We start from the raw sequence: 57,320 nt of genomic DNA on the forward strand, positions 1-57,320 counted from the left end.
ACCAGTCGTCGAGAACGTCAAACCACCCTCGTTTTGACGGGGCGCGTCCTACTGCGATGGTCATCGGACTAAAATCCTCTTTTTACTAAAATTGCAACTTTTTTTGAGGAATTAACTTTTTTGTGACACTGACAGCAACCATAGAGCTACTACCATTATGAGAGTATGTGGTATTAAGTCAGCATTTCTCACTTTGTTATGTGTCACAAGAGTTTCCACCAGTTGGTCGTCCAGCTTGCGGAAACTTAATGATTCTTAATTTATCATATTAATCCGCCTTTGTGCCTGATTTGCATGAAGAAATCTGGTATAAAGCACGAACCTACTAATTAATATCAATATCAGAAATTTTACAATCTGACACAACTTTTCTCAGAAAAGTTACAAATTTAAAGTTCTCAGCAATGAGTAGTCACAGCAGTACTGTAATACCATTTCATGACCGAGCCTGATACAAATGATTGGTCTTTAATTCTTTCCCCTCTGCTTGGGTACTCCCCATTTGTATCAACCTTAAAGTGAAACGGTATAAGCTCTATGTCCTGCAGACAGACTACGCGTGTTGGCCCAAGCCTGCGCAAAAATTAGAGGCGCAAGCTATAAACATCGGACATACGCGAAGGTGAGTAATTCGCTAAACTTGCAATACACCTGCTCTAATGGCAGACTTTGTAAAGGGAAGATCTCACGCACCAAGGTAGTTCTAATGACGGCATCAACAACCACCACACGAGGTGAATCGCCTAACAGCGATAAATCTACTTCAAATGTCCTACATCAGAAGGTTCTCGGTTCTCGTCGGTTCAGTAACTACTGGTGGGCAACTGTCGTTTCTTTAGGGGGTACGGGCTTCTTGCTCGCTGGTATTTCCAGCTATCTCAAAATCAATTTACTTATAGTTTCCGACCCGACTCAATTGGCATTCGTCCCACAAGGGTTGGTTATGGGATTGTATGGTGCTGCTGGCTCACTCCTAGCCTTGTACCTATGGCTAACGGTTTTATGGAATGTGGGAGGCGGATATAACGACTTTAACCGAGAAAATGGCACCATTACAATTTTCCGTTGGGGATATCCAGGAAAAAACCGCCGTATTCAAATTGACTCCAGTACAGAAGATGTGCAATCTGTGCGAGTTGAGGTGAAAGAAGGTCTGAACCCTCGTCGCGCACTTTACCTGCGTGTTAAAGGTCGGCGAGACATTCCCTTAACACGGGTAGGTCAACCTTTGTCTTTACAAGAGTTGGAAGTTCAAGGTGCCGAGTTAGCTCGGTTTTTGGGTGTGCCCTTAGAAGGACTTTAGAGGCTAAGATACAGTGGTTGTGTCTGTAACTGGCAATGCGGTTAAAAATTCCCCAATTTTTAGTGGTTTTCATTATTGTCGGTACGTTGATATTGGGGAGCTGTTCCACACAGCCAGGTGTTTCTAATTCTTCCCCAACATCCGCAGCTACCGAAGCAAGCAACAACTCAAGCGCTGAGACAACCACAAATACAGCAACCACAGAGGCAATTTCTGTATCTGAAAGTACAAACGAGAGTATTCCTGGAATGAAAGATTTACCACGACTGGAAGGAAAAGCAACGGTGGTTATGACCGTCAAAGGTTCGCCTATTACCATTGAAGTAGACGGAACTGATGCCCCAATCACCGCAGGTAACTTTGTTGATTTAGTCCAGAGGGGCGTGTACGATGGCTTAGTTTTCCATAGAGTTGTACGCCAACCCCAACCCTTTGTGGTTCAAGGAGGCGATCCCCAAAGTAAAGACCCGAAAGTTCCAGCAGATCGGTTGGGAACAGGAAGTTTTACTGACCCAAAAACTGGAAGAATTCGCTACATACCCCTAGAAATTAAGCCAAAAGGCTCTGATCAGCCAATTTATGGCAAAACACTCAAGACGGCTGGTATAGATAAGCCGCCTGTATTGCAGCACAAGCAGGGTGCAGTCGCTATGGCGCGATCGCAAATGCCAGATTCTGCTTCCTCACAGTTTTACTTCGCTTTGGCTGATTTAGGTTTTTTAGACGGTGACTATGCTGTTTTTGGCAATGTGACTAATGGTATGGATGTTGTCAACAAAATTCAGCAGGGCGATCGCATTGACTCTGCCAAAGTCACCAAAGGTGGAGAGAATCTGAAAAACGCTGGACAGTAGAAAGTAGAAATAAGGGAGTGAAGCGCGTTTGCGCAGCGCCCCCTCCGGGGCTAGCGTTAACGAAGTGGACCGTAGGTCGCCGTAGGCTGGGAGTGAGGTAAAAATAGGAAACGCTACAGGAATATCTCTTGTTCAGGGGAAGAAGAACCAATCGACATTAGCTCTTGTTCTATTTTTCTCCCCTTCGGGGAAGACCTCCGGTCTCGCTGCGCTAACGCAGTCGCCTGCGGAGGAGCCAGTACTGATAGCGTAGCGTGGCACTTTGTGCCATAGTCCTTGTTTCCCGACAGAGGTATCTGGCGTTGGAAACCCTACCAAGAGCGCTGTCTCACCTGCTCCCTTTCTCCCTGCTCAAGAGCTCCCCTACTTCCGAAAATGGCCGCAGTTGTTGTTACTGGTATTGGTTTAGTTTCCGCTTTAGGCAAAAATTTAGAGGACAGTTGGCAAAAGTTAATCGCAGGTGAATCTGGAATAAAATCGCATCAGCCATTTCCAGAACTGGAACCGCGTCCCTTAGCAATGATTTGCGAACAACCAGCACAGATAAAAGTCCTAACTCAGTTGGTTGTAACATCTGCTTTGAAAGATGCAGGACTACATTCACCTTTGCCAGATTGTGGAGTTGTAATTGGTTCGAGTCGCAGCTATCAGGGATTATGGGAGCAAATGGCGCAACAGATGCTCAAAAGCAGAAGAAAAACAGAGCAAGAGCTAATCTCGATTGGTTCTTCTTCCCCCCTGCACCCAGCTCCCAGCTCCCCCTCTTCTTTAGAGGGTTGGTTAGAGACTTTGCCTCATATGAATGCTATTGCAGCAGCACGGCAAATCGGTGCTTGCGGAGTTGTTTTGGCACCAATGGCGGCTTGTGCAACTGGAATTTGGGCGATCGCACAAGCCGCTTATCTTATCCAAACTGGGCAATGTCAGCGAGTGATTGCTGGTGCAGTGGATTCCCCGATTACACCCCTTACTATAGCTGGGTTTCAGCAAATGGGAGCCTTGGCAAAAACAGGAGCTTATCCTTTCGATGTTCGTCGGGAAGGCTTGGTTTTGGCGGAAGGAGGTGCAGTCTTTGTTTTAGAATCAGCCGAATTAGCACAGCAGCGTCAAGCAAGAGTGTATGGACAAATTCTTGGTTTTGGCTTGACAGCAGACGCATATCATGCAAACGTGCCCGAACCAGAAGCCAGGAGTGCGATCGCTGCAGTCAAACAATGTCTAAATCGCAGTTACCTGAGTGCAAATGATATTGATTACATTCATGCTCATGGTACAGCTACGCAATTAAATGACTCTCTAGAAAGCTTGTTGATACAAAAGTTATTTTTTCAAAGCGTGGCAGTCAGTTCAACTAAAGGAGCTACAGGTCATACATTAGGAGCATCTGGAGCTTTGGGGATTGCTTTTTCACTAATGGCGTTGAAGCAACAGATATTACCACCATGTGTTGGTTTGAAATACCCGGAATTTGATTTGAATTTGGTCAGGGAGTCGCGTCAAAGTAAAATTCAGCGCGTATTATGTTTTAGCTTTGGCTTTGGAGGGCAGAATGCAGTCATAGCTTTGAGTAAGTATCCTTAAAACTTAAAATTCGCCTGGTCGTTGCACAGGAAAACTTTCTGAATCATACATTTTTCTTATTTATACGTTTATTTATTGTTAACTTATATTTTATATAGTATCTGTCAAAAGATAGATTTTCTATTTTTTCTCTAATGAGAGTATATTTTTAGAATTTGTTAAGCTAAAACGTATTTAAACTGCACAATCACTTGTTGATTGTTGTTGAACGCCAGTCGCACGCCAGGTGCTACAACGGGGGGAACCCCAACGCCAGATGCCTGCGACGGGAAACCCGTCTTCAGCACTGGCTCCGCAACGCACTGGCTCCTCAAGTCGGGAAACCCCTTCGGGGAAGACCTCCGGTCTCGCTGCGCTTTAGACCTCTGGGCGTGCGCAAAGCGCATACGCCAGATGCCTGCGGAGGGAAACCCTCCCGCAGCACTGGTCTCACCGCCCACGGCGCTGGCTCCTGATAACGGTTAACTGTCAACTGTCAACAGTCAACAACTCTAAAACGATAATGTGCAATCTTTAAGCACGACAGCTTATTTATCATCAGTTTTCAGTTAACTTAACAAAATAAATTAATAAAGTGACTCACCATAAAATTTTCAACCATGACATTATGGTCTGCACCGATCAGCGTTTGATCGGTAATCATCTTTATTCCGGTAGGGTGCTAGGCTTGACTGAACCAGAGGATATTATTCAGTTGTGTCCCGATTTAAAGTCACAATGGAATATTATTACCGAACATTACAGACGGATAGGCTTAAGCCATAGCGAAAATGTCATCTGGGATGTTTCATACAAAGTATTGGAAGACTATCCTCAATATAACGTTTCCCTTTTTTTCTTCGGCAATGCTACAAGTAAAGTCGGTTGTGATGAAGATAGGTTTCGCCAGATAGATTCCGACTGGTTGAACACAGTTAAATTTATAAACTCCAAGAATAATTTTATACAACTAGCACAAGAACTTGGAGTCAGCGTTCCTCTAACGTTTTGTTTTCAAAATAAAGCTGCTATCAAAGATTTATCTAAGTTTCCCTACCCGTGTTATTTGAAAACTGCTATTTCCGTGAATGGTGTTGGAATTAGCCGATGTGAAAATCAACTACAGCTTGACGAAGTTATCAAAACGTTTCCCGATGAAATACCTTTGCAAATTCAAGAAGAAGTTGCAACTTTATCCTTTTTAAATGTGCAATACTCTGTGGAAGGATCAAAACTTCAACGTCTTGCCATCACTTCTCAAATTCTTGATGGTTACGCCCATATCGGCAATCGTTATCCTAGTAAGCATCAACCTTGGGAAACCGTTGAACCAATAGCTGAGTGGATAACGCAACGTGGTATAAAAGAAATCTTTGCTTTTGATGTTGCAGTCGTGGAAGATGCAACACACGAAACGCGTTATCTGGCAATCGAGTGTAATCCACGCTTCAATGGTGCATCATATCCCACAGGTGTTGCCAAAAAGCTTAATATCCCTAGTTGGAGTTGCGAAACCTTTAAAACGCAATATCGCTCACTTGAAAACCTTGATTTCAGTGATATTGAGTTCAACGAGAAAACCAACACAGGTGTTGTGATCGTCAACTGGGGTACTGTTCTGGTTGGAAAAATCCTTATCTTGATTGCTGGAAATATCCAACAGCAGCACGAACTCACAGCCAAATTAAAAGAGCGATTATGAGTGGGTGATACACTCCCGACACTCCCATCACCAAAAAATCGATATGATATGTAAAAGTAGATAAATCTTAAAGATTGTTTATCAATGCTGGTTTCCTCCTCTGCCTTGTCCAAGGTCAAAAACTCAGTCAAGGAAAAGGTTTTTTTCGGTAATGAACCCACTCCTGAGTTACTGGGAATTCTTACCGTTTACTTTGTTCAAGGTATTTTAGGGTTGGCGCGTCTTGCTGTCAGCTTTTTCTTGAAAGATGAACTCTTGCTCACTCCGGTTCAAGTTGCAGCTTTATTTGGCGTAGTTAGTCTACCTTGGATACTCAAGCCACTGTTTGGTTTTCTCTCCGATGGCTTGCCTATATTCGGTTACCGACGGCGTCCATACCTAATTCTGTCTGGGATACTAGGAGCGATTTCTTGGATAAGTCTGGCAACAATAGTTCACACAGCCATAGGCGCTGCGATCGCGATCGCACTTAGTTCTCTGTCTGTTGCTGTCAGTGATGTGATTGTTGACTCATTGGTTGTCCAAAGGGTAAAAGGTGAATCACAAGCACAAGCAGGTTCTCTCCAATCGCTGTGTTGGGTTGCTTCAGCCTTAGGAGGGTTGATAACAGCTTACCTCAGCGGTATACTCCTAGAGTTTTTCACCACCAGAACTATCTTTTGGATTACTGCCTCGTTCCCGCTTCTGGTGTCTGCTGCGGCTTGGTTGATTGCTGAGTCACCTGTGAGCAAAGACGCAAGCATTGATGATGATTCAGATTTCGTGTCAGTTAGGCATCAACTGCAAGAACTACGCGCAGCCATTAGTAAAAAAGCAATTTGGTTACCAGCAGCATTTATCTTCCTTTGGCAGGCTACACCAACAAGTGAATCAGCTTTTTTCTTCTTCGCAACCAACGAACTGCACTTTGAACCAGAATTTCTGGGACGTGTACACTTGGTGACAAGCATTGCTTTGCTTGTTGGTGTTTGGATTTTTCAACGTTTTCTTAAAACCGTTCCCTTTCGCGTCATTTTTGCTTGGACTATTGCCCTCTCAGCAGTATTAGGAATGACCATGCTGGTGTTAGTGACTCATACTAACCGTGCTTTGGGTATAGATGACCACTGGTTTAGTCTTGGTGATAGCGTAATTTTAACTGTGATGGGGCGAATAGCTTATATGCCATTTTTGGTATTAGCGGCGAGGCTTTGTCCCCCTGGAGTGGAAGCGACTTTATTTGCCCTGTTAATGTCGGTGAGCAACTTGGGAGGACTAATTTCACACCAATTCGGGGCAGTGTTGATGTATTGGTTGGGAATTACCGAAACTAATTTTAATAGTTTGTGGGTGTTGGTCATCATCTCTAACCTCACCAGACTGCTACCATTGCTATTCATCAACTGGCTTCCTGCTGCTGACTCTCAAACTGAGACACCAACAACACCAACTTCACAGCCAGCCTTGACACCACCATAACAACCAGCTTTAACAAAGACCATTTTTACCAAAAACTTAACGGGAGCGTGAAATCCCCACATAAGGAGGCACGTAAGGGGTTGGGGGATCTCTTATGCGTAAGTCCTACTTAATACAAAATCTAAGATTTCCAATCCAAAATTTCAAGTCCAGAATTGACATGCAGAATTTTCAACTTTACGAACGAGCATCTCAAGTTCCGCAAAAATCCTACAATCGTGGGGATTGGCAAAGAGGATATGAATCCCTTGATAAAGAATTTGATTATTGGATTGATGATGTAGAAGGACAAATTCCCCAGGAACTGCATGGTACGCTGTTTAGAAATGGTTCTGGTTTGTTAGATATAAAAGGGCAACGGATTCATCACCCTTTTGATGGAGATGGGATGATTAGCCGTATCACCTTCTCCAATGGTCGTGCTCATTTCCGCAACCGCTTTGTCCGTACTCAAGAGTATTTGGAAGAACAAAAAGCTGGCAAAATCTTGTATCGAGGTGTTTTTGGAACCCAAAAACCCGGTGGTTGGCTGGCTAATGCTTTAGATTTCAAACTCAAAAATATTGCCAATACCAATGTGATTTATTGGGGCGGTAAACTGCTGGCACTGTGGGAAGCCGCTGAGCCTTATCGTCTTGATCCCTACACTTTAGAAACTTTGGGCAAAGAATACTTTACAGCGGTTTTCTGTAAGGTGGGCATTGCTCACCAATATCTCAAATGTCTATCACGTAGGCTTTTGTGAGCAATGCCCACCCTACGATTTGTGGTCTATTCATATGAAAACCGCTGTAACGGTGTGTTGTCAGAAGGTGAAGCATTTTCTGCCCATCCCCGCTTAGATCCTAATTCTGTTCTAGATAATGGTGCGCCAAGCCTTGTCAACTTTTCCATCAAGCCGGGATTATCCACCACGATTACAATTTTCGAGCTAAACACTGAGGGTAAGATTGTACGACAGCACGCCCATAGGGTTCCAGGATTTGCCTTTATCCACGATTTTGCCATTACCCCCAATTACTGTATATTCTTTCAAAATCCCGTTACCTTTAATCCCATACCTTTTGTATTGGGAATGCGTGGTGCAGGGGAATGTATTAAGTTTCAGCCACAACAACCCACTCGCGTAATCATCATTTCGCGTAACCCGAAACAAAAGCGAGTTCAAATTATAGAAACGCGAACCGGCTTTGTCTTCCACCATGTCAATGCAATTGAGCTGGAAGATGAAATTGTTATTGACTCACTTTGCTACGAATCTCTGCCAGAAGTACAACCGCAAAGTGATTTTCGACAAGTAGATTTTGATGCGAGCAAGCCAGGACAATTATGGCGTTTTCATCTTAATCTCAAAAATCAGACAGTGCAGCAAGAGTTGTTGATCAGTCGGTGTTGTGAATTTCCCAGCTTACATCCGCAAAACGTTGGTCGCCCATATCGTTATTTATACATGGGTGCAGCTCATGCAGAGACTGGTAATGCTCCATTGCAAGCATTTCTGAAAGTGGATTTTGAGTCAGGAAAACAACAACTTTGGAGTGCCGCCCCGTATGGATTTGCTAGTGAACCTATTTTTGTTCCACGCACCTCCCACAGCCCTGCTTCTCAAGGGGTGACAAACGCGGGTGAAGATGATGGCTGGGTGCTGGCTTTGGTTTATGACTCTGAGTACCATCGCTCAGATGTGGTGATTTTAGATGCAAAAGATTTCCACAAAGGATCTATCGCCAGATTGCATCTCAAGCACCATATTCCTTATGGGTTGCATGGAAGTTTTACCTCTAAGTGCTTTGTCTAATTTCGTTTGGTAAAGCATGTAAGCGTATAGTTTGAGAATGCTCTTGGTGTCATTTGGCATAAACTGAATTCAAGCTATGCAAATCATTGAGATTGGGGTTTTCCCCCAATCTTATTGATAACTACTTAATACCTGCTGAGTTCTTAGTATGGTTATCAATTATCTTAGCTAAGCCAGGTACCGCCTCTTCCACATGCTTCTTAGCTGAATTGCGGAGTTTATCATATACACCTCGCAGAGCCTTATTCTTGGTTTTCTCTATCTTTGCGTCGGTAATGCTGAGTATTGCATCCGCTGTGCGAGAACTGTTCTGCGTGAGGTGTTCGACTGGATTGCCTGACTGTATGCCCTCACTCCAAATAGGATCAATTGCTGTTAATGATTGCGGCAGAAGCATTGCAACGGCGTCAGCACAATAAGTAGGCGCAAACCCCTTTATAGCAGTGTAGCCGGCTTTAAAGGCGAGACCAGAAACCCCTTGCATTGAAGCGACTTGCTGATCCATCAACTTCGTGCAGTCAGCCACAACCATATTCTTTTTAGTTGGATCTAACAGCTCGTCACTAAGTCTCATTTCGATTCTCCTTAAAGTAATAGCACTTAATTTTTATTCAACTAATTGTTCTGCCCAGCAGGAAATTACAGAAGACATTATGAGGTTTATACCAATTTTCTATGGGGAATTGGTATGAAAGGATCTTCATAAACTTTTTCATGTTATACCAATTCTCTGTAAAATTATGCCAATTCTCCATGAAGATGTTCTTAATTTAGCCCTTAGACGGTAATGCACCACTAAAAGTAAACTCCAAAGGGCTTTGTATGTCTGGCTGAAACAGGACATTGCCGTGAGGAATACTGAGTGATACAAAAAAGTAAGAGAGTGTCAACTTTAGAACTTCACGGAACTTTTATCACTTATATCTGTTCCCTTGCGAAAAAACTGTTGCAACACCTCCCCTGGTTTGCGATCCCAAGTGTCGATATGTTCGTAAATTAAACCCTCTTGATTGAGTTTGTAAGTTGAGTAGCCGTTGAAAAACACTCCAGCTTTCCAAGGAACGCGCAAAACACCCCTGACTGTCCACTTAGCCAAAATTATGTCTTCGGCTGACTGATAGACTTCGTGTAAATCAAAGTAAATTTTAGTAAAAAATAATCGAGCGTGAAATCGCAAAGTCCAAAAGATAATGCGATAGTTTAATTTTCCTTTAAATTTATTGACAGGATCTTGAAAGTAAATATCCTGCGTGTAGATGTCGTAAGAAATATCCTTTTTAAAAAGTGTTGGTAAATCGTTTTTAAGAGTTTCAATATCTTTTTGCACCTGCAATTGATATTCCATGCATGACCCCCTAAACAAAATTTCTTAAAAATCTCAGCAACTGCTGCCAAATAGATAATGATATTTTCTTGTTCACTCTACCTTGAATTAAATCTAACAGAGAAGGGAATGCAGCAGACTGGGCATAAGGACCTTTTCGCAACACCTCAGCTAATGCGTTATTTTCTTGTCGCAAACCTTCGTAGAAAAAGAAAATTTCCCCATAAATTCCACAACCACGGTTATACTCAATAGCCTGCAATAAGTGCTCTGAACTTATCCGGTAAGAACCAAGTTTCATCAAAATTCCTGGTGCTAACTTGGATAGAGTATTATCTATGAATTGCTCGTTTACTAATTTATCAATAATGCTTTTATAAGAGAGAAAATCACGGCGGTAGATTTGGGGATGGATCATATCTACAAGCCCTCGTTTCAGCCAAGTAGGCGAGTCTTGTAAGTATTCTTTATATGCCCAGTCGTGGATATTCGGAGTTATTGATATTAACAGGTTAGAATTAATCGCTTTGACTGCTTGATAGAGGCGGGCAAGAAATTCAGTCAGAATATCGGCACGCCACTGCAACCATCTTCCATCCTTAAAGTTTTTTGGCGGATTCTCACCAAACTGCTGACGATAGCGTTCTTGAGTTTTTCTGTCATAGCCGCCTTCACTAGGGAATGCAGGTAGACGATCATCACCTTGGATACCATCTACATCATAATTTTTTACGACTTCCAATATTATATTTAACATAAAATCTTGAACTTCTGGATCAAGGGCATTCAGCCACTCAAAGCCATTTTTGTTCAGCAACTTCCCCTCACGATCACGGGCAGCCCATTCAGGTTTTTTTGCCAGCAGTTGTCCACCATTTAAATTGTAGGAACTGGCGAATCCATATTCAAACCAAGGAATGATTTTTAACCCCACCCGCCGCGCCTCTGTAACGACTTCCGCCAAGGGATCGCGTCCGACAAACTGTGGGTTGATTTCTGTATTAAAGGTTTGACGCATCAATTGACTAGGATACATTGTCGCCCCTTTGTTCCAGACAACAGGGAAGACAACATTAAATCCTGTCTGGGCCAGGAAATGCATAGCTTGTGCAATGTTTTCTCGGGAATTGAAAACTTTGCTATCTGTTGTGGGTAACCAGACACCGCGTATTTCTACTTTTGCCATGCACTTTTCAACGTGTGACTACCCGACGATAGCGTGCCTGAATCACCATGTAAACACCATAGGCAACTAAACCCAGCGCTACGATACCCAAAAGCCAAGGACCATAGGGTTGTTGTGCTAGTGTGTGTAACACCTCACTTAAACCTCCTGCTTGACTAGCGTCAGACTGAGTTGCTGCTTGAATTAAAAACCAGCCAGTAATACAGAAGACTATCCCTCGGGCTACTAAACCAAATCTAGAAATACCCATTACCAACTTGCGTTCTGAATCGTCCAATTCATTCAAATTTAAGTTTTTCCGAAACTTACTACTAAAGGCTTGATAGAACTGATAGAAACCCAAACCAATAACAAACGCCCCCCCAGCACCAACTAACCATTGACCAAAGGGTTGAGAAAGTAATCTTGCTGTCCAATCTTGTCTAGAGTTACTGTTACCACCACTGTTAGAACCGAGAATAATTTGCACAGCACTCAAAGCAATACCAGCATAGATCAAACCATTGATTACATAACCAACTCGCTGTAGTAAACCTTTAGCATCTGTGCCTTTATTTTCTGGGTCGTTTATTGCCTGTACAAAACGAAGAATTACGTATCCAATTAGTCCAATTGCCACTAAAGCTAGTAGAAACTCTCCAAATGGCTGATTGACAATTTCCCGGAGAGCGCCTTTAGTATCAGTGATTTTACCACCACTGCTAAATGCCGCCTGCGCTGCCAATAGTCCAACGATCGCGTAAACTATTCCTTTAGATATATAACCAAATCTAGCTAGTCTTTCAATCCATAATGAATGATGATGTATTAGTTGCTGTGTCATAAGAGTTGGATTAAATCATAGCTAAGTAATTACCAGATTTGATCCCAAACATACATCTACCAAGAGAGGAATTATCAATCCCTGAATTAAGAATGGTTGAAGACTGATTTTCTTCTTAAATTTTTATTTCATATAGATAATTTTTATGTATTTAGTTACTATTAATACTTGTATTTAAAGTCCCCTTATCTAACTAGAAGAGTATAAATTATGTCTGTATTAGAAGGTTCATGGCAGCATAAGTATATCACTGCAAACGGCATGAAATTGCATTACGTTACTCAAGGGAATGGCCCTTTAATGGTAATGTTGCATGGATTTCCTGAGTTTTGGTACTCGTGGCGGTATCAAATACCAGAATTTGCCCAAAACTTTAAAGTGGTTGCCCTTGACTTGCGTGGCTATAACGATAGCGAAAAGCCTAAGAACCAGTCAGCTTATGTGATGGATGAATTTGTCAGAGATGTTGAGGCGCTTATTAAAGGATTGGGATACGAAAAATGTATTTTGCTGGGACATGATTGGGGTGGTGCGATCGCCTGGAATTTCGCTTACTCTCATCCCCAAATGGTAGAGCGTTTAATTGTACTCAATTTGCCTCATCCCGCTAAATTTGCCGAAGGCTTACGCACTCCTCAACAGTTGCTACGTAGCTGGTATATATTCTTCTTTCAATTACCAGGAATACCAGAATTACTCATACAATCCTTGGATTATCAACTGATTGAAAATACATTTCAAGGTATGGCGATCGACAAAAGTGCTTTCACTCAAGCGGATCTGAATGCTTACAAAGATGCTGCTGCCAAACGTGGTGCTTTGACAGCAATGTTGAACTATTATCGCAACATTTTTAAACAGAGAATAGTTAATCAAAGTTGGGGTGTTTTGGAAGTACCAACGTTGATGATTTGGGGAGAAAACGATACTGCCCTTGGCAAGGAATTAACCTACGGCACTCAAGCTTATGTGAAAGATTTTCAAATCAGATATATTCCTAACTGTAGCCATTGGGTACAGCAGGAACAGCCTCAATTAGTCAATAATTACATACGAGAGTTTTTGGGAGAACATTATACCAATTCAAAATTCAAAATTCAAAATTCAAAATAAAGAAAGCCAGACATCACAAGGGTTTGGGAGTGTGTATCTGTCGCATTCTTTTTTTAAATTGGTATTAGTTAAAGAAGAACTCAGAACGCAGCCCGTTCTGACAACTGTGTTCTGGGTTATTTTTGTTCAGATAATGAGAATGAACTCTTTGAGATGAGATTAATTTCAATACCAGCACATATATAGCAGTCCTAAATCATTCGTAAGATTTTCTCTTCTCTTTCTTGGCGTCCTTGGCGTCTTGGCGGTTCGATAATTCTCACAACTCATATAGGATTGCTATATTGTTCGTCAGGCAAACGAAAAACTTAATGCAAGCCTGAAAGCTAGCAATTTTGTTCAACCACCTGATAAACAAAACTAAGACTTGCCCAATGATTCACATCCAATATATAGGAATCAGTCGTTGTAGTGTTCGTATCCTTGATTGCACTGGCATTATGTAAATCTTGTAGAACAGCTTGTACGACTTCTAGGGGATTTGTCAAGGGCTGAATACGGTGCTGTTCTGCTTTGGGATACTTAGCAGCTTCTAAAGCAGCGAGGGACTGGGTAAAAGGTGCAGTACTAAAAATAAGTTGGGTTTCACTTAAGGAACTTGGTGCTTGCACAACCCATTCAAAACCTGAAGTCGTTTGTGGTACTGTTAAAGTTTCTCCTGGGGAGATAACTATATCTTTAGCGACTAGTTTGGTTTGCGATGAGTCTGCTTCAGTATCTTTGTACCAAGGCACCAGGGCGATCGCAGTTCTACTGCTATTTAATCCTAGCAGCATCAGATAAACAGGGCGCGAGCTCTTGTTTTCCACTCGATACTGTATCTTACTGCCAACGCTGACAGTGGGAATATCACCAAGTTCAGGATTGAATGACTTCTTGTTTGATGTTTGAGTGGTTTGGTTTGGCAGTGTTTCTCGTTGTATGACTGCCCTAGGTGTTAAAGAACCTATGATCTCTAATGTTGCCTTAATCCCCAAGCCAGAAGATCCTGTATTTTGTGTGAGTCCCCATAATTTTGCCGCCAGTAAAGTTCCTAGTTTTGGTTTTAACCGCTGTGCAGCCACCTTCACTGCTTCTTTAGCTTCTCCACCACTGCTTGGAATGAACTCGCCACCAGGAGAGAATAAACCGTAAGGACTGCGAGACACGGCTGTAGAGTCTGTTGCTTCTAAATCTTTATTCTTCGCTTCAGCTACTTTTCCAAACAAATAATCTGCTGGTTGTTCTCCGGTGACTACGCTTAGTAAATGGGTGGCGGTTGAAAAGGCACTTGTTGCATCCACTCGTTCAATTCTTTCGAGTCCATTCAGGGCGACTGTTAAACCAATATTTCGGGGTATAACTCGCACAGCTTCCTGAACAAGTTGTCCGACTTGGGGAGAAGTTGTACCATCAGAACTCAACATTTGCGCTTTTGCTGTCAACCCAGCACGCGATTTCAAAATCAGCTGTATGTTCGATCCTTCTTTTGTAATGATCGTGAATTGTGAATTGACTCCGTAGTATTCCAGTACTTGTGCAGGTACTCCTCCCAGCCACAGTAGGATTGTTTTCCCATCGTCCTCCACTCCTGTAACCACTCCTTCTGCACTGCTGGTGTTTGGAAGCAAAATATCTCCAATTGGTGTACGGGAAAGCTGACTTTTGCTATCTAGCAATAAAGCTGGTTGCTGTTTTGTACTACCCAACTGCTGAATAGAACCTGCCACATGAGATAGGCAGACTTGAATTGTTGTTGCTGGTGTGGCTTGCCATAAGTACTGGGTTAAGGCATAAGTAAATAATCCCGCACTAAAACCAGATAACTGTCCCTCCCTTGCGAATTCCTTGGGGGTAGAGGTTGCGCAAAGCACAATAACTGACTCTTCACTAGAGACTTTTGCTTGTAACTGTTTTTGCAACTCAAGTTCTTCTGGTAAGAAGATAGCTTGTTCTGGTTGTGGGAGGGCGCGAATTTTTAGGTTTGTTAGTAAAGAGTTAGAGGTCCCATAGTAGCTTGTATCTAACACTGCTGCTACATGCTTTGTGGCAAGCGATCGCAACATCAGCAACAGTGTTTCTTCTAATAAATAGTTGACTTTTTTACTTTCTTGTCCATCTCTATCATTAAATAAAACAAGAGCGTTTTGCTCTGTTTCTTGCATTTCTAATTTGACACGACTGCCATAGCCACTATAGTGGAAGACAACTACATCATCAGATTTAGCTTGCTTAACCAGATGCTCGAAAAAAGTCCTCTCAATAGCTTTTCTTGTCGCTTGTTCATTAGTTAACGAGATAATATCAGAGGGTTGGAAACCAAAGCGGTGAATCAAAAGTTCCCTTTGTAGTTCCACATCAGTTAGACAACCGCTCAAAGCTGGAGATTGTGGGTACTGATTAATCCCGACTAATAAAGCCAATTTACGCGGTGCAGATTGTGCTAAAGCTTGATAGTAGCGGCTTCCTAATGTCAACCACCCAGTTTCAATCGCACTCAACACCCCAAATATAGAGCCAAAACTTTCTAAAAACGTTCGCCGCTTCATAACTTAAGTTAACTATCAGGCCTCAGTCTATCAGCTATAGCTTAAAGGTCTGAGGTCTGAGTGTAAAGCAACCTTTTACACTTTACTATCTGTCTTTTGTATGGTTTAAATTTCGTAAGTATGAACTGGTACTCGGATTGCGCGTGCCAATTCTGCCGCCACCTCTGGACGAGAAAATTCTGGTGGAGGTAACTCGCCTCGGCGCAGCATTTCCCGCACTTTTGTTCCCGAAAGATGAATCCGCTCTTCTGGAAGACTAGGACTTGTTTTGTCTGTCGCCATTTGCTGGGTACGCATGCAGTAAAAGGCGTGTTCAAACATCATCGGTACAATGCCCAGTTCTTCAGGCTTAAACTCATCAAAGATGTACTGAGCATCATAAGTGCCGTAGTAATTTCCTACGCCAGCATGATCCCGTCCTACGATAAAGTGAGTGCAACCGTAGTTCTTGCGAATCAAAGCATGGAAAATTGCCTCCCGAGGACCAGCATAACGCATAGCCGAGGGATTAATTGCTAAAAGGACGCGGTTATGTGGGTAGTATTTTTCCATCAAAATTTCGTAACAGCGCATTCGCACATCTGCGGGAATGTCATCTTCTTTCGTCGCCCCAACCAATGGGTGCAAAAATAGACCATCCACAATTTCTAGGGCGCACTTTTGGATATATTCATGGGCGCGGTGGATCGGGTTGCGAGTTTGGAACCCAACAACAGTTTTCCAGCCCATTTGCTGAAACAACTGCCGAGACTCGACAGGATCAACTTGGTATTTTGGAAACAGAGGATGAGACTTGCGTTCTAATAACCACACATCACCTGCTAAATTTACAGAACCTTGATTGTAAACTACCTGTACACCAGGATGCTTTGAGTCATTGGTTCGATAAACATGAACCGCTTCACGAGTCTTATCGTAGTGATATTTTTGTGTTAGTTCTAATACCCCGATATATTCACCAGCAGGATTATCCAAGCGAATCAAATCACCTTCTTTTAAGGGGGCGGCGACTTGTTCACTCACCGAGAGTGTAACAGGAATTGACCAAACGGTACCGTTGGCGAGACGCATTTGAGCAACAACACCGTTATAGTCCTCCTGGTTCATAAAACCAGTTAGTGGACTCAAACCGCCAATTGCAATCATTTGCAAATCTGATACTGCTCGTTCATTAAGTTGAACTCGCGGTAGAAAGTCGGCTTTTGAAAGAAATACTTGTTTTTGCTCAGGTGTAGCGATGCGATTCACCAATTGCCCACCGTGAGGGGCTATGCCATCGTAATGATAACTCAAGGCTGTCCTTTGTTTGCGATAACTACATTTTTTTTTAATCTATGTATTAACTTATCATTTTCCGTTTCGCAGATTCGAAGTTACCAGTTATCAGTTATCAGTTATCAGTTACCAGTTTTCACTATTCCCTGTTCCCTGTTCACTGTTCACTGTTCCCTGTTCACTGTTTGCTCAATGATCCCCCCACCTAACACCTTCTCCCCTTCGTACCACACAGCAGCTTGTCCGGGAGTAATGCTGAATTGAGGTTCATCAAACACTAAGCGAACACGAGAATAATCTGCGGGAATAACTGTGACTGGTACAGGAGTGGAACGATAGCGAATTTGAACTTCCGCCCGAATGGGACTTGATGGTTCAGCAATGGATACCCAATTAACCCTTTGTACAGTACATTCTGGTTCGGTTACTTTGGTGCGATCGCCCACAATCACCCTGTTATTCACTGCATCCAATGCAATCACATACAGTGGTTCAGCGGCGGCGATACCTATACCCTTACGTTGCCCAATTGTGTAATGATGAACACCATCATGTTCACCCAGAATTTTACCTGAAGTATCAACAATATCTCCTTTTTTGGGCGCAAGATACTTATCTAGAAACGCTCGCATTGAGCCGTTACTTTCCACCAAGCATAAGTCTTGGCTTTCTGGCTTATCTGCTGTTTTCAACTTGTATTCATCAGCCAGATGACGAGTTTCGCTTTTTTGTAACTCTCCTAGTGGAAATACACTTCCTGCTAGTAGTTCTTGCGACAAATCATAGAGAAAGTAGGACTGGTCTTTGTTGCGATCAAATGCACGCAGCAATTGGTAGCGTCCAGTAGCGGGATCATATTGAATGCGAGCATAGTGACCAGTGGCAATGCGATCGCACTCTAAATTTTCCCGCGCGTATTGCAACATCGGACCAAATTTTACAGTTTTGTTACATTGTGAGCAAGGCAAAGGAGTGATCCCAGTACTGTAACCACCCACCAAGTAATCAATGATATTAGTTTGAAAGACGTCCCGAATATCAACAATATGATGGGGAATACCTAGCTGCTCACAGATATAAGCTGCATCAATCATACCTTCAGAGCAACACTGACCTTTCCCCTTCATCAACCAAAGGGTTAAACCAATCACTTCATAGCCTTGATCGTGCAAAATGGCTGCTGCGGTGGAACTATCAACGCCACCAGAAAGACCAACTACAATTTTGTTCATAAAAGAGTTCGCTTCTTGTATAAAATTACTACATAAATCAAGATATTGGATTTCTATTTGATTTTTGAACAGAACTCCGTACAGTTTCTGTTAAGTGTTCTCTATTTCCTGTTCCCTGTTCCCTGTTCCCTGTTCCCTAGCTCAACTAGTAACTTCATAAACCAAACCGGATTCCTATGTTTTAGATTTTGGATTAAATCACTCGATTATTTTTTAGTCAAGAAAATCATTTAAAATTTTTGCTGCTAATAATATGGTCAGTGCAATACCGAATCAGATTATGGCATTTATCAAATGGAGCCAACCATCTTTGATTTTGCGCTTGCTCTTAGGAGGGTGGTTAGTTTTTTTATCTCAATCTAACTTAGCATATGCCCAAATCAATCCTAGCGAAGTTTTCATAGCACAGCGACGATCAGTGTATGATGGTGTTCCGCCTGCACCTTCAGATGAACCGTTTCCAGCAGAACCGTCAGGTTCACAAGGTTATACACCTCCTGAGGTGAATACATCGTCCCAACGTTCTATTGAATTCCAAGCACCTGAAGCACCCTCTTATGGATCTAACCGTGGTTATGCTCCCTACAAGGTGTATATTGATGACAATGGTTATGGACGGCGAGGAACAGGTCTAATTCCCAGAAATGCTTTTAGACAACGGTTTCAAGGACGTTCTGTGATTCAAGTAGGAGCTTTTAGGACAAGAGAAGGAGCTAGAAGCCTAGCCAGACGACTGGAATCTGATGGGGTATATTCTGCAAGAGTTGTTTATAGCGATCGCATTGTTTATAAGGGACGTGGACGCGATCAACCCGACGTTCCCTATGATTCTGGTAGAGACAATTATCGTAGAGGTGATTACGATAGAGGCGATTCTGGTAGACGATCTAGTTATTACTATGTCGTTCTTCCTGCCAAGTCGGAAGAGTTACCCCGCTATAGAAACGAAATCAGAAGCTACATCGGACGAAATTTCTACGCAGAACGAGATGTATACGTCATCCCCAGACTTGAACCGCGAGGACCACATGTAGCAGTTGGACCTTTTGTCAACCGTTGGCAGGCAGAAGAATGGAATAGCTATCTGCGCAAGGATTCAAGATTTGGTAATGCGAGAGTTTACTACGGAAAGTAATTATTCAGTTATCAGTTATCAGTTATCAGTTATCGCAGGAGTCCTTGATAAGTGTTCACTGATAACTGTTCACTGATATGAGTCCTCGCAGGAACAGCACAAACAACCCGAAAACCTATATCGTTGTAGCCGATATCGGAACCGTACCTGTAGCGGAGTGCAGAACAGCAACATTTAGGATTGTAGTACCACGACCCACCCCGCATAATTCTACAATTATTGTCATTATCAATATGCTGCCAAGCACTTCCGTCTGTTGGCGCTCCCTCATAATTTTCCGAGGAACAAGAATCTTCACACCATTCCGACACATTCCCATGCATATCGTATAAACCAAAGGCGTTAGGCGAGAAAGTTCCTACAGATGTAGTTTTTTCCCGATACTCTCCTTGGGGTTCGCTAGCAAACGTTGTGCGGGCATCATAGTTTGCTAACTTATCTGTCAGGGTTTCACCAAAGTGAAATGGTGTTGTGGTTCCAGCACGACAGGCATATTCCCACTCCGCTTCGCTCGGAAGTCGATAATTTTTTCCTGTCTTTTTAGATAATCTAGCACAAAACTCTACTACATCATACCAGGAAACGCGTTCTACAGGATAGTCATCACCTTTAAAATAAGATGGTTCTGGCTTTAGCTCTCGATTGATTTGGGGTAATGCGGCTACCACTTGCCATTGTGCTTGAGTCATTGGATATTTACCCATGAAAAACGGTTGAACGGTAACTTCATGCTGAGGTTTTTCTCTTTCATATCCTTCACCTTGTGGCGAACCCATCAGAAATTTACCACCGGGGATAGCCACCATTTCTAGGGTGATGTTCTTGCCTACATTTTCAAGGTAATATTGAGCTTGGCGTTTTTCTCGTTTAATTTCCTGTCCTTGAGCATTTACCGTGATAACATCAAACTCAAAAGTTGGGGTTTGAGGTGAGGATTTCCTCTCAATCACAGGCTCTACTATTGGAGAAGACTTCTCACCCTCAAAAGTTCGGGTTTGAGGTGAGGACTTGCTCTCAATCACAGGCTCTACTATTGGAGAAGACTTCTCACCTTGAGCAACACCCAACTTCCATAAATAAGGTATTGTATCCTGTAAAATATTTTCTAATTCAATAGCAACGATACCCTCATCGAAAGCTCTTTGAATTACATCTTTATTATCAACATTGTCATATCCCAGCCCATCATAAAATCCTTCAGCAAATACAATCGCTGCTCTGTCCTCAATTGGCTGCTCCATGCCAATTACATAATTAATATGTTTGCTAATTGCTTCAGCAGGTAAAGCTGAATAACAAGCATTAAGTAATACACATTTTACATAATCACTATGCAGCTTAAACAATGCTGCTAGTCCTCTTGGTAATACAGGTTTATGGTTTCCTCCATCATCTTCTAATACTAAACTGCCATCCTGCATACCATGTCCGCAGAAATGCACAATTTGAGGCATTTCTTCTGCAAGTGCTCTACGAATATCTTGGGGGCGTACAGCAGTTCTAATTTTAATTTCAAATGAATCTCTTCTGACTGCTCGTTTGATGGCTTCTTCTATGTCCCGGATTTCTCTATCTACACGTAAGTTTTGCGGAAGCGCCGCCAATAGTAAAATTTTTTGCTTAGGACTTACGCACGCGCTACCAGAAAGAGCGGGTTGCGATTGCTTCCCTTCGATCGCAATGACAGTAGTTACGTTGTTCGTGCCTAAGTCCTGTTGATCGTAATTTGATAAATTGGGAAAAATTTTATGGTATATATCTTTTAATTCTTGATTACCAGGATTATCTTCATGCGCACCTTTAAGAAGTTGTTCTAACTTACCTTGTGACTTAGCCCATTCCATCAACTTAAAAACAACTTCTCTAAAATTTCCACCTCCAGCTATTTCATCTAAATTTTCATCTAATTTAAACATAACCATCATCTGTAAACTAATTTTGCTTGGATAAGCACTGATAATGGCTTCAAATACTTTCTGATATTCCGAACCAGACAGATTCATTGCTTGTTAAAATTAATCACTTCATGTCATTGTTGTTAACAGATTGAATCAATTGGGCTTGATTTCACCTGTAAAAACTGCGGTGCAAAATTAGAAGCAACAGGTTCTAACCCCGTGTTGTTGACAGAGAAATCGCCCCAATTATCAACTAGTATACAAAATAAAGATTTTTTATCCGGTGATTTTTCCTCAGATTAACTAGAAAATGGACACTAAGATCAAAAAAAGCCGGAAAACATAACTCAGCATTCAGTACTAAAAACTCAGAACTTTAGGACTCAGGACTAATGAAAGACAGGCAAGAACAAATTGCACAAGTCATCGTCACCGCACAGCAAATGCACGAAATCGAAAAGCGTATTTTTACAGCGGGAATGCCTGTGGTAGCTTTGATGGAAAAAGTGGCAGGACTTATTGCGCGTCGTGTTCAGGATATTTACCCCCTGTCTTGCCAACAAGAAAACAAAGGGAAAGCTTCCTCATCTCCCAGCCTACGGCTCGCTTCGCTAAGACTCCCTCCCTCCCACGTAGGAATTCTCGTCGGTCCTGGTCATAATGGTGGTGATGCTTTGGTTGTTGCGCGAGAGTTATACTTTCGTGGCTATGAAGTTTTAATATATTGCCCTTTCTCTAAACTTAAGGAATTAACTTCCCAGCACTTGCAGTATTCTAAAAGTTTGGGTTTGCCGTGTTATGACTCCATTGAGCCACTGCAAGATTGTGATTTATTAATTGATGGGTTGTTTGGATTTGGCTTAGAAAGAACGCTCACAGATCCAATCGCTACTGCTATCAATCAGCTCAATGAATGGCACAAACCGATTATTAGTATCGATTTGCCTTCGGGGTTGCACACAGATACGGGTGAGGTGTTGGGAACTGCGGTACGTGCTACACACACTTTTTGCTTAGGTTTGTGGAAGCTGGGTTTATTGCAAGACGAAGCTCTCGATTATATCGGTAAAGCTGAGTTAATAGATTTTGATTTTCCCTTGGCTGATATACAAGCGGTACTGGAAAATTCACCAAGTACTAAACGCATCACAAAAACAACAGCCCTCTCTACTCTGCCTTTACCCCGTCCGCCAGTCACGCATAAATATAAGGAAGGGCACTTGCTGTTGATTTGTGGTTCGCGTCGGTATTCGGGAGGAGCAATATTAACTGGGTTGGGTGCGCGAGCAAGTGGTGTCGGTATGCTCTCAATTGCTGTACCAGAATCTCTCAAATCTATCATGGTGGCGCAGTTACCAGAAGCGTTGATTATTGGTTGTCCGGAAACAGAATCTGGGGCGATCGCTCAACTGCAACTCCCACCAAAAACGGATTTGAGTTCATTTAGTGCGATCGCCTGTGGTCCCGGCTTAACCCGAGATGCCAGCCCAATTTTACAAGAAGTATTAGATAGCACTAGCCCCTTACTTCTAGATGCTGATGGTTTGAATATCTTGGCTGAAATGAGAAACTTTCAGACGTTACAAAAACGACAAGAAGTAACCGTACTTACACCACATGCGGGTGAATTCAAGCGGTTGTTTCCTGACATTCCTGATGCTAATCACCACAGAGTCAAAGCAACGCGGGAAGCGGCGGCGCAAAGTGGTGCAGTGGTGTTATTGAAAGGCGCAAGAACTGTTATTGCCAACTCCCAAGGAACCGTTTGGATTAATCCCGAAAGTACGCCAGCCTTGGGGCGTGGTGGTAGTGGAGATGTTTTAACTGGGTTGATTGGTGGATTATTAGCGCAAGCTTCTTCTAAAAAGATTTCTGTAGAGGAGATTGTTGCAACTGGTGCTTGGTGGCATTCTCAAGCAGCAATTTTAGCAGCACAAGAGCGCACAGAATTGGGAGTAGATGCCCATACTCTGACGAATTATCTCAGCGCTGTTTTGGCATCTACGTTGGGAAACTTTCCTGCATAGCGCTGTTTCAGCACTCGCACACTCGTTATTCTGACTCTTGACTACTTCTTGGTCAATAGACCAATGCGCAAAAGTCAGATTTTACGAGGTTCTGTTAAGAGTTAAACGTTCAGAATTCCCTGTTCCCTGTTCCCTATTCCCTCTTCCCTACAACTGCCACGAAGTCTAAGAGTCTAAGAGGATGTCTTAAAAGTTTAAGCAAGGTATATTTTGTCATTCTGAATGTAGCGTTCGCGCAGCGTGTCCCTTTGGGACTCAGCGGAATGAAGAATCTAGAGTTTGAGGCGTAGTTTTGAGATGCTTCACTACGCTATCGCTGCGTTCAGCATGACATTTTTGACTTCTCAGACATCCTCTAATAATTACAACCAAACTTCTAAGCCTAATTTTTTTAAATATCTTAAGCCCAACACAATCTGCTGACGCCTACCCCAAACCTCTAAATCAAACCAACCGTCATTTTCAGGGTTGGTATCTAATACTGCTCCGGAAATGTTAACAGTTAATCCATAACAAGAAACAAGCCCTGCAATAACTGGGTAAGACTGATAGTTTTGAGGAATACAAACTTGAAATTTAGCACGAGTGGTTTGTCCTTCTACGACATTGGAATCAGCTTTTTTGTCATTGTCGTCAATGATGTCACTCAAATTGTGATTTTTACATAAAATCTTGAACTTTTCCTGATTTTCTTGGGCAATGCTTTTGATATCTAACTGCACAATCTCTATATTTAGTTCTTGAAGATAGGCAAGACCTGCTTCTAAGCGCTGAGAAACCCCTTGAATTTCTAGGTTAAACCAACCGTCATCTTTTGCATGAGCTTCTAAAAGAGCAGATGCAATATTGATTATTAAATCGTAACGAGAAATCAATCGCGAGACAATTGGTTGACGATGGTAGTGCTGAGGAATCCTGATCTGGATCTGACTTAATGTAGAATTCAAAGTTGTAGATAATGTCATCTGTCTAATCCCTCAAAGTATCAGCAATTTTACTGAAGCTGATAGAAACTCAAGTTTTTCTATAGCTTTTAAAATCTAATTAGCAGTAAATTGATAAGATAACCGTATTTTATCATAACTCTATTTTGCTTTTAAAGAGTAAATCTGACTATCCGTAACACCTGACGCCCGCCTTTGAGGGATTTAGTCCATTTCGCCCTATCTGAATCATTGTAAGATTTTTGGGTTTTGCAGCGGGAACTAGACTAAGGTTTAAACGTGATTGTTGACACGTATGGGCATAGAACAGCCCCTGCGAAAATATGTGTTCAATTAACTGAAAAGATCTGTAAGGTCGCCTATCATTGCTGGATTGTTCAACGCGCGAACTCTCCTTCTGTTCTTAATTCATGTAAGAGGTCTATGGTCGATACTACTCACAAACATCTGATTATTGGGGCTGGTTTTGTCGGATTGGGTATGGCTGAGGCACTCAAGGGTGCTGGTATTCCCTACGATCAGGTCGATGCTAGTGATGACATCGGCGGAAATTGGTATCACGGTGTTTACGAAACCGCACATATCATCTCATCCCGCAAAATTACTCAATTTACTCATTTTCCCATGCCAGATGATTATCCCGACTTCCCCAGCGCTCAAAACATGCGGGATTATCTGAATACTTTTGCCGATCATTTTGATTTACGTCAGCAAATCGAACTCAATCGTACCGTTAATTACGTGCGACCCATTGAAAACAATCTCTGGGAAGTCACTTTCACTGATGGGGAACAACGAATTTATAAAGGGGTGTTAGTGTGCAACGGGCATCACTGGTGCAAACGTTTGCCCGAATTCAAGGGAGAATTTAACGGAGAGATTATTCATTCCAAAGATTACAAACGACCCGAAATGCTTCGTGGCAAACGAGTTCTGGTTATCGGCAGCGGAAACTCAGCTTGTGACATTGCGGCAGAAGCAGCTCGGGTAGGAGCCAAGTGTGTCTTGAGTATGCGCGAATCGGTATGGTTCATCCCTAAGACATTTGCTGGAGTTCCGTTCGTCGATCTATTGCAATGGTGGATGCCAGAATGGTTTCAGCGACTGACGGCATACGGGATAATGCGTTTGACGTTCGGCAAGCACGAAGACTATGGTCTATCCAAACCGAACCATCAAGTTTTTGATAAACACCCCACTATAAACAATGAGGTGCCTTACTACATCAAACATGGTCGTATAATTCCCAAGCCTAGTGTGCGTCAGCTTAATGGTTGGGAAGTCGAGTTTAGCGATGGCAGTTGTGAGGAATTTGACTTAATTGTTTGTGCAACCGGTTTTTATGTTGCTTATTCCTTCTTACCTCAGGAACTCCAGCGCGTCGAAGGATCAGTCGTCAAATGTTATGGTGGAGCATTTCCCGACGACTACAAGGGACTGTATTACATCGGATGGGGACAAGTTCGGGGAGGTGTTGGATCGGTGATTGCCGCTAGCAGTCCGTTGTTCATCCGTTGTCTCAAACTCCAGGATGAAATCAATGTGCCGATTGGTCTAGTTTTCAAAGAAATGGGGCAACAGCTACCAACAACCCATCTGTCTGATCCACAAAAGACTTTTAGGCAACTAAACCTGACTAACTTCTTATTTAACAGAATTGTCAAAAAAGCCCATCAGGTTGATGCCCAATATCCCATCTTTCGTAACACTCCACTCCTTCCCAATACTGTTCAGTTAACCGAGAAAGGAGTTAAGTGCGATTCGTTGCTAGCCGAATCCCAGTAACCAGTCTGGATATAAGCCAGCCAACCCCGAGCGTACTTGAGGGGCGATTGCGCAAAGCAAGAGACGCCTGCATGCGTATCGCCACAATAAAAGAAACCAAAGCAGTCTTAGAGAGTGATAAAAAATTACTAGCAGCGTTTCTTGGCGAAATAAGAACAAATCTCTTGGGCGTTGGTTCTTTTTTTGAGTTGATCAATTCAACCTGTGTTATGGTAGCGGCAAGCGATCGCCAAAGCGATCGCTATTTGTCTTTGTCTTTATCTACACAAACCTAAACTGGGAAAATCGGTTTACGGAAACTGGGTTTTCCCGAGTTACGGAGAATATGGCTATCCTACGGTAAAAGCGCATACGCACGCTTTTCAAATAGCATCGAGGCGAGCAAGCATCACGGTTGCAGGATACTATCGATATTAAGCTATCTTGGAACAGAAATTATCGGATAAACATATGGCGCGTTTAGAACTCATTTCTCTTTACTGCGAAAAAACCGAAGATACACTTGGCAGTGATGAAGTTTACTTTGTCATTAACGGTAAGCAGGTTGGAGGAGTGACTACCATCCAGGAAGCAGAAGGTAAAGACTTGAGAGATATTTCTAATATCATCTTTGATCGCACTGCTGAAATTAAACTGTACGACAAAGACACAGGTATCTTTAATAATGATGATCTCATTGGCAGCGTCACCGCTAGCAGCGGCCAGGCTGGGCAAGGAGAAATGACTGGTAAGTTTAATCGAGGTGGCGCAGATTATACCTTGACTTGGCGAGTTGTGGCGTAGTTCAACCATCTGGGGAAATTTCCCCAGATAGCATGCGATAAAATGATAAGTTTTTAACCAAACTTGATATTAGCTATTTGATGATTGCTCAATTGAGATTACACTTGCCAAAACTTGTACTTTTATTAGCTTGCGCACGAGATGCTGAGCTTGATGTTTATACAGTGGTGTTGGCAACACTCTAGGCAAATTATTCATCCATTGCCTAGCAGTAGTGGAACTACATCCTGTGATCAAGGCTATTTCCTCTGCACCATCAGCACTAGCATTTCTAGTCAGAGTTTTTTCAATCTGCACCTTAAAAAGGCGAGGCAGCATTTCACCCCATTCAATTCGCTGCAAACCAGTGCTTGTTGCTAAAACAATCAAGCGATCGCCCCCACAAAGCCTGACATCATCCCAAGGCATTAACGAGTAATTGTCTTGCTGCTGTTTCTGGTAAAGAATCGGCACAACACCGTAGCCATGAGCTATTTCAGATAGAAGCAACTTATTGAGGGTATCACCTTCTTCGATGTTGTATTCCGTTACCATAACGACTTGATCGCTTAAGTGAAACAAGCTAAGAACGTTTTCTCCAAAGGCAGCACAAGCAAAAACTTCCGCTGACAAAGCCGCGCCACACAGAACTTGAGCATAGGGAAACAAAGGGGTGATATTATCACTAAATTGGCGATCTTGAGAGCGGATAATTAACCGACTGGCAGGGTTGATTGCATGAGCCATTAAACCAATTTCCAGATTTTCCATGTGATCATCCCCAACTAAAACGATACTTTTGGCATGGGAGAGATTCACAACAGCGAGTGCTTCGGTTGGATTGTCAACAATCACAGGCATCTCGGGTAAAACCCGTTGATCGAGAGTCGTAGTATGAATTCCCACAAACGGCTGGTTGAGTTCTTGAAAAACAGCAGCGACTTTTTGCCCCAACCGATTTAAGCCAATGAGTACCACATGGTTACGTTCTGGCACAGGAGGATGTCTATTGAGAAACTGGAACCTTGAAGCCACAAGAGCATCAGTTAGCAGTGCATACAATACTCCCACGAAAGCTTGACCTGTCAACGTCAGTCCCAGGCTGAACAACCGCAACCACCACGGCATATGATCTGAAGGTAGTGGTTGCGATGCAAACTTAACGCTGCCAAATAAATCTCCGTATCCTCCCAAAAGCAAAACTGCTGTCGCATAGAAAGCTTCGAGTAAGGTGATCTGAGGATAGTACAAGCGATAGAGAACTATTCCAAGCAGCCATAGTATGAGTACGGTAATTGCATAAATTGTCGCAATTCGTCGGATTTGATTTTGGCTTTGGTAGTAAGATTGCCAAAATCGCACTATTTTCTCTTTAAGATTCTTCGGTGTGATGCCTCGGACAAACTGTTGCCATTGCCACCGAGAACGCTGAGATTCCCTGAGATGCTCAGATAAAGTTAGATCTTCTGCAACTTCAATATAAACGAGTGTGTCTCCCGCTTGCACAACTGCCTCTGGGTTCCACTCATAGAACTGTTTGGGTGGGTTAGATGAAACAGGTATGTGACTCAAGATGTGGCGAGTTGTTAAATTGAGTCTATGTACTGGCTTGCCATTGCACCAGCGATCCTTTGGTTGTACCTGATGCTCTATCACTCGCAACGGTTGCCCTTCTAAGGTAAAATATCCAATAGCTTCGGATGCCAGGGCTGTCAGAGCGAAGGCATAAGCTGATAGATGGGTAGGCTCAAAGGCAACAAAATTGCCTAGATTTTCCCACAACAGTTCGTTAAAATTTTGTTTTTCTGAACGTACAATCAGGCGAACGTGCGGATTAAGACGCCGTGCTGCAAATGCAGCTTCTATATTCATCCGCTCATCTCTTGTAACTAAAAGTATTGAACGACACTCATCTATACCTGCCTGCTGTAAAATACTTGGCTGGCGGCAGTCTCCTATGATTAACTTTTCTAGTAAGCTTGGTACTTCTGGGACTTCCCATTGTCCGGGCTGGACATCGTCAATGGCGCTGACTTTAACATCGTACTCCTTTAGGACTGCGACACAATGTTGCCCTAAGGTTTTGAGTCCGCATACTAAGAAAAGGTTTTGCTTTTTTTGTTGATTGGTGGTGTCGGGAGGATGCACTTTCTGTTGATGGCAGCATTCGATACTGCTAACAGTATGTGTTCAGTGAAATTATATCCCATATTCTGTACACTGAAATGTTGTCAGACCTGTCTGCGATTCACACGTCCGCATTCATCAGCTTTCTGCTTTCATTGCTGTAATTTAGACTACTTTTAGTATTTATTCACATGTTATAAATAAACGGCAGCCTTTATTCCACTTTTGGTAGAGTTTTGTTAAGAAAATTAACAAGCCTTAACAAAAGGAAATAGTTACTATGGTAGTTGTACATGAAAATAATAAACTACATCATGTTGTAATCATTGGTGGAGGCTTTGGTGGACTGTATACAGCAAAGACTCTTGCCAAAGCAAATGTCAATGTTACTCTCATCGATAAACGTAACTTTCATTTATTTCAACCGCTTTTATATCAAGTTGCGACAGGTACGCTATCACCCTCTGATATCTCCTCACCATTACGAGCTGTATTCAGAAAAAGCAAGAATACAAAAGTGTTGTTGGGAGAAATAAATGATATTGATCCAGAATCCCAAGAAGTTATTCTGGGTGATAAAGTAATACCGTACGATACATTAGTTGTTGCCACAGGTGCTAACCATTCCTATTTTGGTCATGATAACTGGAAACCAATGGCTCCTGGCTTGAAAACTGTTGAAAATGCCATAGAAATACGTCGCCGAATCTTTTCGGCATTTGAAGCAGCAGAAAATGAAACTGATCCCGAATTACGCCGTGCTTGGTTGACTTTTGTAATTGTCGGAGCTGGTCCAACCGGTGTAGAATTAGCGGGTGCGGTCGCAGAGTTGGCACATAAAACTCTCAAAGACGATTTCCGCAACATCGACACAAGAGAAACTAGAATTTTACTATTGCAAGGTGGCGATCGCATCCTCCCTCATATGGCACCACAGTTATCAGAAGTCGCAAAAGTATCTTTGCAAAAGTTGGGTGTGGATACCCAAACTAATACCAGGGTAACAAATATTAAAAATGACGTTGTTACTTTCAAGCAAGGTGATGAAGTTAAAGAAATTGCCTCAAAAACTATATTATGGGCAGCAGGTGTGAAAGGTTCCGCTATGGGGCAAGTTTTAGCAAACCGCACAGGTGTAGAGTGCGATCGCTCCGGACGTGTAATTGTAGAACCAGACTTGACGATTAAGGGTTATAAAAACATCTTTGTCATCGGAGATTTAGGCAACTTCTCTCATCAAGATGGAAAACCCTTACCTGGTGTTGCACCCGTAGCCAAACAAGAAGGAGAGTATGTAGCTAAGCTCATTAAAAAACGGCTTCAAGGTCAAACACTACGACAATTTCGTTACAATGACGTAGGTAGTTTGGCGATGATTGGCAAAAATTTAGCTGTTGTAGATTTAAGCTTCATCAAACTCCAAGGTTTCCTTGCTTGGATATTTTGGTTAGTCGTTCATATCTACTTCTTAATCGAGTTCGACACTAAATTACTAGTAGTATTTCAGTGGGCATGGAATTATCTCACTCGTAGTCGTCGCTCTAGATTGATTACAGGTCGAGAAGCTTTTGAAGAAGGGAAAACTGTTACCAACGATGTTCCTTCGACCACTATAAAAGGTAAGGATTCAGGTGAGGGGGTATTGACAAGTGTGACATCCAAAGCGGATTATCACAATTATGGAAAAAGACCTGCCTTTGAAACTAGACTGTGAAACCCTTAGACAGTTGGCGAGCAAATAACTGGTGGACATCATTGTTGAGCAGGTGATCGCACGTCAATGGGAGAGGAAAAGGCGATAAATCAAGAGGTTTAGGCTTGTTCCGTACTGTCTTAACAACATCTAGGTTTTTGTTTTCAGGAGCAGCGAAAAATAAAACCTAGATGTTGTCCTACCTTTGGCATAAGCGTTAGTGAAGTACCCCACCGCATGGCGGATGGGGCTAAGCGCTAAGGCGCACGCTGAGTCCCAAGGGGACACGCGCAAGGGACGCGAACGCGTCTGGCTTGCCGTTGCTACGTTAGGTATATTCATTGCTGAATATCCGACACTCAAGTCGGTGATAGTCTGACACAGCATCTCTGGTTTTTTCAACATATCTGCATTAATTCGGCGACTTGCGCCCGGAGTAGCCGTTTAACCTAAAGGTATTTCTCTAGTGCTTGACTAAAGGTTTCATAGGAAGCCTTGCCAACCAGACGTTCTACCTCTTCGCCATCTTTAAAAATCAGCACGGCAGGAATACTCTTGATATTATATTTTTTGGCATTTTCTTTGTTGTGATCGAGATCGACCTTCACCACCTTGGCACGATCTTCATATTTTTCTGCTAATTCGTCGATGAAAGGACTAATCAACTTACATGGGCCACACCAAGAGGCTGTGTAATCAACTACCACAAGTCCCGAAGAGGTTAAAAGATTATCAAAGTCACTATCTTGGATATAAACAGCTTTAGTCATGGAAATTTTTGAACCTAAATTATACGTGTGGAATGTTTAAGTACGAGAATTTAATACAATGTCAATATATCATCAATTAGAGCAGCTTTTGATTCCTGATAAGCTAATGTGCATTGCAGCATTCACCCACAGTCGCGTGTTTTCTCAACCGAAACACCAAAGATTTTGACACTCCTGATATCGTGTCCGGTTAAAGACTTATCATTAGGACTCTTCGGGAGCAGGGGGAAGGGAGTAGGGAGAAAGGGTTTTCGGTTTCTGCATAGATTTAGGAATAATAACTAATCAACCGGACTTGATATGACATCATTAATGACCTGTGTCAATGAAATTGCCAGATGATACGCCCGGTTTGACCAGGGTCTGACACGTAGAAAAACAAGCACGAGCGTACTATAACGAGTACCCTGCTTCGCCGACAGATCAACAAAACAAAAGCTGGCTTGTTTTTCAGGGGCGGCACGTTTCGGGTTGTTGCTTCTTACCCGTTCGCGTAGCGTCTCCGGAGGAGATAAGCTGCCGCTGACTTTGCGTCACCAACCCTTAACCGAACTATGGCAGCACTAACCCGATCATGCCTTGCTTTGGACGTAGAGGAATCAACTGCAAATGAAAACCTCTTTACCTTAGTTTGTCAAGAAGTGTATCAGATATTAAGGAGAAGCACTTGGTTCAAAAGAGAATTGCTCACTCTCCGCGCCGATTTTTCAAGTGTTACAGCTACCAACGGAACTAAGTTTCCAATTCTTACGTTAAAGATTATTTACAAAAATTAACATATTGTGATAATTTAATGACTGGAGAGCAAAACTGTATCTCCAGAGACATATTGCTTCATCTTTAGTCAGTTACAAACTTAGCGAGGTACCCCTCTATATGGCAATTACTATCGATTCCGCCCGTGGTATTTTTCCCGGTACATTATCGGCTGATGCAGTACCGGCTTTGACTGCACGATTCAAGCAACTCAGTGCCGAAGATCAACTGGCATGGACGTGGTTCGCTTTCCTGGAGATGGGCAAAACGGTCACAGTTGCAGCTCCTGGTGCAGCCAGAATGCAGTTTGCCGAACAAATCCTGAACCAAATCAAACAAATGACCTTTGAGGAGCAAACTCAGGTTATGTCTGATCTGGCAAACAACGCAGATACGCCTATTTGCCGCACCTATGCTACTTGGTCGCCTAATATTAAACTAGGTTTTTGGAATCAGCTCGGGGAATGGATGGAGCAAGGCATTGTCGCGCCAATTCCGGCTGGCTATAAGCTTTCAGCCAATGCTACTGCCGTATTGGAAACCCTCAAAAACCTGGATCAAGGACAACAGATCACCGTCCTACGAAACTCGGTTGTGGACATGGGGTTTGATGCAAGTAAACTAGGCGACTATGCCAGAGTTTCTGAACCTGTGGTCGCGCCTAAAGAAAAGTCTCAGCGTACTAAAGTCACCATTGAAGGTCTCGACAACCCAACAGTGTTGAGCTACATGGACAATTTGAATGCAAATGATTTTGATGAACTAATTAAGCTGTTCGTGGCGGACGGTGCTTTGCAACCTCCCTTTCAAAGACCGATTATTGGCAAAGATGCAATTCTGCGGTTCTTCCGAGAAGAGTGTCAGAACCTCAAGTTGGCACCAGAGCGCGGTGTCGCTGAACCTGCAGACGATGGCTACACTCAAGTGAAAGTTACAGGCAAGGTTCAGACCCCCTGGTTTGGCGCAGCAGTGGGCATGAATATGGCTTGGCGGTTCTTGATCAATTCTGAAAACAAGATCTTTTTCGTAGCCATTGACTTGTTAGCCTCTCCCAAAGAGCTTATGAATCTGGCAAGATAAGAAGACTCGCGCCCAGAGTAAATCACTAACTATTGTGGGGAGCGCTCTGTTAACCAAGAGCGCTCAATTACTCTAAGCAAACAAAACAATCCTAACCAACTAACTACCGCACAAATTTCAGATTGAGTGATGCAAGTGAGTGAAGCTAAATGGACTGATACTGAAAAAAAGATAGCTCGATCTGCCTTTGATCAAGCCTACAAGCGAGAAGTTGAGGCTTTGCTTAAACAAGTTCGAGAACAAGCAAGCACACTCGTGGAGTTGAGTGATCTCTGGCGGTTACATGATTTCTTGAGTGCTAGAAGGCATGAAGTCGAGGGTAAGTACGACTACCAATATTCTGTTCTGCTCTTTGTCTTTGCTGGATTGGTCAAGGAAGGCTGGCTCCATCTGAACGAACTGGAAGGGCTGGATAAAGATAAGCTATCCAAGATCGCTGCTTTGGCACGGATGTAGCCTAGTATAGTCACTCTTCTTACAAGATTGTGACGACGAGGCAGACACCGCGTGCAGTAGCATTGGAACCAAAATGTACGCGCTCCAAATAATTATTGTGATAACAATAAAATTTCTACCTTCTTTAATGCCTCATTCTTACTGTTTTTTCAGGCAATGATTGCATTATTCCTGTGATAATCTATCTTATCACAGGAATAGGCAACTTTAAGGGCGCAGCCCGTTCTATCTTAAAGTTATGGTAAGTTTCACCTAGCAGGTAAAGATAACCTTTTAGGCTGAGGCAAATGACTATCTTGAACGCTATCCACTTCTGATGATGTCAACAATTGCCGAATCAACCTTGCTACAGCTTTTTGTGCCAACTGGTTGGCGAATTGTTGACTTAAACGCTGTACTGCTGGATTGAACAATAGCTGAGTAATTTGAGGTACGAGTTGTGTTGCGTCAAAATCACGGGTTTGTTGGAGAATATTCAAAATGCGTTTGATATGCTCTAAGGTTTGTTCTTGTTCGACACTCGCACCGGGGGTTTCATTGACTGCTGTGATCCCAACTCTTTCGCGCAGTAAGTAAGTAAAGTTGTGCAAAACATTTTTTCTTAAAGCATCGACTCCTCTAATAATTTCGTCCACCAGTTTCTCTCGAATAAAGGCGCCGCGTTCAGAAGACAAAAAATCTAGTGCTTGATTTGTGACTAAGTTCAAGTCATAATCTTGACTATTACGAGCATTACGTAATAAATTTTCTAAACGATTCCAGCGGAATTTACCTTCTTTAAACAGCAAATCTTGCAACGATGCTCTTAATTCCGGCGCTGGATCGGTTAATAGACGTTTAGAAACATAAGGATAAGCTTCGCTGAGGACTTTGAAATTAGGATCAATATAGATAGCAATTCCTTCCAAGGTTACCAATGAACGAATAATCAGAGCGTAATATGGTGGTACGCGGAAGGGATATTCATACATTAAAGCTGAAAGATCATCAGTGATGCTTTTGATGTTTAACTCAGCAACACTGGCTCCTTGAGCATCAGCAAATACGTTGCCAAAAGCTGGAATAATTGGTGTTAAATCTGTTTCTGGGGATAAGAAATCTAACTTAACATAGTCTTTTGCCAAGCCCTCAAAATCGCGGTTGACAACATGGACGATCGCCTCAATCAAACCATAGCGCTGTTGCGGCTGAATCTCGCTCATCATCCCAAAGTCGAGGTAAGCCAATTGCCCATCGAATGTCGCGAGCAAATTACCTGGGTGAGGATCAGCATGGAAAAATCCATGTTCCAGCAGCTGGCGTAGCGAACACTGTACACCAACTTCTATCAAATAACGAGCATTTATACCTAAATTGCGAAGTTCTTCTGTCTCGGTTAATTTAACGCCATCAATCCACTCCATCGTCAAAACCCGACGATTGGTGTATTCCCAGTAAATTTTTGGCACGTACACATCTTTCATGTGACCATAAAGCTGGTAAAAACGCTCAGCGTTTTCTCCTTCATGAATGTAGTCCATCTCTTCAAAGATGCGATCGCCTAATTCATCAAGAATACCAACAAGATCACTGCGCACCCGTTTAAATGTTTTCTTCGCCCATGCAGCGAGTTTGCGTAAAAGATACAAATCAATGGTAATACTTTCTCTCAAGTCTGGACGTTGGACTTTAACAGCGACTTGTTCACCAGATTTGAGCTTACCTTTATAAACTTGACCTAAGGAAGCAGCAGCAATTGGTTCACTAGAGAGTTCAACGTAAATCTCCTGCGGAGGTAACCCCAACTCTTCTTCAATAAACTGATAAGCAATTTCGTTAGGAAAAGCTGGTAACTTGTCTTGCAATCGAGTTAGTTCTTCCAAATACACAGGAGGAACCAAATCTGGTCGAGTGGATAAAGCTTGTCCTATTTTGATGTAAGCGGGTCCCAGCTTAGTCAACAATTCTCGCAACTTAATTGCTCGCCTTAGGTCATTTTTAACAACAACTCCCCGCTTGCTATCCCACCACAACCCCGCAGCAAAAGTCACAGTTGATGTCAAAACTGTGATAATCCGCCGGAAAACTTGCAGGGGTCTTTTTTGGTAATGCGCCGAAATCTCCTGGGGATTGTAATGTATTGCTTGCGACTCAGTTTTTCTCGTAACCACCACTTGGGTTTCGTCTGAAGTTGGTAAGCTAACAACTTCGACGATCGCACTATTTTCAGGTACTCGTTCAACATTGGACACATTACCTGGGTTGGAGGTGCTTACGAGACTGTCTTCTGTAAATTGGGAAGTAGGGGGAGTTGTCTTAGCATTCATGTCGCACTACCATAGTATTTAATTTATTTTATTAATTATTGTAACTTTTTCTTGTCTGAATCTGTAAATTTGATTAAGAAACGGTGGAGAAAGAGAAATTTAGAGACTAGAACTTCTTGGCTACAATCTATTTCTCAATTCAAGAATTATATCCTCAGCACAATTTACACTTCATGAACTAAACTAAATTTGGTACACTTCAATTGGTCGTACTCGTCCGATGGTATGAGATATTCCTAACTGCTAACCGTTGATTTATAGTTTCCCACAAATCAAAAGAATCCGGCGTCTGTCCTCATGGAGAATTTGACTTAATGTTGTCTGTATTGCGAATAGAAAATTTTGCCCTGATTGACCAATTAGAACTGGAATTTGGGACAGGACTTAATGTTTTGACAGGGGAAACCGGCGCGGGAAAGTCGATTATTTTAGATGCGATAGATGCTGTATTGGGTGGTAAAGTATCCAGTCGTGTGATTCGCAGTGGTACAACTCGGGCAATGGTAGAAGCGACGTTTAGCTCTAACTTAGGATTAGCCGCCTGGTTAAGCGAACAAGAAATAGATTTAATCGAAGATAATTTTATAATTATTAGCCGAGAAATTGCAGCTACCTCAAGTAATATTCGCAGTCGATCGCGCGTTAATGGAGTATTGGTTAATCGAGCGTTGATGTCCGGACTCAGAGAACGCTTGGTGGAAATCACCGCTCAAGGGCAAACTGTACAAGTGGGACAATCTGCTCAAGTCCGAGAGTGGTTGGATATATACGGTGGCAATTCCCTGATACAGCAGCGACAACTTGTCGCCTTGAGTTTTAGCGAGTATCAAAAAGCGCATATAGCCCTAGAAAAACGCCGGACATCAGAACGCGATCGCCTACAACAACTCGACCTACTCACATACCAAGTACAGGAACTCAAAACTGCTAATCTCAGTGAACCAGATGAATTAGAAAAGCTTTTACAAGAGCGAGAACGTCTCAATCATGTCGTTGATTTACAACAGATGAGTTACAAAGTTTACCAAGCTTTGTATCAAAATGATGCTGAAACTCCAGCAGCAGGAGATTTGCTCGGAGACAGTGAAATCACATTAAGCGACATGGTAGAATACGATACCCAACTGCAACCGTTGTTGGATATGGTCAGAGATGCTCAAGCAACCTTGGCAGAAGTGGGACGACAAATTAATACCTACGGGGAAAATTTGGAAGCCGATCCGCAGCGCTTAGAGGAAGTAGAAGAGCGTATTCAGGAATTAAAGCAAATTTGTCGTAAGTACGGTTCGACTCTGACTGAGGCGATCGCTTATTACCAACGCATCCAAGAAGAGTTGGCTGAACTTAATAATAGCGACCAATCAATCGAAAGTCTGGAAAAACAAGAAAATATTTGTTGGGAAAAGCTGACTGAAGCTTGTCAGAAGTTAACTCTGCTGCGACGCACCACTGCGGCTGTTCTAGAAGCAGAACTGATCAGGGAACTCAAACCTTTGGCAATGGAAAAGGTACAGTTTCAAGTTGAGATTGTACCAACTTCCCCAACCGCAACGGGAGCAGATAAAATAACCTTTTTGTTTAGTCCTAACCCAGGAGAACCCCTGCAACCCTTAACACAAATTGCTTCTGGCGGTGAAATGAGCCGCTTTTTATTAGCGCTCAAAACTTGTTTTTCTCAAGCTGATGAGAATGCGACACTGGTGTTTGATGAAATTGACGTTGGGGTTTCTGGACGTGTCGCACAGGCTATTGCAGAAAAATTGCATCAGTTAGGTGAAAGCTCTCAAGTATTATGTGTGACACACCAGCCCTTAGTTGCAGCAATGGCAGACCGACATTTCCGAGTCGATAAGCAAGTCATCACCCTCGAACCAGGTGACAAAACAAACAACGGACATCCGGAACAACGTACTGTTGTGCGAGTCACAAGCCTGGATAATTTAAACAAGCGTCGAGAAGAACTAGCACAGTTAGCTGGTGGGAAATCGGTGCAGGAGGCGATCGCATTTGCTGAGTCTTTGTTGACGCAAGCAGCGGATCATCGTCGAAATGCGGTTAAAGAAGAATTCAAAAGCTAGAATTCTGAATTCTGAATCAGGAATATAGGGATTCAAACCCTCTATTTAGTAGCAACAGCAACTTTCTGTAGTAATGTCATAGGTCCAATGTCTTTGATAATCTCCATTTGTTGCTCGTTTTGTACGAAAAGCGAACCTGCAAATCCTAATGAGTTGACAGAAATGGACTCAAAAGATTCATGCGATAGCGAAGCGCTGCTGCTTTCAGCAGATCGCGGTACAATCAACATCCATTCCCTTGTCGCCAGAAGATTATAAGCACCAGATTGTCTTCCACTGTTTTCTAAGCCGACAGCGTGTAGCAGGGTGCGGTACTGCGAGAGTGTGACTTCAGCCGCTTTCAATGGAGATTGTACCGAAAGAGGATCTAGCCTTGTAAAGGCGTGTACAAAAGGAAACTGCGGTATAGTGGTAATCAAGTCTTGAAACTGAGCGGATGCCAACAGAGGTTCAATCGGTATCTGCAACCCATCGGGTATGAGTGGAAGTGGAACCAGTTGCAAATGCTTGTGTCGCTGACTAGCACCTGCAATTTTGCCACCATTGTAAAAGACTAAACCATCAACCTCCGCTAGACACGCCCACATTGCTGCAAAATCTTGCAGAGTGAGTAGAGTTTCCTGTTCTTCAAAAGCACGAGTGATGATCAGCAAGTGATTGTCAACAACGTTAAATTTGTTTAAGATACATACGTGTGTCTGAGAAATATCTGCTACAAACAAATCCTCCTCGTAGGGAAGAAAAGGATTAAATTCTTGACTGGAGGAAGTTTTTGTCTGTTGTTTTTGCTTAACAGCATCTTTGCGAGCCAAGTTAGATAAAACTCGCACTAAGAAGCGAACACCATCTTGCTCTATGAACTCAAATTCTGTTGGTATTGTCAGCAACGCCCCACATTGTAGAGCGTACTCAGTCTGTTCTTGAACACGTTTCCACAAAGTGCCTGGTTTGAGTAAAATTTTTTCATGTATAGCTTGTTTGTCTTGTTGCATGATAGCGCGAATAGAGAGTGTGAAATATAGGAATCTGGTTTGATTTCTGAACTTACTCGTGAAGATAGGGAACAGGGAACAGGGAATACGGAATACGGAATACGGAATACGGAATACGGAACTTCAAGTGTATAAAGCTTCGCAAAAATCAAAAATGAATCTTATATAACTTATGTATTAACATGTAGATACTGTTGCAACAAACCAATCACAACCTCAGGTCTTTCCAAATGGGGTAAGACTCCTGCATCTGGAATTGTATGAAAATCACGAATTGCATTGGTATTTAACTTCCTCAAACGCTGTCCTAGCTGAACACTGGTAAATTGTGCCTTTTCACCCCACAATATCACAGTAGGAATAGTCAGTTGTTGAATATACAAACTCAAATCAAAGTAAAGGTTACCCTGTAAAAATGCCAAGGCTGCAAATTTAGCATTAGGCTGTTTTGCAGAGGCTAAGAAAGCTTGTACCATTTCTGAAGAAACTCGTTCTGGTTTGGCAAACAAAAAACTTTGTAAAAAGTTGCGTACCGCCAGTTCATTTTGAGCGCCAACAGTATAAATGAAATCATCCAAGAGTGGTATGTTGATCAGTCCAAGTGGAAGTCTGCGTCCTGCACCTTGCCCAAAATCATCAAATCCAGAGGGACACACCAAAAACAGGGCTTGAAATAAAAAAGGGTGAGCGATCGCGAGGCGAATCATCAAAGCAGCTGTTAATGAAGACGCAATCACCGTTACTGGTGGACGACAAGTATGTCTAATAAACTCTGCAATACTCGTCAAATAATCGTTAATTTGGTAATCTCGCACAGGATGTGCAGATTCACCCCAACCAATTAAGTCCGGCGCTATAATCTCGTACTTAGCTGCAAAAGCAGGGTAAACTTTAGACCATTCATAAGCACAAGCCCCGCCACCAAAGTTATGGAGAAAAACTAGGGGAGGTAAATTTTCTCTCTCAGCAATCAACCAAGGTGCAGTCGTTTGGGTGTAGTAAGTCATAAACCCCACAGAGGTATGAACGACTTTTTGTCCAAAGCCAAGAGGTTGAAACTGGAGCATAGTTTGCTACCCTCGTGAATATGTGTTTCTAGTGGCAAGTTAAAGCCTGGTGGCGTATAGGTCAAGGTTGTTGGCTACAAATCAAATAATTATGGCGTATCACTTTTGTGCTTGCCATTTTTTGCCTGCATACTCCCAATGCTTTCATAATATCAATATTGATGATTAATGTCATGAGTTATTAATTTTTCAACTGTATATAGGACTACTATTTTATTTTGGCTCAGCTAGGTACACCTTAAAGAGCCTTTTTCCCTGTTAAGCGTTAAGCGCGTACACAAGTAATTTCACCCTTCGGGTTCGCCAGATGCCTACGGAGGGAAACCCTCCTGCAGCACTGGTCTGACCAAATCAAACCGGATTCCTATATACATAAATAAAGTTAAGTAGCCATCATGAACTGCGTTCACCGGACAATCCTCAAAGTATACTGAGGAGTGCTTTAGTTGACACGAAAAACATAAACACCCTGATATTTAACCTTTGACTATTTAATGACTAACAACGGTATCCCTTCAATGTGTGATGATTCAAACAAGCACCCATATACTAGATTTCCTACCTTCAACTGCTGATTAGCATTACACCAACAAAAATAATCTGATTTCGTCGCAGAGTTGGTAATATGCGCCACATAGTAACTTTGGTCTTCACTATCTCTTGCTAAAATGCGAAAACACTTATAATGCAAGCGTTTCTCTTGTTGTTTAATCGATTCTGGTTTGGCAGAAAAACCCTCGTACGGAAAACGCTTCATTGTTACCTATATACAAAGTCATACGCCAAAGTAAATCTCCTCGTTATTTACTAACAACATTCAGAAGAATGATCTTATGTTAAGTTTTTCTGTATCCTGAGCTACATGATACTCCGCCACGAGTCATGACACTTGAGCGCCAGGAATATTGGGGCGATGATCGCCCCCAAGGACTCGGCTCTGTTTTACCCTTCGGGTTCCCTCGGTGCATAGCGTTGGTTCACTATTGATTATTCTGAATTCTTTGTGTGATCAAAAATCAGTCTATATGGTGGTGAACTGATGAAGAATCATCGTGATAATAATGATTATGGAACAGAACAAGCGTAAGATATGAATCGTGACTAACAACAATCGCTCTCAATGGGATTTAGGCAGATTCATCCAAACCCTGACTTATTTTGAGGTCGTCCCTTTTGTCAACTGGGTACAGGATTTGATTCAAGGTCGTCTTAATAGTAGCCAAAATATACCTGATGGAGCAAAACAAGTGGGTGTGATACTAGTAGCCGGTGCGACGGGTGGAGTTGGTCAGCGAGTGGTCAAACGACTGCTGGATGCGGGTTATAAAGTGCGTGCACTCGTGCGAGACATCGATAAAGCACGGTCAATTCTTAGTGATAATGTTGAATTAGTTGTTGCAGATATTACTAAGCTAGAAACTTTAAATTCCCTAGTTATGGCTAATATCCAAGCGGTTATATCCTGTACAGCGGTACGTGTGCAACCAGTAGAAGGAGATACTCCAGAACGCGCTAAGTATTATCAAGGCATCAAATTTTATCAACCAGAAATTGTTGGCGACACCCCTGAAAATGTAGAATATCAAGGTGTGAAAAACTTGGTAGAAGCTGCTGCTAAATATCTGCCGAAAGCAGGGGAAAAACTATTATTTGATTTCACAAAACCATCAACAGAATTAAAAAATATTTGGGGTGCGGTGGATGATGTTGTCATGGGTGGCGTGAGCGAAAGTCAAATCCAATTGGTGGAACAAACAGCTTTGTTTGCTGGAAATGTCTCAACTGCGAACTCAGGAGGCTTTGCTTCTGTAAGAACGAAAAATTTCGCCCCTCCCTTCAATCTCTCTGGTTACGAAGGTGTAGAATTGCGCTTAAAAGGTGATGGTAAGCGCTATAAATTCCTTCTGCGTACAGAAGCACAATGGGATGGTGTTGCCTACAGTTACTCTTTTAATACAGAAGCTAATACCTGGATGAATGTTCGCATTCCTTTTGCCCAGATGATTGCGGTATTTCGTGCCAAAACTGTCAAAGATTCACCGCAAATTGATCCAAGCAAAATTTGCTCTTTTCAACTGATGTTGAGCAAGTTTGAATATGATGGTGAGTTAAATCCTCAATTTTCTCCTGGTGGTTTTGCTTTGGAAGTGGAATCAATGAAAGCTTATGGTGGGGCAAATTTACCACAGTTTGTCTTAGTCAGTTCAGCGGGTGTGACTCGTCCTGGTCGTCCTGGAATCAATTTAGATGAAGAACCGCCAGCAGTCAAATTAAATGACCAGTTAGGAGGAATTTTAACATGGAAGTTGAAGGGAGAAGATAGTTTAAGAGAAAGCGGAATTCCTTACACGATTATTAGACCATGTGCGCTGACTGAGGAAGTCGGGGGTAAGGAGTTTATTTTAGAGCAAGGTGACAATATCAAAGGAAAAATCAGCCGCGAGGATGTGGCTAAACTCTGTGTAGAAGCCCTACAACAAACGAAAGCATCTAACGTCACATTTGAGGTGAAACAGGGAGAAAATACTGCTAGTTATATTGATTGGCAAAGGTTATTTTCTCAACTGCAACCAAACTGAGGGTAGAGCAAAGTCATGAAACGTATTGGGCTGATGGCATTAGCCCTATTTTTGTCTATTCTACTTTGGGGCACAGTCTTTTCAAACACCGCTTTATCTGGTGCAAATAGAATCTCGCTTCTACAACCTAGAAGCGGATTTACAGCGGTTTTCATATGAATAGACCACAAATCGTAGGGGAGCCAGTGCGTTGGACGGGTTTCCCGGCTTGTAGACGCCCGGAGGGCGGCTTCCCGCAGGGTAGCATCTGGCGTTGGGCATTGCTCACAAAAGCCTACGTGATAGACATTTGAGATATTGCTGAGCAATGCCCACCTTACAGAAAACCGCTGTAATCGTTTGGAGTCGCGGGTTAATCGTATTGAGGCGCAGTTAAATCAAAGTGGGCGATCGTCCCAAAGGGACGGGCGTTCTGCGCCCTCGCCTTCTCGTAGCGCAACGATTACACCATCTCCACGTTCTGGAAGAACTGTGTCGCAGCAAGAACGAGAGAAGATGTTTGATAGACTGGCTACTTTGGTGGTAGAAGTCAAGCAGCAGGTTAATGCACTAGAAGGGCGAGTTGCTAAATTAGAGAAACGCTAGGTTGTTGTGGCGTTGGTACTTGGAATGGAAAATCAGATTGATAGACCAAATTTTTTATGGATGAAAACTGCATAAGTTAATTTTGCTGTCAACTATTAATTTTGTACAGGGGAAGGAAAGAACTTTCACCTGTACAAAATAACTCTACCCAATTTTAATCCAGGAGAATTATGTCTACTCAAACTCAACCTATTCTGAAAAAAGGTAGCCAAGGTTCGGAAGTCACCCGTCTGCAAAACTTGCTAAATCAAGCTGATCGCAAAAAAAACTTCGGAAATCCTCCTCCACTACAAGTTGACGGAGAATTTGGAGGTAATACTGAGACTGCTGTTAAGAACTTCCAAAAATTTTATGGATTAACTATTGATGGAGTTGTTGGTCCCAAAACCTGGGCGAAATTGATCGAAGCTGCAAGTTAGTGTTTTAGCTTTGCGTCGGATTTAGAAGTTATTACCCCCGTCTGTTTGTTATCCCAAGCAGACGGGGGTTTTAGCTTTGAAATGATTTTCCTAGAATTAAATGTTCTCGGGTAATGATGGCTGAGACTCTCTTGAAATGGAGAGTCATACCGTTTCACTTTAAGGTTGATACAAATAGGCAGCAGAGGAGCAGAGGAGCAGAGGAGCAGGGGAGAAAGAATTAGAGACTAATCATTTGTATCAAGGATTTCGTGAAATGGTATCAGGATGAGAAACCGGATTTTTTCTGAAAACTGCATAAGTTGACTTTGCTACCAACTATTACTTTTGCAGGGGGGAAGGAAATGACTTTCTCTTTTAAAGCTACCTGAGTGAACCTCAATAAAGGAGAATTATGTCTACTCAAGCTCATCCTCAACTGCGACAAGGTAGTACAGGTGAACCAGTAAGACATTTGCAAGACTTACTGAATCGAGTTGACCGTAAACGAAACTCTGGAAATCCTCCACCTCTGAATGTTGACGGATATTTTGGATATAATACACAAACGGCTGTTAAGCTGTTCCAAAAATATTACGGACTGTCTATCGATGGGATTGCTGGTCCTAAAACCTGGGAGAAATTGGAGCAAGCAGTACGTTAGTGTTGTGGCTTTGTGATATCAAGCAGACAGGGATTTTAGCTTGACAGCGCTTTCAAAACCAGAAACCACATGGTAAGGCACAGTATTGCTGTGCCTTATTCACAAGAAGCACTTAATACTTAGATGCGTTATAATGTTGTTGAAGAAATAGAGGAACGCTGGCAGATTATTGTAGAACTATTTCGTCGCGGGATCTTACAATTGTAGAATGTTGTTTCTCTAAAAGTGACAAATTTTGGAGAACAAATATGCTCAAAGTGTAATGTTGATGGCAGAAAATCCATGATATGGACACCTCTAAGAGAACGGATTAACAAACTGCCACTTGTTCTCGCTGGACCAATTCTACGACGCACTGAACCCAATGCTGTAACTGTATGGGTGGCTTTGAAAGAAAGCCGTAATGTTACTCTAGAAATATTCGATACGAAGAAAAAAAGACTTTTTAGTGGTAGTCAAAAAACGATAAAAGTTGGTACTTATCTGCACATAGTTGCTGTCACAGCTAAAACTTCATCAAATCTCTTATACGGGGAAAATTATCTTTACAATTTATATTTCGGTCATGGGGAAACGCTGAATCAGCCCGGTGTCTTAACTCTAGAAGGATCAATACAAGACATTATATATCCCCCATATGACTTGCCAAGTTTTGCACTTGTGCCAAGTTGTTTAAATGATGTGCGAATTATTCACGGTTCTTGTCGCAAGCCTCACGGTGAAAGTCTTGATGCACTTGCGTCAGTGGACAAAATGATTAGGGAAGCATTAGAACAAGATCCAAGAAAACGACCGCATCAACTCTTCCTCACAGGTGACCAAATTTATGTGGATGATGTGGCTGATGCTTTACTTTTCATATTGATGGATGCTAGCCAGACACTTTTGGGATGGACAGAAATACTACCAGATGTCCAAAATTATGAAGAGTTAAATCCAGGAAAGCGTAATAATTTAGCAACACATACTGCTGGGTTGACGGCAAGTTTTAACAAACTTAACAGAGTTTCCAATATTGCCAAAAGTCATTTATTCACATTGGGTGAATTTTTGGTAATGTATTTATTTGTTTGGAGTGATGTGCTGTGGAATAAACCCGAAGACTTTCCAAGCTTTGAAGATGTTCATCCTGATGTACAAAAATCTGAAGTAAGTCGAACTTCGTTTACAGAAGACATTGCCGATTTACAAGATTTTCAAGTAACAATTAAAGATATTAGACGTGCTTTAGCAAATGTTCCCACATACATGATATTTGATGACCATGAAATTACAGATGACTGGTTTTTAAATATTGCGTGGTGCGATCGCACTTTTAATAAACCTCTCGGTCGGCGCGTACTCCAAAATGGTTTACTTGCTTATGCTATCTGCCAAGCTTGGGGAAATACACCAGAACAATTTGAACAAGGAAAGCCAGGAGAAGCACTACTCAAAGCCACCGAAGCATGGTCAGCTTCCTATAGCACAAATGCAGAAAACGAACAAGAAATTGCTTTGCGTGTTGGTTTGCCATCCTTTGCAGATATAAAAACAAGTCAGCCAAGGCGAGGCATCCATCAAGAAGGTTCTTTAAAATGGCACTATACTGTAACTGCTCCAGAATATGAAGTTTTAGTTCTGGATACGCGCACATGGCGAGAATTTCCAGGGAAGGACTTTGATTTTCCCGGACTTTTAAGTGCTGAAGGTTGCGATGAACAAATCTCAAAAGTTGTTCGTCCACAAAATACACGAGTGACTTTGGTGATCGCGCCTAGCCCAGTTATTGGCTTACCGTTTTTAGAAACCTTACAAAAGACAGCTAAAACTATTGCAGAGAAGTTGGGTGCTGCGGCTTGGGGTTTTGACCCTGAAGCTTGGGCTTTAGAAGAAACAGCATTTGAAAGGTTGTTTTCCAGACTCGCACTACGAGCATTACCTGCACACCAAAGTCGTGTCATTATCTTATCTGGGGATGTTCACTATAGTTTTACCGCGCGTCTACAATATTCGGCAATACGTCCTTTTCAAAGTTCCAAAAATGTCAAGACGGAACTTGTTATTGCCCAGTTTACGAGTAGTTCGCTTAAGAATGAAGCCAAGGGGTTCGGTGGAAGCCACTCATTGCATACAAAAGGTTTTGTTCCTTTTAGAATTCTAAAATATTTCCCAACAGCAGAAATTTTAGGGTGGGAAAATAAAGGAGGAAAAGAACTAGAAATTGGTGGTTTTTATACTCTTGTAGACCAAACTGTTCAACATCTTCCTTGGAGAGTCAAATGTAGTCCGGCTAAAGTGGACTTAGTCCAAGAACGCGATTGGTTTAGAGTCTTACAAATCACGAAACAACCTGAATGGTGGTACCGGATTGATTTTTTATCAGCGAAACCAGAAGAAATTAATGAACCGAGAAATTATCATTCTCAGCAATTCTATTCTGTCAAAGCACCTCTACCAGGACAAGATCGTAAGCAGCCTCTGGAACAATACCTCGCAATGGCAAGAAACTCTCATGATTATATAGGTAAGAAAGGAAAAGGCAAAGAAGTTGTAGGATTAAATAATATTGCTGAAATCACTTTTGAGTTTGTTGATGGTAAAGAGATAGCTGTACAAACTCTTTGGTGGCGTTTGGAAAGTCATGAAAATGGCAAGCTTTTGGAGCCTTTTCCGTTAACTAGATGTGAAGTATCGCTCGCGTTTGATAATCCAAATTATCCAATGGATGAGGTATTGAAGGAAGTGAAACGGTGAATTATTAAATTTTTAAAAACATCTAATTCTTAACCAACCGCCAAGACGCCAAGGACGCCAAGAAAAGAGAGAAGAGAGAATTTTACGAATGATTTAAGATTGTAATAAATTAGTTCTGTTTGCTATTTGTATAATCATTTTTGCTCATATCAAATCTGTTTGTACTGGAATTATTTCTCTTTTTTATCTCTCTGCGTTCTCTGCGTCTCTGCGGTTTTTTAATAATTCAGATTTAACCAGAAACGATATCATTTATTTTTTTAAAAGTTCCCAATACTGGTGTGCTGCTTCAGCTTCAATCTGATGATCGGCATGCCATTTATTGATAGAACATATATCGTAATATCCAACATTGGTTGTTTCATGGGACTCTTGCAACGTTCCACCAACAACTGTGCAATAAAACTGGAGATGGTAAGTGGTGTGGGGTTGTCCAAAATCTCCAGGCATACGGCAACCAAGACGAATCAACGAACCAACTTCCACAAGCAAACCAGTTTCTTCCTGCACCTCGCGCTTCATCGACTGCTGCGGCGTTTCTCGAACTTCAGCCCAACCACACGGCAAGCACCACGTACTATCGTCAGTTCGCTGAACCAACAACAACTCACCCTGATCGTTTAATATTGCAGCTGATACTCCTATTTTCGGCGTAATGTAGCCCAATTCTGCGCGAAATCGCTTTTCTACTTCTGAAGTTGGGAGGGAAGATAATGCTGAATACTGTGAGGAGGCAAGACTGAGAAGTCGTTCGTAGCGATCGCGATCATAAATGTCTTTTGAATAGTTTAATCCAAGCTGTGCGATCGCTCGTAATTCTTCTAGCAATTCGATAATACTCATGGATTAATTTTGAAATAGATTTATGCCGTTAAGAATTAAGACTGAGATTGGAAAAATACTCCAAAAAATTAAGCTACGTTTCCGACGCAATAATTCAATGAAAATCCGTTGAGTCACAGCTATTGTTTCACCCCAATACTTCATATTAAAACCGCTGACCAGTGGTAATTTCAAATTTTATATCTCCGTCATCGTTAATTGCCAAGTCACCCCGAATTAACCCAAACGGTGACTTGACTCGCAGTCCTAACCCGTAACCGAACCCACTCCCAGGCTTACCTCGCAGTACACCCGGTTCCCCTAGCACTGTTTTGCCAGATCCAAAATCCGAGGCGAAGTCAGCAAAGACAACTCCCCCCACTGACTCAAGAATTGGGAAACGATATTCCATAGAAACCAAGCCATAACTACGTCCACTGCCGACTTTACCACCTCCGTAGCCTCGTACAGAATTCAGTCCACCCAAATCAAACGCTTCTGCTGGTGGAAACTCCCCAATATTTGTACCACCTTGCAAATTAAAAGCCAACATTTCTGGATTTTCAGTTAAGCGACCATGACCTATCCAGGTGACTGGCACATATAGAATATAGTTTGCCCGCAGGCGGTTGCTGGAAATCTTACCCAGTCCAATCGGAATTGCCTGTTCAGTGCTGAGGGTGAGGAGCGATCCTTGAGTTGGATTGTTACGGCGATCGCGCTGATCTCTACTTATAGCAAACGACACCGTAACCAAATCATCTATGCCAGTACCGCTGACTGAGAGAGGACTTCCTAGTCTATCCACTCGTGCAAGATTATAATCGCGATCGCGAAGGCTAATCCTGGTGTAGTTAAGACCAAAAGCTGTATCCCAGTCATTGAAAGATTTTAAAACTGCTATAGATCCGCCAAATTGTCCTTCCCGGACTGTGCTGCCGTTGGACAGCTTGATATCATCGTTGAAAGTGCGAGATAAATCTCGTTTACGAAAAACTCTGATGCTGTACCCTAGGCGGTTTGGTTGTCCATGACGATAAGGACTGGTGAGTTGGCTGTCAAACTGAACATCTTTACCGCTTACCTGAACGCTGGTATCTAGCTGTTCATTAAGACCGTTAATATTTGCATCTTCATATCCCACCTTACCGTAAAGCCCAACATCACCGTTATTACCACCGCCGAAGCTTAAAGAAGGGAAGTGACGTTCCTTAATGTTGTAGATGATATAAACACCAGTGTCATCTTCTTGTAGGGAAACATTGACTTCATCTAATGAGTTTAATCTCCTGAGTCGTTGCAAGTCTTTTTGAAGGACATCCTCACGGAATACTTGACCTGGCTTTAGTTTCAGATTGTCGATGATAAAATCTTTCTGAGTCCGTCCCTCAATCGGTTGACCCTTATCATCGACAAACTTGCCTTTATTATTGATAAAACGGATCTGGATATCTTTGACAAGTCTTTGGGCAATCTCACCAGTCTCGCCACTTTTTCCTCTAAGTTTTTCGAGTATTGGAGGGGTTGGCGATGGGCTTAAATTATCTGTTTGTAAAACAGTAGATTGAGAATTTGCTAGTGCTTGCTGATTTTCCCGGAACAACACTATCCCCACTACAAAAATGGCAACTATTACAATACGCATAACTAAAACTTTGTCATTACCCACATTTTGGTAACAGTCAAATTCTCTCATAACGACACATTGGCAGGGATTGAAATCGCTCTGGATTTTATATTATTCTCCGGTAGGATGGCAACAAAGCAATGCTGTTGCGTTCACTTTAGCTTAAAAAGTTCAGCAATTGAATTTGAATATTGGTCTGTGGACCAGCAACTAGAACCGCACAATCGCCAAATTTGGGCGGACCTGTGAGAATTTTGGGGTTTTGAGAAAAGCCAAACTCTTCAGTGGGGATACCCAATAGATTGCGATTGAGGATGCCGTCGCTGTTGGCATCATGAAAGACGGCGATCGCATAATTTCCTGCTTTTAAGTTTTCAAATTTAACTGTCAGCGGGGCGTTTTCTAGTTTGACGCAACGGGCAGCCACTGCGCGATCGCTACTAGTCGGAAATCCTCGCCCACCAGAAAACACGCTCAGACAAACTTGCCCACGCTGGTTTTTCAAGCCGTTAATGGTGACGGTGAGACTACTGTTAGACACTGCTTTTGCACTGGATATAAATGTCATAAATATGACATCTATTAAAAGTAAAAAGCTCCAGAAAGAACGTTGCATCGTCATAATTTACTGTGTTAAAAACTACAAAATATTTACGCAATGCTTTTTTTAAAGCCAGCCCAATCCACTCAACACAATCGCAGTCGCAAATGTTACCCATAGCACAACTGGTATAATCAAAAACGCTCTCCTCTTTGAGATAGCCCATAGGCGAGCGACGATGGAAACATATTGAATTCTCTACATTAATTTGATTGCAATACGGTGACATTTGTTGCTCAAAAGTTGCTTGCATCTTGCAATATTCAATTGTAAGCTTACCGTGACAACTCTCCCGCTAACGGCAAGCGGTGTAACGGGAGCATCAAAAGGGGAAAAAATGATACCAGTTATTAGAAAAAAACACAAGATATCTCAATCATATTTTAACAAAATCCTTACAATTTTAGGCAAAAATAGACTTGTAACTCATGCCGGAAATTGCCAAATCTAAGTCATTACTTCAGATTATTGTTTTGAAAAAGAATAACATTTGATTCTTTATAGCAATAAACCTAGAGTAAGTAGGTCGGTACAAATAAAGTTAACGATGTTTTGGCAGTCATTAGGAGGCAGCGCCTTGCTGCGCCAGTCCTGCCTTATTTCAATGATAATTATTTACGCCGACCTACTTATTGAACCAGGGGTAACAATGCCTGTGATGTTGGGTGTATTACCTGGCGCTTTGTTAGGGGCAAAAATTTTAGTAGGGGCTAATACTCAAACTTTGAGAATAGTCTTTAGTTGAGTGCTGGTGGTAATGGCACTGAAAATGGTCTACAACAGTTTAGCAGGAGTAATTTAGGATGCATCTATCCAATTTTCATCATCTTGATAGTGGCAATAATGAGCAAAATATTTCTAAGTCTGTGTGCCAAAATGACTGCACAAAAACATCTAGCGAGCAGCGATTTGAGGAGCTGATTAGCAATTTATTAAAATACGGTGTTCTTCTTGCTTGCTCTACGGTTTTGGTAGGAGGAATTTTATATTTACTTAGCTACGGTGCAGAACCTGCTAATTATCAATTTTTTGAAGGACAGCCATCGGTATTAGATTCTCCAAAACTTGTAGCTAGAGGTATTTTTTCAGGTAACCATAATAGCATCATAGTATTTGGACTTTTACAGTTAATTGCTATTCCCGTGATTCGTGTTGCACTTTCAGTATTTGCTTTTGTGCAACAGAGAGATTTTACTTACACAATAATGACATTACTGGCACTGTCGGGACTAATTTATAGCTTTATTGCAGCGTATTAATTGATATAAGTAATTGTTAATGCGGTGCTACATGTCGGCTTCCATTACTTCTGATTATTGTTTCAAAAAAAAATTACGTTTGCTCATCTCAGTGAGAAAACCTAAAGTAAAACTAAGGTTGACAACGAACTCAGACATAAATAACAGCAGACTACAAATTCTGTCGTAAGCACAGCCTCATCTAAATATCAGACACCTAGTTTGCCTTAAAGTTTGCCAAAAAATCTAGTTTGAAAGGAGAAAACATCATGAGACTTCTGAAAGTTGCACTAGTGATTGCAGTTCTGTTTGTGAATTTAGCGATCGCTCAACCTTCTTGGGCAGATCCTAGCTACAAGAAGAACCCCGATTACATGGAAGTGACAAAAACCATTAAAGAATTACAGAAAAGTGCTGAAGGTACAATCCCCGCAGATGTGCAACGCCAAATTGATGAGTTAGAGTTCCAAAAAGCAGCGATAGAATCAGGGATAGCTTGGGGACAATGCCGCAACGAGAGTGGTAGTAACCTAGCAATCTACGGTAATGGTGGCGAAGAGTCAGAAGAATCTGGTAACAGCAATCAACTTTACTTCTTGGCAAATGGTCAAACAACACCTGATCAATGGGATTGTCAGGGTGTTTATCTTCCTGATGATGTGAAAGTTGCTTCCTTAGATAAAACTGGTGCTGTTGCCATCAAGATTATGGATGGTACACAACTTTTAGTCAAGAAAAACCCAGATACTTCAGAATTGGAATTAAATCTCCCCAATGCCAAAGTTGTCAAGCCCGGTGATAAAGATTGGTTTATCCCAAATGTATCGCAAGCTTTTGTTGATTCTCGCATTCCTAATACATTGACTGGCGGAGATAATGGCTAAAATCAATATTTTAACAACGTTATTCAGATAAAATTTGAATGGATTTATCTGAATAATACATAGGACTAGAACTGATACAATTTTCGATTTTATATATTGAAAACCTCACTTCTAGTTCTATTTTCATAACAAGCAATTTTAAGAACTCAATGTCTGACGGGAGTTATTGGAGAAATCAGGATGTTAGAACAGTTAAGTGGATACTTGGGTACAGATTTATCTATTAAAACATTTGGAACTTTACTAGTATTAGTCGCTTTAGAAACAGTTCTGTCTGCTGACAACGCAGTTGCCTTAGCAGCACTAGTTCAAGATATTGAAGATCCACAAAAACAACGTCAGGCTTTAAATTGGGGATTAATTATTGCCTTTATTCTGCGGATTGGTTTACTGTTTACAGCAACATGGGTGATTCAGTTTTGGCAGTTTGAATTAGGAGGCGCTCTTTATTTGTTGTGGTTATCTCTAAAGCATTTTTGGCAATATTTTGATTCCAATGCAGTAGAAGAACAAGCAAACAACTCTTCAAAGCATCCAAATTGTACATTTGGACAAGTTATTCTCTTGATTGCTGTTACAGATTTAGCTTTCTCTCTAGATAGCGTTACAGCAGCCGTTGCAGTTTCTAGTCAAACATGGTTGGTAATGACTGGTTGCGTCATTGGTATTATCACTCTGCGATTTATGGCTGGTTTGTTTGTGCGCTGGCTTTCTGAGTTTACTTATTTACTGGACGCTGCTTATTTAACAGTGTTTGGTGTAGGCGTGAGATTGATGTTTAAAGCATTAATTCCAGATCATGTACCGCCTCAATGGATTATGTTAACGCTGATTGTAGCTCTATTTACTTGGGGATTTTCTAAGCGCTCCGTACCAGAAAATCAGAAAGTCTTGACTATTGATAGCTATGAAAATAACAGAACATAACTTAGTTTTTAATCAACATCTTTTTCTCAATACACCAAAGTCATGAATCTAGAAAAAATAACAAAAAATGAAAGTCCAAATTCTGTTATAGGAACAGAAGTTACTCAGACAACATCTGCACAGATCATCAACGATTTTAATCCTGCCCAAAAAGATAACAAAGATATTAAAGCAATAGTCAGAATAGTTTTGTTACTGTGTGCTTTGACTATCATCTGTAGCTTTTTCGTAATTGTCAATCCTGGACAGCGAGGAGTGTTAATGAAGTTTGGGGAGGTACAACCAGAAATTCTCAGCGAAGGAATTCACCCAATTATCCCGATTGTTAATACTGTCCAAAAGCTGAGTGTGAGACTGCAAAGTCAGGAAATTTCAACTGAAGCTTTATCTAAAGACTTGCAAAATGTTTACACAGATGTGGCTTTAAATTGGCACATCACTCCAGAAAAAGTGAATACGATTTTTCAGCGTGTTGGTAATCAAAAATCCATTGTTCACCGTATTATTAACCCTGCTGTTAAAGAGGTTTTAAAAGCCGTGATGGCAAGGTATACAGCAGAAGAAATTATCACTGTACGTACAGAAGTGAAAGCTGAGGTGGATAAAGCTTTAACATCTCGATTAGGAACTTACGACATAGAAATAGATGATATTTCTTTAGTAAATATTCATTTTTCAGAGCAGTTTAACAAAGCAGTGGAAGCCAAGCAAATTGCTGAACAAGAAGCGAAACGTGCAGGATTTATGGCTATCAAGGCGGAAAACCAAGCCAAAGCAAGAGTAAATTTAGCAAAGGGGGAAGCGATCGCCCATCGATTAATAGTAGAGTCGCTGACTCCTGCAATTTTACAACGCCAAGCGATCGCCAAATGGGATGGTAGGATGCCTTGGATCTCCGCAGGTGGTGGCGACAACACCAGACTCTTTCAATTAGAGTTAGATGAAATTGTCAAAGCTGCTCAGAAAAATCCCCAACAACAAAGAGTCGAATCTCGTTCTGAGTTAACTACTGCACTTCTCAAAGAAAAATAATCACTAAACTAAAATGGATGACTTTATTGGTGCGATTTCAACTGGATTTGCTGCTTTTGCTGCCACTAATCTAGATGATATTGTGGTTCTGCTACTGTTTTTCTCTCAAGTGAGTACAACTTTCCGACATCAACACATTGTTATCGGACAGTATCTCGGTTTTACAGCACTCGTGCTTGCTAGTTTACCCAGTTTCTTTGGTGGTAGGCTTTTCCCAGAGGCTTGGATTGGACTTTTGGGTACGGTTCCCATCGCCATTGGTATTAATCGCTTGCTAAATCCAGCGAGTGATGAGGATGAAACCGTACCAGAATCGGAACAGTCTGCAAATTCTTGGCTAGCTAGCCTATTTTCACCTCAAGCTTATGGAGTTGCTGCTGTAACCATCGCTAATGGCGGTGATAATCTCAGTATCTACGTACCATTATTTGCTAGCTGTACATGGGAAGATTTGGAAGTGATTTTGGCAGTTTTCTTCTCATTAGTTGCGGTTTGGTGCTATGCTGCTTATCGCTTTACGCAAGTTCCCATACTTGCCAAACTCTTCACTCGCTACGGTAATTATTTTGTTCCTTTTATCCTCATAGGATTGGGTATCTATATTTTGATTAATAGCCACACTTTGGAAAATCGTGGTTTAACTGTACTTACGGTGGGGCTAATTGGTTTATGTTTAATTGCAGAGTCAACAGATGCTTTCCGGGATTGTGCATAATCAGTGCTGATGTGTTGAACTCAGAGATACTTACCTATTTGACAACTTTCATAATATAAATTTATTCTCCTGTTTATACGGTGACATTTGTGGTGAATTGCTGTTTTTACACAATGTCAAAAGTTAGAATTATCCATAAAATCTATTTATCATTATCAAAAAAAAGAATATTTGCTTTTATCTAGGGATAAGCATAATATTGAAAACAAGATAAATTGTAAACACAAAATATCAAATGTAATTAATGGTGAGCATCTATAAATAAAAACAATTCAACTATTTAAAAAACTGCTGTTACTTCTATAAGCAGAGAAGGACTATAAAAGTAATTTTAAACCTTTGTAAGCAATAACTATGAGTTGGCTAATTGGTACATTAATTCTTGGCATCTCTGCCGCTTTTGCAACTACCTTTGACGACAATATTTACTTGACTGCTTTCTTTGGAAAAGTTAATCGCACGTTCCGTCCTAAGCATGTTATTTTTGGTGAATTTGTTGGATTTACGGCATTAGTACTTGCTAGTTTGCCTGGTTTTTTTGGTGGTTTATTTCTTCCAGAAGCTTGGATTGGGTTGTTAGGCGTTCTGCCAATTATTATTGGTATTAGCAATCTCATGAGTCGAGATGATGATGACGACACAGTTCAAGATGTGTCAGTGACATTTAGTAACTCAGTAAAACCTAAACGCGGTAAACAATCATTATTGGCGACTCTGCGTGATCCTCAAACTTACCGAGTTTCGGCAGTAACTATTGCTAATGGAGGAAATAACATTGGTATTTATGTACCGTTGTTTGCTACTACCAATCTGCCAAGTTTAGGAGTCATTTTGTGTGTTTGTTATTTAACTGTTGGCATGTGGTGCTTACTGTCTTATAATCTGACTCGTAATCCTCTGATGGCTCCGCTTCTAGCTCGCTATGGTCGAAAAATATTTCCCTGGATATTAATCTGGCTAGGGTTTTCCATCATGATGAAGAGTGGTACGTTTCAACTTGTTCCCAGTCTGGCAACGCTCTTTCATTGAATGTTAGGCGAGGGAATATTAAGCGCAAGTTTATAGAGAAATGGTATGACTACTTAGTAGGAAAAAAAGTAGTTTGGCTTTATAACCCAATACGGTTCAGATAAGAAATTTGCTCGTGTTAGCGCTTTGCGCGGCGAGAAAGTTGGAGCAAGGCAAGCAGGGTGCAAGGGAGAAACCGATTCACACAGGATCAGTTTCCCCCCTCTCCCCGCCCCCTGCTCCCTTGCTGCCTCAACAAATAAATGTCTTAACTGAACCGTATTGCTTTATAACCCACATTCCGCACCTACAACTGTCACACCCCAACGAAACGGAATAGCCCCCATCGACTCAACCAAAACACCCAAGGTTGGTGATGCGGCTCACAATCACGAGTAATGAATACTTTAAGCCACCAATTCCACGTTGTGGCTTAAAGGTGTAACGCAATGTGACTCAATGATTTTCAGCTATAAGTTTTTTACTTTGATTGCAGAATTCAGAACAGAGACTGTGTAGTAAGAAGTAAATAGAAAACTGTTAGACGAGGTAGTAGTATATGCAAGCATTTACTGCGGTTTAGTCCATGAGCAATTTGCAAGCTATTTATTCTGTTCCTATCCCATTACTGCATAAGTTAATTTCGGTTCCACCTATAAAGAAGTGTTTATCGTGTAGCATCTTTGAGCATCTTTTTTACTTTTTAGAGAAAATAATATTAAAATTACATGGTTTCTCAGCAACTGTCCTATGGTAACAATCCCGATGTCAAAACTATTTTAATTTTGGCAGCCAATCCTACAAATACATCTCGGCTACGACTTGATAAAGAAGTACGGGAAATTGATGAAGGATTGCGAAGAGCATCTAAGCGAGAGCAATTCAGGTTAGAACAGAAGTGGGCAGTGAGTCAGCGTGATTTCTACCGCGCTATTTTAGATTACCAACCCCAGATTGTTCACTTTAGTGGGCATGGTGCAGGTAGTAATGGCATTGTCTTAGAAGATGAAACTGAAGAGCCAGTCGAAGTTAACGCTCATGCATTGGCAAGTATGTTCAAGTTATTTGCCACAAAGGGAGTCGAGTGTGTACTGCTCAATGCCTGCTATAGTGAGGTGCAAGCAAAAGCTATTAGCCAACATGTCAACTACGTGATTGGCATGAACCAAGCGGTTGGGGATAAAACAGCAATAGCATTTTCTGTGGCATTTTATGATGCTCTAGCAGCAGGGCAACAGGTGGAGTTTGCTTATGAATTAGGTTGCGCAGTCTTAATAAAATATTTAGAGCAGCAAACTCCAGTTCTATTTAAAAAAGAGCAAATTAGTATTATCCCCAGCAAACCAGAAGTAGACATTATTCCACCCAACCCCTATCAAGGATTAGCAGCATTTGGAGAAGAAGATGCAGCATTCTTTATTCAATACCTTTGCCAATTTACGAGGCTGGAACGGTACTAGAAGCATTGTGAA

Annotated in this window: 47 protein-coding genes and 3 pseudogenes; 30 read left to right on the plus strand and 20 right to left on the minus strand. The window is 41.8% G+C overall.

The window, feature by feature from the left end:
• Window positions 1-706 precede the first annotated feature (706 nt).
• From AC5JM2_RS07030 to AC5JM2_RS07055, 6 genes and pseudogenes are all read left to right on the plus strand, one after another.
• Window positions 707-1,303 carry a photosystem I assembly protein Ycf4 gene (locus tag AC5JM2_RS07030; protein ID WP_495834187.1) on the plus strand — a complete coding sequence of 199 codons (597 nt, stop codon included), beginning with the start codon at window positions 707-709 and terminating at the stop codon, window positions 1,301-1,303.
• A 35-nt stretch (window positions 1,304-1,338) separates the two neighbouring features.
• Window positions 1,339-2,157 carry a peptidylprolyl isomerase gene (locus AC5JM2_RS07035; RefSeq protein ID WP_495834188.1) on the plus strand — a complete coding sequence of 273 codons (819 nt, stop codon included), beginning with the start codon at window positions 1,339-1,341 and terminating at the stop codon, window positions 2,155-2,157.
• Between the two features lie 375 nt (window positions 2,158-2,532).
• Window positions 2,533-3,738 (plus strand): beta-ketoacyl-ACP synthase, encoded by a 1,206-nt coding sequence (locus AC5JM2_RS07040; RefSeq protein WP_495834189.1) that lies wholly within the window; start codon window positions 2,533-2,535, stop codon window positions 3,736-3,738.
• A 574-nt stretch (window positions 3,739-4,312) separates the two neighbouring features.
• The gene (locus tag AC5JM2_RS07045) at window positions 4,313-5,419 is read left to right on the plus strand and encodes an ATP-grasp domain-containing protein (protein ID WP_495834190.1); all 1,107 of its coding nucleotides are present in this window, start codon (window positions 4,313-4,315) and stop codon (window positions 5,417-5,419) included.
• Between the two features lie 84 nt (window positions 5,420-5,503).
• On the plus strand, window positions 5,504-6,877 hold the full coding sequence (locus tag AC5JM2_RS07050) for a folate/biopterin family MFS transporter (protein WP_495834191.1): 1,374 nt from the start codon (window positions 5,504-5,506) through the stop codon (window positions 6,875-6,877).
• Between the two features lie 160 nt (window positions 6,878-7,037).
• Window positions 7,038-8,675: pseudogene (locus AC5JM2_RS07055) on the plus strand (carotenoid oxygenase family protein).
• Window positions 8,676-8,796: 121 nt separating this feature from the next.
• Here AC5JM2_RS07055 and AC5JM2_RS07060 read toward each other — a convergent pair.
• From AC5JM2_RS07060 to AC5JM2_RS07075, 4 genes are all read right to left on the minus strand, one after another.
• The gene (locus tag AC5JM2_RS07060; RefSeq protein WP_495834192.1) at window positions 8,797-9,249 is read right to left on the minus strand and encodes a DUF6918 family protein; all 453 of its coding nucleotides are present in this window, start codon (window positions 9,247-9,249) and stop codon (window positions 8,797-8,799) included.
• A gap of 318 nt (window positions 9,250-9,567) precedes the next feature.
• Window positions 9,568-10,020, minus strand: coding sequence for a C6orf136 family protein (locus tag AC5JM2_RS07065; protein ID WP_495834193.1), 453 nt, complete (start codon window positions 10,018-10,020; stop codon window positions 9,568-9,570).
• 10 nt (window positions 10,021-10,030) lie between these two features.
• Entirely contained in the window at window positions 10,031-11,185 is a 1,155-nt protein-coding gene (locus AC5JM2_RS07070) for a glycoside hydrolase family 10-like protein (RefSeq protein ID WP_495834194.1), read from the minus strand.
• A 7-nt stretch (window positions 11,186-11,192) separates the two neighbouring features.
• Window positions 11,193-12,008: a DUF1206 domain-containing protein gene (locus AC5JM2_RS07075; RefSeq protein ID WP_495834195.1), complete on the minus strand. Its 816-nt coding sequence runs from the start codon at window positions 12,006-12,008 to the stop codon at window positions 11,193-11,195.
• Window positions 12,009-12,218: 210 nt separating this feature from the next.
• Here AC5JM2_RS07075 and AC5JM2_RS07080 point away from each other — a divergent pair, with 210 nt between their 5' ends.
• Window positions 12,219-13,121: an alpha/beta fold hydrolase gene (locus AC5JM2_RS07080; RefSeq protein ID WP_495834196.1), complete on the plus strand. Its 903-nt coding sequence runs from the start codon at window positions 12,219-12,221 to the stop codon at window positions 13,119-13,121.
• Window positions 13,122-13,447: 326 nt separating this feature from the next.
• On the opposite strand, the gene AC5JM2_RS07085 is transcribed toward AC5JM2_RS07080, so the two are convergent.
• The 3 genes from AC5JM2_RS07085 to mnmA all read right to left on the minus strand — a co-directional run bounded on the left by AC5JM2_RS07085 (window position 13,448) and on the right by mnmA (window position 18,177).
• A complete protein-coding gene (locus AC5JM2_RS07085; protein ID WP_495834197.1) occupies window positions 13,448-15,649 on the minus strand; it encodes a caspase family protein in 2,202 nt (733 codons plus the stop codon).
• A 105-nt stretch (window positions 15,650-15,754) separates the two neighbouring features.
• Entirely contained in the window at window positions 15,755-16,942 is a 1,188-nt protein-coding gene (gene sat / locus AC5JM2_RS07090; RefSeq protein WP_495834198.1) for a sulfate adenylyltransferase, read from the minus strand.
• 146 nt (window positions 16,943-17,088) lie between these two features.
• Window positions 17,089-18,177: a tRNA 2-thiouridine(34) synthase MnmA gene (mnmA, locus tag AC5JM2_RS07095; RefSeq protein ID WP_495834232.1), complete on the minus strand. Its 1,089-nt coding sequence runs from the start codon at window positions 18,175-18,177 to the stop codon at window positions 17,089-17,091.
• A gap of 259 nt (window positions 18,178-18,436) precedes the next feature.
• Here mnmA and AC5JM2_RS07100 point away from each other — a divergent pair, with 259 nt between their 5' ends.
• On the plus strand, window positions 18,437-19,291 hold the full coding sequence (locus AC5JM2_RS07100) for an SPOR domain-containing protein (RefSeq protein ID WP_495834199.1): 855 nt from the start codon (window positions 18,437-18,439) through the stop codon (window positions 19,289-19,291).
• 29 nt (window positions 19,292-19,320) lie between these two features.
• On the opposite strand, the gene AC5JM2_RS07105 is transcribed toward AC5JM2_RS07100, so the two are convergent.
• Window positions 19,321-21,294 (minus strand): SUMF1/EgtB/PvdO family nonheme iron enzyme, encoded by a 1,974-nt coding sequence (locus AC5JM2_RS07105; protein WP_495834200.1) that lies wholly within the window; start codon window positions 21,292-21,294, stop codon window positions 19,321-19,323.
• A gap of 287 nt (window positions 21,295-21,581) precedes the next feature.
• On the opposite strand from AC5JM2_RS07105, the gene AC5JM2_RS07110 reads away from it, so the two are divergent.
• Window positions 21,582-23,216, plus strand: a complete 1,635-nt coding sequence (locus tag AC5JM2_RS07110; protein WP_495834201.1) for an NAD(P)H-hydrate dehydratase — start codon at window positions 21,582-21,584, stop codon at window positions 23,214-23,216.
• A 362-nt stretch (window positions 23,217-23,578) separates the two neighbouring features.
• On the opposite strand, the gene AC5JM2_RS07115 is transcribed toward AC5JM2_RS07110, so the two are convergent.
• Window positions 23,579-24,181 carry an NIL domain-containing protein gene (locus tag AC5JM2_RS07115; RefSeq protein WP_495834202.1) on the minus strand — a complete coding sequence of 201 codons (603 nt, stop codon included), beginning with the start codon at window positions 24,179-24,181 and terminating at the stop codon, window positions 23,579-23,581.
• Window positions 24,182-24,583: 402 nt separating this feature from the next.
• Between AC5JM2_RS07115 and AC5JM2_RS07120 the strand changes: the two genes are divergently transcribed.
• The 3 genes from AC5JM2_RS07120 to AC5JM2_RS07130 all read left to right on the plus strand — a co-directional run bounded on the left by AC5JM2_RS07120 (window position 24,584) and on the right by AC5JM2_RS07130 (window position 26,728).
• Window positions 24,584-25,945 (plus strand): flavin-containing monooxygenase, encoded by a 1,362-nt coding sequence (locus tag AC5JM2_RS07120; RefSeq protein WP_495834203.1) that lies wholly within the window; start codon window positions 24,584-24,586, stop codon window positions 25,943-25,945.
• A 71-nt stretch (window positions 25,946-26,016) separates the two neighbouring features.
• Entirely contained in the window at window positions 26,017-26,220 is a 204-nt protein-coding gene (locus tag AC5JM2_RS07125) for a hypothetical protein (protein ID WP_495834204.1), read from the plus strand.
• Window positions 26,221-26,395: 175 nt separating this feature from the next.
• A complete protein-coding gene (locus AC5JM2_RS07130; protein WP_495834205.1) occupies window positions 26,396-26,728 on the plus strand; it encodes a hypothetical protein in 333 nt (110 codons plus the stop codon).
• Window positions 26,729-26,797: 69 nt separating this feature from the next.
• Here the strand turns inward: AC5JM2_RS07130 and AC5JM2_RS07135 are convergent, their stop codons facing one another.
• Window positions 26,798-28,855, minus strand: coding sequence for a potassium channel family protein (locus AC5JM2_RS07135; protein ID WP_495834206.1), 2,058 nt, complete (start codon window positions 28,853-28,855; stop codon window positions 26,798-26,800).
• Window positions 28,856-29,114: 259 nt separating this feature from the next.
• On the opposite strand from AC5JM2_RS07135, the gene AC5JM2_RS07140 reads away from it, so the two are divergent.
• Window positions 29,115-30,548: an NAD(P)/FAD-dependent oxidoreductase gene (locus AC5JM2_RS07140; RefSeq protein WP_495834207.1), complete on the plus strand. Its 1,434-nt coding sequence runs from the start codon at window positions 29,115-29,117 to the stop codon at window positions 30,546-30,548.
• Window positions 30,549-30,976: 428 nt separating this feature from the next.
• Here AC5JM2_RS07140 and trxA read toward each other — a convergent pair whose 3' ends face one another.
• A complete protein-coding gene (trxA, locus tag AC5JM2_RS07145; RefSeq protein WP_495834208.1) occupies window positions 30,977-31,297 on the minus strand; it encodes a thioredoxin in 321 nt (106 codons plus the stop codon).
• A gap of 876 nt (window positions 31,298-32,173) precedes the next feature.
• On the opposite strand from trxA, the gene AC5JM2_RS07150 reads away from it, so the two are divergent.
• Together AC5JM2_RS07150 and frp are read left to right on the plus strand one after the other, a co-directional pair.
• Window positions 32,174-33,133, plus strand: a complete 960-nt coding sequence (locus AC5JM2_RS07150; RefSeq protein ID WP_495834209.1) for an orange carotenoid-binding protein — start codon at window positions 32,174-32,176, stop codon at window positions 33,131-33,133.
• A gap of 129 nt (window positions 33,134-33,262) precedes the next feature.
• Window positions 33,263-33,589 (plus strand): fluorescence recovery protein, encoded by a 327-nt coding sequence (gene frp, locus AC5JM2_RS07155; RefSeq protein ID WP_495834210.1) that lies wholly within the window; start codon window positions 33,263-33,265, stop codon window positions 33,587-33,589.
• A gap of 248 nt (window positions 33,590-33,837) precedes the next feature.
• Here frp and AC5JM2_RS07160 read toward each other — a convergent pair whose 3' ends face one another.
• Window positions 33,838-35,895: an ABC1 kinase family protein gene (locus AC5JM2_RS07160; RefSeq protein ID WP_495834211.1), complete on the minus strand. Its 2,058-nt coding sequence runs from the start codon at window positions 35,893-35,895 to the stop codon at window positions 33,838-33,840.
• 314 nt (window positions 35,896-36,209) lie between these two features.
• Here AC5JM2_RS07160 and recN point away from each other — a divergent pair, with 314 nt between their 5' ends.
• Window positions 36,210-37,973 carry a DNA repair protein RecN gene (gene recN / locus AC5JM2_RS07165; protein WP_495834212.1) on the plus strand — a complete coding sequence of 588 codons (1,764 nt, stop codon included), beginning with the start codon at window positions 36,210-36,212 and terminating at the stop codon, window positions 37,971-37,973.
• Between the two features lie 41 nt (window positions 37,974-38,014).
• Here recN and AC5JM2_RS07170 read toward each other — a convergent pair whose 3' ends face one another.
• The 3 genes from AC5JM2_RS07170 to AC5JM2_RS07180 all read right to left on the minus strand — a co-directional run bounded on the left by AC5JM2_RS07170 (window position 38,015) and on the right by AC5JM2_RS07180 (window position 40,789).
• Window positions 38,015-38,965, minus strand: a complete 951-nt coding sequence (locus tag AC5JM2_RS07170) for an ATP adenylyltransferase family protein (RefSeq protein ID WP_495834213.1) — start codon at window positions 38,963-38,965, stop codon at window positions 38,015-38,017.
• A 170-nt stretch (window positions 38,966-39,135) separates the two neighbouring features.
• Window positions 39,136-40,032 (minus strand): alpha/beta fold hydrolase, encoded by an 897-nt coding sequence (locus AC5JM2_RS07175; RefSeq protein ID WP_495834214.1) that lies wholly within the window; start codon window positions 40,030-40,032, stop codon window positions 39,136-39,138.
• 487 nt (window positions 40,033-40,519) lie between these two features.
• Window positions 40,520-40,789 (minus strand): hypothetical protein, encoded by a 270-nt coding sequence (locus AC5JM2_RS07180; protein WP_495834215.1) that lies wholly within the window; start codon window positions 40,787-40,789, stop codon window positions 40,520-40,522.
• A 340-nt stretch (window positions 40,790-41,129) separates the two neighbouring features.
• On the opposite strand from AC5JM2_RS07180, the gene AC5JM2_RS07185 reads away from it, so the two are divergent.
• From AC5JM2_RS07185 to AC5JM2_RS07210, 6 genes are all read left to right on the plus strand, one after another.
• Complete coding sequence (locus AC5JM2_RS07185) at window positions 41,130-42,611, plus strand: CIA30 family protein (protein ID WP_495834216.1); 1,482 nt, start codon at window positions 41,130-41,132, stop codon at window positions 42,609-42,611.
• A gap of 155 nt (window positions 42,612-42,766) precedes the next feature.
• Complete coding sequence (locus AC5JM2_RS07190) at window positions 42,767-42,904, plus strand: hypothetical protein (protein ID WP_495834217.1); 138 nt, start codon at window positions 42,767-42,769, stop codon at window positions 42,902-42,904.
• A gap of 4 nt (window positions 42,905-42,908) precedes the next feature.
• Window positions 42,909-43,196 (plus strand): hypothetical protein, encoded by a 288-nt coding sequence (locus tag AC5JM2_RS07195; protein WP_495834218.1) that lies wholly within the window; start codon window positions 42,909-42,911, stop codon window positions 43,194-43,196.
• Window positions 43,197-43,366: 170 nt separating this feature from the next.
• Window positions 43,367-43,615: a peptidoglycan-binding domain-containing protein gene (locus AC5JM2_RS07200; protein WP_495834219.1), complete on the plus strand. Its 249-nt coding sequence runs from the start codon at window positions 43,367-43,369 to the stop codon at window positions 43,613-43,615.
• A gap of 394 nt (window positions 43,616-44,009) precedes the next feature.
• The gene (locus tag AC5JM2_RS07205) at window positions 44,010-44,258 is read left to right on the plus strand and encodes a peptidoglycan-binding domain-containing protein (protein WP_318561124.1); all 249 of its coding nucleotides are present in this window, start codon (window positions 44,010-44,012) and stop codon (window positions 44,256-44,258) included.
• A 282-nt stretch (window positions 44,259-44,540) separates the two neighbouring features.
• Entirely contained in the window at window positions 44,541-46,994 is a 2,454-nt protein-coding gene (locus AC5JM2_RS07210) for an alkaline phosphatase D family protein (protein WP_495834220.1), read from the plus strand.
• A gap of 252 nt (window positions 46,995-47,246) precedes the next feature.
• Here the strand turns inward: AC5JM2_RS07210 and AC5JM2_RS07215 are convergent, their stop codons facing one another.
• The 5 genes and pseudogenes from AC5JM2_RS07215 to AC5JM2_RS07235 all read right to left on the minus strand — a co-directional run bounded on the left by AC5JM2_RS07215 (window position 47,247) and on the right by AC5JM2_RS07235 (window position 50,297).
• Window positions 47,247-47,837: an NUDIX hydrolase gene (locus AC5JM2_RS07215; protein ID WP_495834221.1), complete on the minus strand. Its 591-nt coding sequence runs from the start codon at window positions 47,835-47,837 to the stop codon at window positions 47,247-47,249.
• A gap of 15 nt (window positions 47,838-47,852) precedes the next feature.
• Window positions 47,853-47,981 (minus strand): annotated as a pseudogene (locus tag AC5JM2_RS07220) (ABC transporter permease); the annotation flags it as partial.
• A 1-nt stretch (window position 47,982) separates the two neighbouring features.
• Complete coding sequence (locus AC5JM2_RS07225; RefSeq protein ID WP_495834222.1) at window positions 47,983-49,461, minus strand: BamA/TamA family outer membrane protein; 1,479 nt, start codon at window positions 49,459-49,461, stop codon at window positions 47,983-47,985.
• Between the two features lie 139 nt (window positions 49,462-49,600).
• Window positions 49,601-50,011 carry a DUF2141 domain-containing protein gene (locus tag AC5JM2_RS07230; protein ID WP_495834223.1) on the minus strand — a complete coding sequence of 137 codons (411 nt, stop codon included), beginning with the start codon at window positions 50,009-50,011 and terminating at the stop codon, window positions 49,601-49,603.
• Window positions 49,977-50,297 (minus strand): hypothetical protein, encoded by a 321-nt coding sequence (locus tag AC5JM2_RS07235; protein WP_495834224.1) that lies wholly within the window; start codon window positions 50,295-50,297, stop codon window positions 49,977-49,979. Before AC5JM2_RS07235 ends, AC5JM2_RS07230 begins: the two co-directional genes overlap by 35 nt.
• Before the next feature lie 378 nt (window positions 50,298-50,675).
• Between AC5JM2_RS07235 and AC5JM2_RS07240 the strand changes: the two are divergent.
• The 8 genes and pseudogenes from AC5JM2_RS07240 to AC5JM2_RS07275 form a co-directional block, all read left to right on the plus strand.
• Window positions 50,676-50,789, plus strand: a pseudogene (locus AC5JM2_RS07240) (sulfite exporter TauE/SafE family protein); the annotation flags it as partial.
• 58 nt (window positions 50,790-50,847) lie between these two features.
• Window positions 50,848-51,303, plus strand: a complete 456-nt coding sequence (locus AC5JM2_RS07245; protein ID WP_495834225.1) for a DUF1634 domain-containing protein — start codon at window positions 50,848-50,850, stop codon at window positions 51,301-51,303.
• Window positions 51,304-51,551: 248 nt separating this feature from the next.
• Complete coding sequence (locus AC5JM2_RS07250; protein ID WP_495834226.1) at window positions 51,552-52,166, plus strand: hypothetical protein; 615 nt, start codon at window positions 51,552-51,554, stop codon at window positions 52,164-52,166.
• Between the two features lie 180 nt (window positions 52,167-52,346).
• Window positions 52,347-53,093 (plus strand): TerC family protein, encoded by a 747-nt coding sequence (locus AC5JM2_RS07255; RefSeq protein WP_495834227.1) that lies wholly within the window; start codon window positions 52,347-52,349, stop codon window positions 53,091-53,093.
• Window positions 53,094-53,135: 42 nt separating this feature from the next.
• Window positions 53,136-54,125 carry a prohibitin family protein gene (locus AC5JM2_RS07260; protein ID WP_495834228.1) on the plus strand — a complete coding sequence of 330 codons (990 nt, stop codon included), beginning with the start codon at window positions 53,136-53,138 and terminating at the stop codon, window positions 54,123-54,125.
• Window positions 54,126-54,138: 13 nt separating this feature from the next.
• Window positions 54,139-54,840, plus strand: a complete 702-nt coding sequence (locus tag AC5JM2_RS07265; protein ID WP_495834229.1) for a cadmium resistance transporter — start codon at window positions 54,139-54,141, stop codon at window positions 54,838-54,840.
• 354 nt (window positions 54,841-55,194) lie between these two features.
• Complete coding sequence (locus tag AC5JM2_RS07270; protein ID WP_495834230.1) at window positions 55,195-55,869, plus strand: cadmium resistance transporter; 675 nt, start codon at window positions 55,195-55,197, stop codon at window positions 55,867-55,869.
• Window positions 55,870-56,576: 707 nt separating this feature from the next.
• Window positions 56,577-57,308 carry a CHAT domain-containing protein gene (locus AC5JM2_RS07275; protein WP_495834231.1) on the plus strand — a complete coding sequence of 244 codons (732 nt, stop codon included), beginning with the start codon at window positions 56,577-56,579 and terminating at the stop codon, window positions 57,306-57,308.
• Window positions 57,309-57,320: the final 12 nt, after the last annotated feature.

Source organism: Brasilonema angustatum (assembly GCF_059505445.1).

Bases quoted from the DNA above. Each gene is read 5' to 3' on its own strand.
- AC5JM2_RS07245 (WP_495834225.1), top strand. From the start codon at position 50,848: ATGCATCTATCCAATTTTCATCATCTTGATAGTGGCAATAATGAGCAA.
- AC5JM2_RS07070 (WP_495834194.1), bottom strand. From the start codon at position 11,185: ATGGCAAAAGTAGAAATACGCGGTGTCTGGTTACCCACAACAGATAGC.
- AC5JM2_RS07175 (WP_495834214.1), bottom strand. From the start codon at position 40,032: ATGCTCCAGTTTCAACCTCTTGGCTTTGGACAAAAAGTCGTTCATACC.
- AC5JM2_RS07205 (WP_318561124.1), top strand. From the start codon at position 44,010: ATGTCTACTCAAGCTCATCCTCAACTGCGACAAGGTAGTACAGGTGAA.
- AC5JM2_RS07035 (WP_495834188.1), top strand. From the start codon at position 1,339: ATGCGGTTAAAAATTCCCCAATTTTTAGTGGTTTTCATTATTGTCGGT.
- AC5JM2_RS07110 (WP_495834201.1), top strand. From the start codon at position 21,582: ATGAAAGACAGGCAAGAACAAATTGCACAAGTCATCGTCACCGCACAG.
- recN (WP_495834212.1), top strand. From the start codon at position 36,210: ATGTTGTCTGTATTGCGAATAGAAAATTTTGCCCTGATTGACCAATTA.
- AC5JM2_RS07150 (WP_495834209.1), top strand. From the start codon at position 32,174: ATGGCAATTACTATCGATTCCGCCCGTGGTATTTTTCCCGGTACATTA.
- AC5JM2_RS07050 (WP_495834191.1), top strand. From the start codon at position 5,504: ATGCTGGTTTCCTCCTCTGCCTTGTCCAAGGTCAAAAACTCAGTCAAG.
- AC5JM2_RS07030 (WP_495834187.1), top strand. From the start codon at position 707: ATGACGGCATCAACAACCACCACACGAGGTGAATCGCCTAACAGCGAT.
- AC5JM2_RS07140 (WP_495834207.1), top strand. From the start codon at position 29,115: ATGGTAGTTGTACATGAAAATAATAAACTACATCATGTTGTAATCATT.
- AC5JM2_RS07270 (WP_495834230.1), top strand. From the start codon at position 55,195: ATGAGTTGGCTAATTGGTACATTAATTCTTGGCATCTCTGCCGCTTTT.
- AC5JM2_RS07230 (WP_495834223.1), bottom strand. From the start codon at position 50,011: ATGACATTTATATCCAGTGCAAAAGCAGTGTCTAACAGTAGTCTCACC.
- AC5JM2_RS07170 (WP_495834213.1), bottom strand. From the start codon at position 38,965: ATGCAACAAGACAAACAAGCTATACATGAAAAAATTTTACTCAAACCA.
- AC5JM2_RS07265 (WP_495834229.1), top strand. From the start codon at position 54,139: ATGGATGACTTTATTGGTGCGATTTCAACTGGATTTGCTGCTTTTGCT.
- AC5JM2_RS07085 (WP_495834197.1), bottom strand. From the start codon at position 15,649: ATGAAGCGGCGAACGTTTTTAGAAAGTTTTGGCTCTATATTTGGGGTG.
- AC5JM2_RS07250 (WP_495834226.1), top strand. From the start codon at position 51,552: ATGAGACTTCTGAAAGTTGCACTAGTGATTGCAGTTCTGTTTGTGAAT.
- frp (WP_495834210.1), top strand. From the start codon at position 33,263: ATGCAAGTGAGTGAAGCTAAATGGACTGATACTGAAAAAAAGATAGCT.
- AC5JM2_RS07225 (WP_495834222.1), bottom strand. From the start codon at position 49,461: ATGCGTATTGTAATAGTTGCCATTTTTGTAGTGGGGATAGTGTTGTTC.
- trxA (WP_495834208.1), bottom strand. From the start codon at position 31,297: ATGACTAAAGCTGTTTATATCCAAGATAGTGACTTTGATAATCTTTTA.
- AC5JM2_RS07210 (WP_495834220.1), top strand. From the start codon at position 44,541: ATGATATGGACACCTCTAAGAGAACGGATTAACAAACTGCCACTTGTT.
- AC5JM2_RS07255 (WP_495834227.1), top strand. From the start codon at position 52,347: ATGTTAGAACAGTTAAGTGGATACTTGGGTACAGATTTATCTATTAAA.
- AC5JM2_RS07130 (WP_495834205.1), top strand. From the start codon at position 26,396: ATGGCGCGTTTAGAACTCATTTCTCTTTACTGCGAAAAAACCGAAGAT.
- AC5JM2_RS07120 (WP_495834203.1), top strand. From the start codon at position 24,584: ATGGTCGATACTACTCACAAACATCTGATTATTGGGGCTGGTTTTGTC.
- AC5JM2_RS07190 (WP_495834217.1), top strand. From the start codon at position 42,767: ATGAATAGACCACAAATCGTAGGGGAGCCAGTGCGTTGGACGGGTTTC.
- AC5JM2_RS07065 (WP_495834193.1), bottom strand. From the start codon at position 10,020: ATGGAATATCAATTGCAGGTGCAAAAAGATATTGAAACTCTTAAAAAC.
- AC5JM2_RS07040 (WP_495834189.1), top strand. From the start codon at position 2,533: ATGGCCGCAGTTGTTGTTACTGGTATTGGTTTAGTTTCCGCTTTAGGC.
- AC5JM2_RS07260 (WP_495834228.1), top strand. From the start codon at position 53,136: ATGAATCTAGAAAAAATAACAAAAAATGAAAGTCCAAATTCTGTTATA.
- AC5JM2_RS07180 (WP_495834215.1), bottom strand. From the start codon at position 40,789: ATGAAGCGTTTTCCGTACGAGGGTTTTTCTGCCAAACCAGAATCGATT.
- AC5JM2_RS07160 (WP_495834211.1), bottom strand. From the start codon at position 35,895: ATGAATGCTAAGACAACTCCCCCTACTTCCCAATTTACAGAAGACAGT.
- AC5JM2_RS07115 (WP_495834202.1), bottom strand. From the start codon at position 24,181: ATGACATTATCTACAACTTTGAATTCTACATTAAGTCAGATCCAGATC.
- AC5JM2_RS07105 (WP_495834200.1), bottom strand. From the start codon at position 21,294: ATGAATCTGTCTGGTTCGGAATATCAGAAAGTATTTGAAGCCATTATC.
- AC5JM2_RS07235 (WP_495834224.1), bottom strand. From the start codon at position 50,297: ATGCAAGCAACTTTTGAGCAACAAATGTCACCGTATTGCAATCAAATT.
- AC5JM2_RS07080 (WP_495834196.1), top strand. From the start codon at position 12,219: ATGTCTGTATTAGAAGGTTCATGGCAGCATAAGTATATCACTGCAAAC.
- AC5JM2_RS07275 (WP_495834231.1), top strand. From the start codon at position 56,577: ATGGTTTCTCAGCAACTGTCCTATGGTAACAATCCCGATGTCAAAACT.
- AC5JM2_RS07215 (WP_495834221.1), bottom strand. From the start codon at position 47,837: ATGAGTATTATCGAATTGCTAGAAGAATTACGAGCGATCGCACAGCTT.
- AC5JM2_RS07125 (WP_495834204.1), top strand. From the start codon at position 26,017: ATGCGTATCGCCACAATAAAAGAAACCAAAGCAGTCTTAGAGAGTGAT.
- AC5JM2_RS07075 (WP_495834195.1), bottom strand. From the start codon at position 12,008: ATGACACAGCAACTAATACATCATCATTCATTATGGATTGAAAGACTA.
- AC5JM2_RS07100 (WP_495834199.1), top strand. From the start codon at position 18,437: ATGGCATTTATCAAATGGAGCCAACCATCTTTGATTTTGCGCTTGCTC.
- AC5JM2_RS07060 (WP_495834192.1), bottom strand. From the start codon at position 9,249: ATGAGACTTAGTGACGAGCTGTTAGATCCAACTAAAAAGAATATGGTT.
- AC5JM2_RS07200 (WP_495834219.1), top strand. From the start codon at position 43,367: ATGTCTACTCAAACTCAACCTATTCTGAAAAAAGGTAGCCAAGGTTCG.